The organism is Blautia intestinihominis, assembly GCF_040096655.1.
Lineage (GTDB): Bacteria > Bacillota > Clostridia > Lachnospirales > Lachnospiraceae > Blautia_A > Blautia_A intestinihominis.
Genome location: NZ_JBBMEI010000027.1, coordinates 1 through 48,954 on the forward strand (window position 1 = coordinate 1; position 48,954 = coordinate 48,954).

The 48,954-nt window shown below is 38.9% G+C and carries 53 protein-coding genes, 1 tRNA gene and 1 pseudogene; 41 read left to right on the forward strand and 14 right to left on the reverse strand.

Annotated features, from left to right (window positions below):
* Positions 1–98 precede the first annotated feature (98 nt).
* The 15 genes from WMO75_RS09765 (at position 99) to WMO75_RS09830 (ending at position 13,761) form a co-directional block, all read left to right on the forward strand.
* The gene (locus tag WMO75_RS09765) at positions 99–1,682 is read left to right on the forward strand and encodes an McrB family protein (RefSeq protein WP_349077964.1); all 1,584 of its coding nucleotides are present in this window, start codon (positions 99–101) and stop codon (positions 1,680–1,682) included.
* A 17-nt stretch (positions 1,683–1,699) separates the two neighbouring features.
* Positions 1,700–3,142, forward strand: a complete 1,443-nt coding sequence (locus tag WMO75_RS09770) for an McrC family protein (RefSeq protein ID WP_349077965.1) — start codon at positions 1,700–1,702, stop codon at positions 3,140–3,142.
* 311 nt (positions 3,143–3,453) lie between these two features.
* Positions 3,454–3,903, forward strand: coding sequence for a hypothetical protein (locus WMO75_RS09775; RefSeq protein WP_118698528.1), 450 nt, complete (start codon positions 3,454–3,456; stop codon positions 3,901–3,903).
* Between the two features lie 48 nt (positions 3,904–3,951).
* Positions 3,952–4,752, forward strand: a complete 801-nt coding sequence (locus WMO75_RS09780; protein ID WP_118698529.1) for a tRNA(His) guanylyltransferase Thg1 family protein — start codon at positions 3,952–3,954, stop codon at positions 4,750–4,752.
* Complete coding sequence (locus tag WMO75_RS09785) at positions 4,749–5,042, forward strand: hypothetical protein (RefSeq protein ID WP_118698530.1); 294 nt, start codon at positions 4,749–4,751, stop codon at positions 5,040–5,042. The genes WMO75_RS09780 and WMO75_RS09785 overlap by 4 nt, the downstream gene beginning before the upstream one ends.
* Before the next feature lie 275 nt (positions 5,043–5,317).
* The gene (locus WMO75_RS19975; protein WP_118698531.1) at positions 5,318–5,710 is read left to right on the forward strand and encodes a 5-methylcytosine restriction system specificity protein McrC; all 393 of its coding nucleotides are present in this window, start codon (positions 5,318–5,320) and stop codon (positions 5,708–5,710) included.
* 183 nt (positions 5,711–5,893) lie between these two features.
* Positions 5,894–6,364, forward strand: coding sequence for a hypothetical protein (locus WMO75_RS09790; RefSeq protein ID WP_118698532.1), 471 nt, complete (start codon positions 5,894–5,896; stop codon positions 6,362–6,364).
* Positions 6,361–7,116 carry a metallophosphoesterase family protein gene (locus tag WMO75_RS09795; protein WP_118698533.1) on the forward strand — a complete coding sequence of 252 codons (756 nt, stop codon included), beginning with the start codon at positions 6,361–6,363 and terminating at the stop codon, positions 7,114–7,116. The genes WMO75_RS09790 and WMO75_RS09795 overlap by 4 nt, the downstream gene beginning before the upstream one ends.
* A gap of 4 nt (positions 7,117–7,120) precedes the next feature.
* Positions 7,121–7,339 carry a hypothetical protein gene (locus tag WMO75_RS09800; protein WP_118698534.1) on the forward strand — a complete coding sequence of 73 codons (219 nt, stop codon included), beginning with the start codon at positions 7,121–7,123 and terminating at the stop codon, positions 7,337–7,339.
* A complete protein-coding gene (locus WMO75_RS09805) occupies positions 7,284–8,480 on the forward strand; it encodes a hypothetical protein (RefSeq protein ID WP_349077966.1) in 1,197 nt (398 codons plus the stop codon). Before WMO75_RS09800 ends, WMO75_RS09805 begins: the two co-directional genes overlap by 56 nt.
* A gap of 70 nt (positions 8,481–8,550) precedes the next feature.
* Complete coding sequence (locus tag WMO75_RS09810) at positions 8,551–9,486, forward strand: sigma-70 family RNA polymerase sigma factor (RefSeq protein WP_303218770.1); 936 nt, start codon at positions 8,551–8,553, stop codon at positions 9,484–9,486.
* 40 nt (positions 9,487–9,526) lie between these two features.
* The gene (locus WMO75_RS09815; RefSeq protein WP_118252490.1) at positions 9,527–10,561 is read left to right on the forward strand and encodes a hypothetical protein; all 1,035 of its coding nucleotides are present in this window, start codon (positions 9,527–9,529) and stop codon (positions 10,559–10,561) included.
* 13 nt (positions 10,562–10,574) lie between these two features.
* Complete coding sequence (locus WMO75_RS09820; protein WP_118252489.1) at positions 10,575–11,678, forward strand: hypothetical protein; 1,104 nt, start codon at positions 10,575–10,577, stop codon at positions 11,676–11,678.
* Between the two features lie 40 nt (positions 11,679–11,718).
* Complete coding sequence (locus tag WMO75_RS09825) at positions 11,719–12,744, forward strand: threonine aldolase family protein (protein ID WP_349077967.1); 1,026 nt, start codon at positions 11,719–11,721, stop codon at positions 12,742–12,744.
* Positions 12,745–12,807: 63 nt separating this feature from the next.
* Positions 12,808–13,761: an alpha/beta fold hydrolase gene (locus WMO75_RS09830; protein WP_349077968.1), complete on the forward strand. Its 954-nt coding sequence runs from the start codon at positions 12,808–12,810 to the stop codon at positions 13,759–13,761.
* Positions 13,762–13,843: 82 nt separating this feature from the next.
* Here the strand turns inward: WMO75_RS09830 and WMO75_RS09835 are convergent, their stop codons facing one another.
* Genes WMO75_RS09835 through WMO75_RS09845 form a run of 3 tightly spaced genes read right to left on the reverse strand, consistent with a single transcriptional unit; the run spans position 13,844 to position 17,078 of the window.
* On the reverse strand, positions 13,844–14,992 hold the full coding sequence (locus WMO75_RS09835; RefSeq protein WP_118698541.1) for an ABC transporter permease: 1,149 nt from the start codon (positions 14,990–14,992) through the stop codon (positions 13,844–13,846).
* Entirely contained in the window at positions 14,979–16,100 is a 1,122-nt protein-coding gene (locus WMO75_RS09840) for an ABC transporter permease (protein ID WP_118698542.1), read from the reverse strand. The genes WMO75_RS09835 and WMO75_RS09840 overlap by 14 nt, the downstream gene beginning before the upstream one ends.
* Positions 16,101–16,148: 48 nt before the next feature.
* On the reverse strand, positions 16,149–17,078 hold the full coding sequence (locus WMO75_RS09845; RefSeq protein ID WP_118698543.1) for an ABC transporter ATP-binding protein: 930 nt from the start codon (positions 17,076–17,078) through the stop codon (positions 16,149–16,151).
* 457 nt (positions 17,079–17,535) lie between these two features.
* Here WMO75_RS09845 and WMO75_RS09850 point away from each other — a divergent pair, with 457 nt between their 5' ends.
* The 7 genes from WMO75_RS09850 (at position 17,536) to WMO75_RS09880 (ending at position 24,002) form a co-directional block, all read left to right on the forward strand.
* On the forward strand, positions 17,536–18,360 hold the full coding sequence (locus tag WMO75_RS09850; protein ID WP_243111561.1) for a sensor histidine kinase: 825 nt from the start codon (positions 17,536–17,538) through the stop codon (positions 18,358–18,360).
* Positions 18,361–18,387: 27 nt separating this feature from the next.
* Entirely contained in the window at positions 18,388–19,008 is a 621-nt protein-coding gene (locus WMO75_RS09855) for a response regulator (RefSeq protein ID WP_173905961.1), read from the forward strand.
* A gap of 514 nt (positions 19,009–19,522) precedes the next feature.
* Entirely contained in the window at positions 19,523–20,290 is a 768-nt protein-coding gene (locus tag WMO75_RS09860) for a ParA family protein (RefSeq protein WP_022213436.1), read from the forward strand.
* Positions 20,290–21,228: a ParB/RepB/Spo0J family partition protein gene (locus tag WMO75_RS09865; protein ID WP_118698546.1), complete on the forward strand. Its 939-nt coding sequence runs from the start codon at positions 20,290–20,292 to the stop codon at positions 21,226–21,228. The genes WMO75_RS09860 and WMO75_RS09865 overlap by 1 nt, the downstream gene beginning before the upstream one ends.
* A gap of 17 nt (positions 21,229–21,245) precedes the next feature.
* Positions 21,246–21,782: a DUF4446 family protein gene (locus WMO75_RS09870; protein WP_118252481.1), complete on the forward strand. Its 537-nt coding sequence runs from the start codon at positions 21,246–21,248 to the stop codon at positions 21,780–21,782.
* Between the two features lie 36 nt (positions 21,783–21,818).
* The gene (gene serS / locus WMO75_RS09875) at positions 21,819–23,114 is read left to right on the forward strand and encodes a serine--tRNA ligase (protein WP_349077969.1); all 1,296 of its coding nucleotides are present in this window, start codon (positions 21,819–21,821) and stop codon (positions 23,112–23,114) included.
* A gap of 18 nt (positions 23,115–23,132) precedes the next feature.
* Positions 23,133–24,002 (forward strand): DUF3881 family protein, encoded by an 870-nt coding sequence (locus tag WMO75_RS09880; protein WP_022213645.1) that lies wholly within the window; start codon positions 23,133–23,135, stop codon positions 24,000–24,002.
* A gap of 221 nt (positions 24,003–24,223) precedes the next feature.
* Here WMO75_RS09880 and WMO75_RS09885 read toward each other — a convergent pair whose 3' ends face one another.
* The gene (locus WMO75_RS09885) at positions 24,224–24,586 is read right to left on the reverse strand and encodes a hypothetical protein (protein ID WP_118698547.1); all 363 of its coding nucleotides are present in this window, start codon (positions 24,584–24,586) and stop codon (positions 24,224–24,226) included.
* A gap of 229 nt (positions 24,587–24,815) precedes the next feature.
* On the reverse strand, positions 24,816–25,094 hold the full coding sequence (locus WMO75_RS09890) for a hypothetical protein (RefSeq protein WP_118698549.1): 279 nt from the start codon (positions 25,092–25,094) through the stop codon (positions 24,816–24,818).
* A 558-nt stretch (positions 25,095–25,652) separates the two neighbouring features.
* On the opposite strand from WMO75_RS09890, the gene WMO75_RS09895 reads away from it, so the two are divergent.
* The 15 genes and pseudogenes from WMO75_RS09895 to WMO75_RS09965 all read left to right on the forward strand — a co-directional run bounded on the left by WMO75_RS09895 (position 25,653) and on the right by WMO75_RS09965 (position 39,057).
* Positions 25,653–25,726 (forward strand) — tRNA-Arg (locus tag WMO75_RS09895).
* A gap of 326 nt (positions 25,727–26,052) precedes the next feature.
* Positions 26,053–27,018, forward strand: a pseudogene (locus WMO75_RS09900) (ParB/RepB/Spo0J family partition protein).
* A 14-nt stretch (positions 27,019–27,032) separates the two neighbouring features.
* A complete protein-coding gene (locus WMO75_RS09905) occupies positions 27,033–27,818 on the forward strand; it encodes a ParA family protein (RefSeq protein ID WP_227222140.1) in 786 nt (261 codons plus the stop codon).
* Complete coding sequence (locus WMO75_RS09910) at positions 27,808–28,719, forward strand: ParB/RepB/Spo0J family partition protein (RefSeq protein WP_349077971.1); 912 nt, start codon at positions 27,808–27,810, stop codon at positions 28,717–28,719. Before WMO75_RS09905 ends, WMO75_RS09910 begins: the two co-directional genes overlap by 11 nt.
* A gap of 78 nt (positions 28,720–28,797) precedes the next feature.
* On the forward strand, positions 28,798–29,796 hold the full coding sequence (locus WMO75_RS09915) for a DUF6017 domain-containing protein (RefSeq protein WP_227222142.1): 999 nt from the start codon (positions 28,798–28,800) through the stop codon (positions 29,794–29,796).
* A gap of 9 nt (positions 29,797–29,805) precedes the next feature.
* Positions 29,806–30,102 (forward strand): hypothetical protein, encoded by a 297-nt coding sequence (locus tag WMO75_RS09920; RefSeq protein WP_119240213.1) that lies wholly within the window; start codon positions 29,806–29,808, stop codon positions 30,100–30,102.
* Positions 30,103–30,109: 7 nt separating this feature from the next.
* Positions 30,110–30,514, forward strand: a complete 405-nt coding sequence (locus WMO75_RS09925) for a hypothetical protein (protein WP_072522478.1) — start codon at positions 30,110–30,112, stop codon at positions 30,512–30,514.
* A 135-nt stretch (positions 30,515–30,649) separates the two neighbouring features.
* The gene (gene bsh / locus WMO75_RS09930; RefSeq protein ID WP_005347230.1) at positions 30,650–31,627 is read left to right on the forward strand and encodes a choloylglycine hydrolase; all 978 of its coding nucleotides are present in this window, start codon (positions 30,650–30,652) and stop codon (positions 31,625–31,627) included.
* A 38-nt stretch (positions 31,628–31,665) separates the two neighbouring features.
* The gene (locus WMO75_RS09935) at positions 31,666–32,346 is read left to right on the forward strand and encodes a GTP pyrophosphokinase (RefSeq protein WP_117525961.1); all 681 of its coding nucleotides are present in this window, start codon (positions 31,666–31,668) and stop codon (positions 32,344–32,346) included.
* A gap of 35 nt (positions 32,347–32,381) precedes the next feature.
* Positions 32,382–33,941: a cardiolipin synthase gene (cls, locus tag WMO75_RS09940; RefSeq protein WP_118254530.1), complete on the forward strand. Its 1,560-nt coding sequence runs from the start codon at positions 32,382–32,384 to the stop codon at positions 33,939–33,941.
* A gap of 290 nt (positions 33,942–34,231) precedes the next feature.
* Complete coding sequence (locus tag WMO75_RS09945) at positions 34,232–35,665, forward strand: phospholipase D family protein (protein ID WP_349077972.1); 1,434 nt, start codon at positions 34,232–34,234, stop codon at positions 35,663–35,665.
* Positions 35,644–36,354: a response regulator transcription factor gene (locus tag WMO75_RS09950; protein WP_003693048.1), complete on the forward strand. Its 711-nt coding sequence runs from the start codon at positions 35,644–35,646 to the stop codon at positions 36,352–36,354. Before WMO75_RS09945 ends, WMO75_RS09950 begins: the two co-directional genes overlap by 22 nt.
* Complete coding sequence (locus WMO75_RS09955) at positions 36,354–37,397, forward strand: HAMP domain-containing sensor histidine kinase (RefSeq protein ID WP_005347239.1); 1,044 nt, start codon at positions 36,354–36,356, stop codon at positions 37,395–37,397. Before WMO75_RS09950 ends, WMO75_RS09955 begins: the two co-directional genes overlap by 1 nt.
* A 33-nt stretch (positions 37,398–37,430) precedes the next feature.
* Positions 37,431–38,495 carry an FUSC family protein gene (locus tag WMO75_RS09960; protein ID WP_173771334.1) on the forward strand — a complete coding sequence of 355 codons (1,065 nt, stop codon included), beginning with the start codon at positions 37,431–37,433 and terminating at the stop codon, positions 38,493–38,495.
* Positions 38,485–39,057 (forward strand): CDP-alcohol phosphatidyltransferase family protein, encoded by a 573-nt coding sequence (locus WMO75_RS09965; RefSeq protein WP_055057096.1) that lies wholly within the window; start codon positions 38,485–38,487, stop codon positions 39,055–39,057. Before WMO75_RS09960 ends, WMO75_RS09965 begins: the two co-directional genes overlap by 11 nt.
* Before the next feature lie 177 nt (positions 39,058–39,234).
* On the opposite strand, the gene WMO75_RS09970 is transcribed toward WMO75_RS09965, so the two are convergent.
* Both WMO75_RS09970 and WMO75_RS09975 read right to left on the reverse strand, forming a co-directional pair.
* A complete protein-coding gene (locus WMO75_RS09970; protein WP_005421564.1) occupies positions 39,235–39,387 on the reverse strand; it encodes a hypothetical protein in 153 nt (50 codons plus the stop codon).
* A 13-nt stretch (positions 39,388–39,400) separates the two neighbouring features.
* Complete coding sequence (locus tag WMO75_RS09975; RefSeq protein ID WP_349077973.1) at positions 39,401–40,108, reverse strand: S24 family peptidase; 708 nt, start codon at positions 40,106–40,108, stop codon at positions 39,401–39,403.
* 185 nt (positions 40,109–40,293) lie between these two features.
* Between WMO75_RS09975 and dinB the strand changes: the two genes are divergently transcribed.
* The 3 genes from dinB (at position 40,294) to WMO75_RS09990 (ending at position 42,596) form a co-directional block, all read left to right on the forward strand.
* Positions 40,294–41,544 (forward strand): DNA polymerase IV, encoded by a 1,251-nt coding sequence (gene dinB, locus WMO75_RS09980; RefSeq protein ID WP_303224050.1) that lies wholly within the window; start codon positions 40,294–40,296, stop codon positions 41,542–41,544.
* 5 nt (positions 41,545–41,549) lie between these two features.
* Positions 41,550–41,795 carry a hypothetical protein gene (locus tag WMO75_RS09985; RefSeq protein WP_330386437.1) on the forward strand — a complete coding sequence of 82 codons (246 nt, stop codon included), beginning with the start codon at positions 41,550–41,552 and terminating at the stop codon, positions 41,793–41,795.
* A 237-nt stretch (positions 41,796–42,032) separates the two neighbouring features.
* Positions 42,033–42,596 carry an ArpU family phage packaging/lysis transcriptional regulator gene (locus tag WMO75_RS09990; protein WP_118331542.1) on the forward strand — a complete coding sequence of 188 codons (564 nt, stop codon included), beginning with the start codon at positions 42,033–42,035 and terminating at the stop codon, positions 42,594–42,596.
* Positions 42,597–42,670: 74 nt separating this feature from the next.
* On the opposite strand, the gene WMO75_RS09995 is transcribed toward WMO75_RS09990, so the two are convergent.
* On the reverse strand, positions 42,671–42,880 hold the full coding sequence (locus WMO75_RS09995) for a DUF6219 family protein (RefSeq protein WP_005421572.1): 210 nt from the start codon (positions 42,878–42,880) through the stop codon (positions 42,671–42,673).
* Between the two features lie 66 nt (positions 42,881–42,946).
* On the reverse strand, positions 42,947–43,549 hold the full coding sequence (locus WMO75_RS10000; RefSeq protein WP_349077975.1) for a Type 1 glutamine amidotransferase-like domain-containing protein: 603 nt from the start codon (positions 43,547–43,549) through the stop codon (positions 42,947–42,949).
* A 313-nt stretch (positions 43,550–43,862) separates the two neighbouring features.
* On the opposite strand from WMO75_RS10000, the gene WMO75_RS10005 reads away from it, so the two are divergent.
* Positions 43,863–44,099 (forward strand): DUF6061 family protein, encoded by a 237-nt coding sequence (locus tag WMO75_RS10005; RefSeq protein WP_002578301.1) that lies wholly within the window; start codon positions 43,863–43,865, stop codon positions 44,097–44,099.
* Between the two features lie 133 nt (positions 44,100–44,232).
* Here the strand turns inward: WMO75_RS10005 and WMO75_RS10010 are convergent, their stop codons facing one another.
* The 5 genes from WMO75_RS10010 to WMO75_RS10030 form a co-directional block, all read right to left on the reverse strand.
* Positions 44,233–45,552, reverse strand: a complete 1,320-nt coding sequence (locus WMO75_RS10010; RefSeq protein WP_002595210.1) for an MATE family efflux transporter — start codon at positions 45,550–45,552, stop codon at positions 44,233–44,235.
* Positions 45,542–46,000 (reverse strand): MarR family transcriptional regulator, encoded by a 459-nt coding sequence (locus WMO75_RS10015; protein ID WP_108817235.1) that lies wholly within the window; start codon positions 45,998–46,000, stop codon positions 45,542–45,544. Before WMO75_RS10015 ends, WMO75_RS10010 begins: the two co-directional genes overlap by 11 nt.
* 155 nt (positions 46,001–46,155) lie before the next feature.
* Positions 46,156–46,905 (reverse strand): DUF6040 family protein, encoded by a 750-nt coding sequence (locus WMO75_RS10020; protein ID WP_009243742.1) that lies wholly within the window; start codon positions 46,903–46,905, stop codon positions 46,156–46,158.
* Entirely contained in the window at positions 46,844–48,565 is a 1,722-nt protein-coding gene (locus tag WMO75_RS10025) for a MobA/MobL family protein (protein ID WP_009243741.1), read from the reverse strand. Before WMO75_RS10025 ends, WMO75_RS10020 begins: the two co-directional genes overlap by 62 nt.
* A partial coding sequence (locus tag WMO75_RS10030; RefSeq protein WP_435378294.1) for a hypothetical protein occupies positions 48,541–48,954 on the reverse strand: 414 nt, incomplete at its 5' end. The genes WMO75_RS10030 and WMO75_RS10025, both read right to left, overlap by 25 nt.

Here is a 48,954-nt window from a genome sequence, read left to right on the forward strand (position 1 = left end):
TTTTCCAATAATTACAGGGATTCTTTGCGCATTTACAGGTTTTTATATAATTTATTTGAAGTAGCACAATAGGTTAAATTAAGAAAAGGGGTGTGGAAATGGAAGAAGAAAATCGGAAGCTTGGAGAACTTACATTGGAGGAGTTTGCAGCTATTTTTGAGACTTCAGCTAAAGATCAGAAATCTAAGAGTGGTATTAGAAGAAATCAACTAAAAAGTAGTATAAAAACAGATGGAAACAAAGGTAAAATAATAGCGATTATTCAACCTTTGTTAGAGATATATGATGCTTTATCTGACACTAAACCGAAGCAAGGAACACTAGAGAGAATTAAAGCTGTGTGGCCTGATATACGTGAAAAAACGACCTGTTCTTCAGGGGCAGATTCTTATTTTGGAGAGATGATTGTTAAAGATGACAGTAAATATATGAGAAAAATTAAGGAAGAATTGGAGAATGTAAAAGAAAGCACAGTCAAAGAGATTTCAAATATATTAATAAATTGCAGTGAGGAAAACGGAGAACGACATTTATCTAATTGTTTGGAATTATATAGAAAGATGGGAATAAATATAGATATAAAAAAAGGAGAAGGTAATATGGAAGAATCTAAAGATAATAAGGCAAAGGAGGAGCTTGAAGATTTAATTAGCAACGGTGCAACTCAAATCATACTCACTGGTGCACCAGGAACAGGCAAAACCCGTATGGCGAAGAAAGTTGCGGAAGAATGTGAATGTTGCGGAAAATTAAATGACAAAAACTATGAATTCGTTCAATTCCATCCTTCGTATGATTACACGGATTTTGTCGAAGGTCTTCGTCCGATTGAAGACAAAGACAAAGATGGAAACACAACCATGGTTTTCCGCAAGGTAGATGGCATTTTCAAAAAATTCTGCCGTGATGTCGAAGTTCAAAACAAAAAAGATGAAAACAAAAAAGATGAAAACAATAAGAAAAAGAAGTATTTCTTCCTTATTGACGAAATTAACCGTGCAGATTTATCAAAGGTATTCGGAGAATTGATGTTCTGTCTGGAAACGGACAAGCGCGGAAAAGGCAATGCAGTACAGACCCAGTATCAGAATCTCCCGACATATGATGTAAAAGAAAAGAAATATTATGGAGAAAATGAGGATATTTTCGCAAACGGATTTTATATTCCCGAAAATGTAATCATTATCGGAACCATGAATGATATTGACCGATCCGTAGAAAGTATGGATTTCGCACTCCGTCGTAGATTTATTTGGAAAGAAGTGGAAGTTACTAGAGATTTATTGAAAAATTCGTTAAAAGGTATTTTAGGCGAATATAAAGAAAAGTATAAGTGTAATTTTGAATGCAACAAGGTTGCCGAAGTAATTGCGGATAGTATTATGAATTTGAACAATGAAAAATTAAAAGATAATCCAAATTTCGGAAAACATTACTTTATCAGCCAGGGACAGTTTGCTAATTTACCGGGCAATATAATAAATCAGGCAATAGACGCAGGAGAAAAAGCTGAAGATAAAACAGAGGCTATTGCAAAGTCATTAATAAGCTCCGTCTGGGATTTAAGACTAGAATCTCTTTTATACGAATATATTCGAGGAGAAGGTGACGAACAAGATTTTGTAGAAGAGTGTAAGAAGGCATTAGAAAGCAGAGAAGAAAAAGAATCAACACAAGCATAAGAGGAACTCACCGAATAATGAGCAATTTAATCAAACTAAAAGATTACAGCAATGTTTCAGAGAAAAATGAACTAACTCAGGAAAAGCTGCGGGAACAACTGCTAAAGCTTTCAGCTGATAATGTTTTTTCCATTCCTGAGATGTCAGATGAAGAGAAAGAATCATTTCGTGTCCTTGCGAACTTTAACGGAAAGTTGTGGACACAAAATTATACAGGCATTCTTCAAATAGAAGACAGAAACGTTTTTATCAGCAGCAGGTTTGACGATGATTCTTGTTTTTTTACGCAGTATATACTTGATAAAGCGTTGGGGATGAAGATCAATATTTTTCAGGATATGAAACCCGGTGTAAACCATGGCGGCATTCTGGAACAGCTTCTGGCATTCATTTTTGTGGAACAGATTGAACATGCCTGTCGCAAGGGATTATATCGAAGATATCGCACTTATGAGTGTAATGACTCCAGAGTGAAAGGGAAAATTGATATTACACGACATATTCGCCTGAATCCACTTAACAATGGCAAGATTGCATATTCATACAGAGAATACACCATTGATAATGATGTAAATAAGCTGATTTTTACGGCATATACATATCTTCAGAAAAGATACCCGGATACCATGAAAAGCCTTGAAAAAAGAAGAAAAACTGTTGGCGAATGTATGTCAAAGTTCCGCAATATTATGCAGCCGGCCTCCAGGCAGGAGGCTCAGAAACTTGTTCAGCGTGAACGCAGGAAGATTACGCATTCCGTATATCATGACTGGGAGGAAGTACGCAAAACAGCTATAATACTTCTCAGACACATGGGAATTTCTGTGGAGAATGATAAAGATAAAGCACAAAATAAGATCCATGGTGTACTGATCAACATGAACTGGATCTGGGAGAAATATCTGGAAAGTATTCTTAAGGACAAACTAAAAGAAGAATATTGCCTTAAAGCACAGCATGAGAAAAAAATATTTTTCCTGAACGGAGAAGGACAAGGGAAGCGGACATTAAAACCGGATTTATGCATTTTTAAGAAAGAAAATGTAAATACAAATACACCGGTATTGATACTGGATGCCAAATATAAAAATGCATGGAGTAAAGCAGCAGTAGGAGAAGAGTTTGAAGAAAGTGTAAGAGAAGACTGTTTTCAGATACTGTCATACATGTACGGATTCGGATGTAATAAATCGGGTATTTTTTGTCCGGTAGTAGAAGCAGAAGAAGAAGCTCCAAAATTACTCGATTATACAATTAGAAAAGATGAAACGAATAGAAAAGATGGGAAATTTTATCTTCTTCCATTGCAGATTCCAAAGAGTGAAAACAAGATTCCAAAGAGTGAAAACAATAATTTTAAAAATTTCAAGCGTAAAATTAAAAAAAGTGAAGGAAAGTTTGCTACTCAGGTAAAGCAAATTTTAGAAAAGCAAATTTTAGAAAATCTGGAACAAAAATAATAGAAACCAGTACAAAAACAGAAGACCCCCGTGGTCTTCTGTTTTTGTATCTGCAGAAAATGAATTTAAAAGTAGAGAAAATTTTTTTTAAAAGTAACGAAAAAAATTTTAGAATACTCTTGACTTTTTTTACCCTGTGTGTACCACAAATTTACCCTGGGCATAAAAAGTTTCCCCCCCCCGTTAAAAAAAAATTTACCCTGGGCGAATTTTTTTTAGTCTACTGTGGCATTAAATTTAGGCGGGTGCTATCATGTACGACACAAGGAGGAAATAACAAATTATTTCAAAAAACGGGAGGAGAAAAACTTATGGAAGAAAATTACTCAGTAGCAGACGAATATGACAATCGTGAAGATATTTTTGAGGATATTCCGGAAGACCAGGTGGAGGAAACGGAAAGGGAAATAAGGAATCTGAGAAAATGGTTTGATATTTTTGAGAAAGAATATTGTGATGATGAAGGTCTTCCGGATGACGATAAAGAAGATGCCTGGGAAGAAGAAAGTCTTCAGGACGATGATATGGAGTTATACGCTGTACCTGAAAAAACCTGTGAAAGTGGAGAGCTTCGTGGAGAGAAACCAGAAAGCGACTGGAATGAAATCGAGATGGATATTCAGAAGGAGTCACCAGGTGAGGAAGAGGAACCTCTTCATGAAGAAGAGGTTGATTTGGATGATCCGGAATTATTTGCGTTTCTGTACAACTATTATATGGAACATGAACGTTCTAAAACGTTAGCGAAGGCTGATTGGTAAATTGCAGGCAGTACCAATAAGTACTGCCTGGTGACAGGAGGAAAAAGTATGGACACATCAGAACTTGCAAAACGAATGAAAAAATATGAAGCAGTATCAAAAAACGTGTTAATGAAAAAAGCACCGGTGATCCTCAGACTGGATGGACGGGCATTTCATACCTTTACCAGAAATTTTGTGAAACCCTTTGACCAGCTTCTGATGGAGGTAATGCAGGCTACGATGAAATATCTCTGTGAAAACATTCAGGGATGCGTTATTGGATATACACAGTCTGATGAGATAACGCTGGTTCTTACAGATTACAAAAAACTTACATCAGAAGCCTGGTTTGATTATGAAGTGCAGAAAATGTGTAGTATTGCAGCAAGTATGGCAACGTTGGAATTTAATCGTCAGATGCAGCAGCGTGTGGAACTTGCAGAAGAACGTGAGGCAGAAATATACAAAAAATCCCTCGACAAAGGGGCAACATTTGACTGCCGTGCATTTAATGTGCCCAAGGAAGAAGTGGCGAATAATCTTTACTGGCGTCAGCTGGATGCCATGAGAAACTCAATCCAGATGCTTGGACAGGCAAATTTCCGCCATAAAGAATTACAGCATAAAAACTGCCGCCAGATTAAAGAGATGTTACTGACACAGAAAGGACTTTCCTGGGATGACCTTCCTTCACAGTTTCAGAGAGGGAGCTGTTGTATCAAGGGAACTTATGATTTCGAAACCCTCTCTGTTGAACCGGGAACGGTGAGAATGCATTGGGTGATTGACAAGGATATCCCGGTTTTTAAAGATGAAGGAAGAGAGTATGTGAACAGCAGAGTGTATATTGGAGAGGGAAATGAATGAGTTTTATTATTATCAGAACTTATGGAGACGAATGGAAAAGGGATGTGAAAAACGACTGGTTTTTTGAATCAGATGAAGAAATAGACAGGGAATTTATGAATCTGGTCGAATCTGAATTCAGCGAAGAAGAACAATTTCTGCACCATCCGGAAGTCATAAAATATCTTGATATCTTTGGAATATATGAAAAAAGTCCTTATATATATAGTGCGGAAGAGTGGCTTATTGGTCCATTGTTTAAGGACGAAGCTCCGGTAAGGGAAAGATTTGTGTGGGCATTTCCATATTAAAACTGGGATGTATTGCAGTGAAATATCCGAAGGCAAAAATTGTACTGGTAAATCAAAGAGCAGAAAATAATCCAGATAAAATCTATCATGTCCCGGAATACAAGGCATGTATGGTATATACATAATCCAGAATACCCATCGCTGAGATCCTGCGTTATATTTCACAAACATAAAGTATCCGATTCATCATACCGCCCGTACGGCTACTGCAGTACGCTGTAGCCGTGCGGCAAATTAAGAAGCATGATAAGTGGCAGTTAGGGCGTAGGGAATAGATTGCGGATACTTTCCAACCACAGAATGAAAGAGAGACATTCTTCAGAATACCAGATGAAGAATCACAACGTAAATTAAAACCAGATTTGTGTATTTACAAAAAAGGAAATAAAACCACACCTGCGCTGATCCTGGACGCGAAATATAAAAATGCCTGGAGTGATGCTGCTCAAAATGGCAATTTTAATGAAAAAAGCGTAAGAGAAGACTGTTTCCAGATACTGGCATATATGTATCGGTTCAGATGTAACAAAGCAGGAATATTCTGCCCCTGTATATACCGCACAGTCAAGAAAGTAAAAATAATAGCTTCAAATCCTTTAAAGAAGCAATGGAAACAAACGAAAAAAAAATTTAAAAACCAGGTAAAAAAAATTCTGGAAATACCTTGATATTTTTTTACCCATATGACCTGATTCCTCCCCGGAATATATGAAATCTGTCCTGAAGCAAAAAAGTTTTACCCTGAAAAAACTTTTTTCTGCAAACCCTTGGATCTGTTTGTTGGCGAATGTTATACTTATAGCGAACAATAAAACAGAGCAGATTTCAAATGTTTGGGGAGGACTTTTTTTATGAGAGAAGAATATTTAGCAGAAGAAATGAACGAGCGTGATGACTTATTTGAGGACATCCCGGACGACGAACTGGAAGAAGTGGAAAGAGAGGCAAGAGAGCTGCGCAGCTGGTTCGAAAATCCCGATATGTGGGCGGGAAAATCTGTCCATGATTACATGGAAGACGGATGGAGCGAAGATCACTGGTATGAAGAAGATGAGGACATTGATGATTCAGACGTGGATATCTTCACAGATGAGTTCGATTATGATGATGCTTCCCTTTTGAATCTTATAAGCGAAGAGCCTGACGAATCCAATGAAGAGATGTTTGAAGAAGAGGATGATGAAACATTATGGAAATCTGACGAAGAGGATGTAGTCGAGATGGATCTGGATGATCCGGATGTGTTTGCATTTCTCTACATGTTTTATATGGAACATGCAGATTGCACCGGATGTAAAATGCAGGAAGGTGATGAAATATGATATATATAACGGGCGACTGCCACCAGGATTTTGAAAGATTCAATATAGATGTTTTTCCAGAACAAAAAGAAATGACCAAGGATGATTGTGTGATCATCTGTGGAGACTTTGGCGGTGTCTGGAACAGAAACGAAGAAAGCAGCAGAGAAGCAAAGCTCATGGACTGGCTGGAGAACAGACCATTTACAACATTATTTGTGGATGGGAATCACGAGAATTTTGATCGGCTTTATGCTTATCCGGTCGAAAAATGGCACGGGGGCAAGGTTCATAAGATACGGCCGTCCGTTATTCATCTGATGCGTGGACAGGTGTTTGAAATTGATGGGAAAAGCATATTTGCATTTGGCGGAGCCAGCAGCCATGATATTGCCGGAGGCATCCTTGAACCAGATGATCCCGATTTTAAGAAAAAGAAGAAGAAATTGGATCAGGGCTGGTATCCATACCGGGTAAATCATGTGAGCTGGTGGAAGCAGGAACTTCCATCCGAAGAAGAGATGCAGGAAGGAATCGAGAACCTGGCAGCACATGATAACAAAGTGGATTTTATTGTAACACATTGCTGTGCATCGAGTACGCAAACCTTACTTGGAGGCGGGTTGTACAAGACGGATATTCTTACAGAATATCACGAAAAAATCCGCCAGAATACAAGTTTTAAGAAATGGTTCTTCGGACACTATCACGATAATCGAAATGTGAATATGGAAGAAATTCTGATCTATGAGCAGATGATTAGAATCTGGTAAGATCATGAAACAGGTTTACCAGTTTACAGAGATTGTAGCGGCACAGGCAGGTGCCGCCATAGCAGGGAGGAAAAATGTCTTTAAGAATACCTTTAAGATCAGAAAAACCAGGAAACGTACAAATATCCGAAAAAGAATTCTGGAGAGAGTCATGCGGGAAATCCTCTATGTCAATGAACGAAGACAGAGAATGGTCGGAAGACGATATGGACTGGTCATTTAAAATTCAAGATGAAAAGCAACTGGAACAATGCCTGCAAATGAAAACAGACGATATACACTGGGATATCTTTAAAGACGCATATGAGTGTCCAGGAGCAATAAAAGTAGAGGTCTGGTCATGGGAGACTTTAATGGGAGAAAGATCCTTCTTTTATGTGGAAAGACCACTGACGGCTGCGATTCTGTTAAACAATCAGGCTGAAACTGAAAAATTTGTGGAAGAACAGCCAGTCACAATGAGTCCGGGACTGGAAAGTGCGATTGCTTTTCTGAACGAAGAACGTACTGAGAAATTTATAAAAGAATATGGAGAACTGGCATCACAGGTGCGGTTATCTGCCATTTATGAGGCTCAGAATACCACCCTGCTGAAATATTACATAAAAACACACCGTAGCCGGGATCTACAGGAACTGAGAACTTATCTGGAATGGCTGAATAACAGGAGAAAAGATAAAAAAAGCATAGAACGAAAGCTGTACGAATGGAACGCATATAACGAGAACGAAAATTTCTGGTTTTTTAAATTATTTGTTCGAACCTTTGAAATAGAAAGAGAGCCAGAAATAATAATCATAAGGGATATTCAGCGACGACTTCTGGACTATCTGAGCAGAACGATAATGGTAGAAGGTGAGATGCGTGAAATCTTTTGGACAAACCTGAACTGGGATGATCTGGATGATATGACAGAATCTAAATTTATAAATTGTGTCCGATATTTCATGTTGTTGACAAAGAAATATGGACCGCTTGATATCACAGATGAAGTACAGGATATCATATCAGGTGAGATCGTTGCACTGGATATGATAAGATTAAAATCTGGCATAAGAAAAAACTTCGTGAAGCTGAATCAGTATGAAGTAAAGATGCCAAAGGATAATGCAAAGGCTGGAATCATGCGTGGGAAATGGCTGAAACGCCTGATGCGATATGCAGTTTCGGAAACACTGTGGGAGAAAACCGATCCGGTCACAGAGTGGGTCATACAGAGAGATGACTGGAAACTTGTAAAACGCGCAATCAGACAAAAATATATTGGGAAGGAAAATGCAGACAAACTTCTGGAGTATGCAGCCACTGTGGAAAATACAGAAACAGATCCACGAATTGTTCAGTTGCTGCTGGCAGAAAGATAAGATACAAACAGCTTTTGCACAGGGAACCCGAAAATTAATAAATACTATTCAAAAAGAAAGGAACAGGTTAGTGAGAAGTAATATCAGCTACAGACCATATGCAAACGTAGATTATGAAAAAATTTATAAAAAAGTAGTAGAAATGGATCCGTCCATGGAAGAATTCATAGACGAAGTAAGAGAAATCGAACTTCCGGAAGATGAGGAAATACAGCAGTTGGAAGCCGGGCTGAGAAAAAAGGACAAAAAAGCAACGGAAAGGCTTATAGAACTGTATACGAGATATGCGGTAAGACTGGGTTTACAAAGAGCGGAAGAGCACGAAATGAATATCATAGATGCAATTTCGGAAGCGCATATAGGGCTTGTTGTGGCAGCAAACAACTACAATATTGACAGATGCGGTATATTTGAGGAATATGCACACACTTATATCATAAGCAGATTTGACAGAAATCAGGAAACAACAAGGAAGACAATGCATTATCCGGCTGGCCCAAAAGGAAATTACTTTAAAGTATACCGTAAGTTGAGAGATAATGGATATAAACCTGGAAATCTTAAAGAATCAGAGAAGAAGGAAGCATTTGAACTTCTTCGGAAGGAAACAAATCTGTCAGTAGAAGAGATAGAAATTGCTATGGATGCAATGATTCCGGAAGAATCCATGGAGCAGTATTTTGCAGAAAACTACATAGAAGAAAGCAATTGCTATACAAATGACGTGCCAGAAGAATTCATTACAGAAATGGAAGAAGTAGAGAAAGAAATAGACATTCATAAAGCTGCTGAGGCACTGGATCAGGTGATGGATACACTGGCTCCGAGAGAAAAAGAAATCCTCAGGCTGAGATATGGGCTGACAGATGGAAAAGAATATACACTGGAGGAAGTTAGCCAGAAATTTGGCGTAACCAGAGAACGTATAAGGCAGATTGAAGCGAAAGCATTACGCAAACTGCGTCATCCAGTCAGAGGCAGAATTTTACATAAGTATATAGAATAAAAGGAAAATGACAAGAGTTGACTGACAGACAGGAGTAAAAATGGGCTTGAAATTCTCTGGAACAAACTATGAAGATCAGAATGGGATAGAAAAGTATATAAAAGACGGAACCATTATCATGAGTTCGGAACTGGAGAGCACCATTGCTTTTATGGATGAAAAACACAGTGAGGAATTTATAAAAAAGTGCAGAGATCTGGCAGATCAGGTACGGCTGTCTGCTATTTACGAGGCACAGAATATTCCACTGTTAAGACAATATATCAGAAATCATTATGAGGATGAGGTACACGAAGAACTTCGGGCATATCTGGAATGGCTGAATGGAAAGAAAAAGCGGAAAGAAAAAATAAAAAGAAGACTGTATGTACGGAAAAAGGATAGTTATACAGAAGATTTTCGGTTTTTCAAAATATTTCTGCGTACCTACTGGATGAGAGAATCCGGATATGCTGATCAGATCATCAGAGATATACAGAGAAGACTTCTTGAGTATCTGGAATCAGAAATAACAGATGAACTGGCTGGTTACAGTTTTTCCGGGATAAACCTGAACTGGGATGATCTGAATGATATGGATAAACCAGATGCCATAAATTGTGTTCAGTATTTTATGCTGCTGACACAGAAATATGGTCCGGTTGATGTTTCGGATAAAGTTTATGATTTCGTGGATGACGGTGTGTACGTGCTGGACATGATAAAATTAAAGTCCGGTGTAAGAAAGAACTTTGTGGCATTGCATCAGTATGAGGTGGAGATGCCGGAGAGCAGACAAAAGGAAAGTATCATACAGAAAAAATGGACAAAGAGGCTGATGCACTACGCAGTTCCGGATAAGCTTCGGGAAGAAACCGATCCGATTACAGAATGGATCATAAAGAAAAATGACAGAAAACTCATAAAGTATGCGATCAAACAGAAATATATCGGAAAAGAAAATGCAGGGAAACTTCTGGAATATGCTTTTTCTCTGAAAAATGTGGAAACAGATGATTGGATCATTGAACTGCTGACAGAAGAAATGACCGGGCATAAGCAGCAGTCTGTGGAGAAATCCGTAAAAACTCAATGAGAAGGAGCTGGAAATGGAAGAGGACCGCTTTGAAGTAATTGATCAGGATGCTTACGAGGCTGTGAATGCAAAAGAAAGAACAAGAATAACTTCTTTTGATGATGCCAGTTTTTATTATGTAGATGGCAGTCTGACGGAAGCAGTTATAGCTGGAAAGAAAAGACAGATTCGGAAACTGGCACAGAAACAGCCCGTCAGAAGAAGTCCTGCACTGGAATGTGCAATTGCACTTTCCACAAAGGGACTGACAGAATTTATGATAAGAACAATACCGGAAGTAACAGATCTGGTAAGAATGTCAGCAATCTATGAAGGCCGAAATCAACCATTACTGCAGCGATATATGGAAAACCATCCTGATCCAAAAGAAGGCGCGCGCGAACTCCGGACGTATCTCAGATGGCTGGCTAAAAGGAAAAAACAGGGCGGACAGATCAAAAGAAGTTTTTATGTTTTGCAGAAATATATGCATACAGAAAATTTTGCTTTTTTTAAGATGTTTGAACGATATATGGGACCGGAAACCGCCAGTATAATAGTACAGGATATTCAGGGAAAACTTATCGGTTATCTGGATAGGATCATAGATTATAAGAGGAATCGGAAACTGAAAATTCCAAGATCAAAACTGGGCTGGGGACATGTAGAAGAATGGAATCTGGAAGATGTAGAGAATCATGTATCGTATTTTATGAATCTGGTGTGCAGATATGGTCCGTATGATGTGACAGACAGAGTGGAAGAGTTTATGGAACAGGGAGTCTTTACCCTTGATCTAATCCGGCAGAGATCCGGCATGAAGAAAAATTTTGCAGCGATACATCAGTACATGGCGCAGGTATCAAAAGAGGATCCGAGAAAAAGGATCATGCCGGGAAAGTGGATGAAGCGTCTGATGCGCTATGCGGTTCCGGATAAGCTTCGGGAAGAAACAGATCCGATAACGGAATGGCTTATACAGCGAAATGACTGGAAACTTATAAAGTATGCGATCAAACAGAAATATATCGGCAAAAAGAATGCAGATGCGTTATTGAAATATACAGTTTTTTCTGGCAGGGAGGACACAGATCCGAGAATTATCGATTTACTGGTGGCACAAAAGAATGCGCAGTGATAAAATAAAGCTGATTTTATTGTAAAGTGAGGAATCAGAGATGTTATATTTTGTAAATGATTATTCAGAAGGTGTGCATGAAAAAATTCTTCAGCACCTGATTGACACCAATATGGAGCAGCTTGCCGGTTATGGCATGGATCACTACTGCGAGTCAGCCAAGGAGAAGATTAAGAAGGCCTGCGGCTGTGAGGACGCAGAAGTCTTTCTGCTGACAGGAGGAACGCAGACCAATCAGATTGTCATTGACACACTTCTGCAGCCATATGAGGGCGTTGTAGCGGCTCAGACAGGACATGTCAGTACACATGAGGCCGGTGCAATCGAATTTACCGGACATAAAGTTCTGGAACTTCCACAGAAGGATGGCAAGATCTGTGCAGCAGATCTTCAGAAACTGGCAGAGAGATTTTATGGAGATGAGAACCACGAGCATATGGTTTTCCCGGGGATGGTCTATATTTCTCATCCGACAGAGTATGGAACCCTGTATTCCAGAAAAGAACTGGAAGAGTTGTCAGCCGTATGCAGAGAATACAAAATGCCCCTGTACCTTGACGGTGCAAGACTGATCTATGGAATTGCCGCGGCAGAAACAGATGTGACATTACAGGATATTGCAGAACTCTGCGATGTATTTTATATTGGTGGGACCAAGGCAGGCGCACTCTGCGGTGAGGCAGTTGTATTCACGGGAGACAGCATGCCGAAGCATTTTCTCACAAGAGTAAAGCAGCACGGAGCACTGCTTGCCAAAGGAAGGCTTGTGGGAGTGCAGTTTGATGCACTTTTTACCGATGAGCTTTATAAAGAAATCGGCAGAAATGCGATCGAAACGGCAGCAGTTCTGAAAAAAGGTCTACAGGAAAAAGGATATAGATTTCTTTTGGAGTCTCCAACAAATCAGCAGTTTATTATCCTTGAGGATACACGGTTGGAGGAACTTCGAAAGGATGTGCAGTTCAGCTTCTGGGAAAAAACAGATGCTTCTCATACAGCAGTCAGATTTGCCACAAGCTGGGCAACCAGAATGGAAGATGTGCAGAAACTTCTTTATTTGTTATAGATTGTAAAACCTTTTTGTTTGTCGTATAATAAGGCTACTCAGACATGAAAAGGGAGGTAAAACATGAATAAACACGGTAAACGACTGATAACTCTCGCAGCACTGGCAACAACGACAACAGCTATCATCCACATTGCGAACAAAGTGGTTGCGGCATCAGCAGGTCTGAAGGAAATGCTTGATACAAATGGCAAAAATTATTACCATTGGCGTTTTGGTGATATCTATTATACAAGAAAAGGCAAAGGAAGCCCGATTCTTCTGATCCATGATATGCTTCCAGGCGGTTCCGGATATGAATGGAGTAGGATAGAGGATGATCTTGCACTGGAGCATACCGTGTATAACATAGACCTTCCAGGTTGTGGACGTTCCGAGAAACCAGGTATGACTTATACAAATTATGTATATGTCCAGAGCATCTGCGATTTCATCAAGAACGTAATTGGAGAGAAGACAGATGTGATCGTCAGCGGTTACTCAGGTTCCTTCGTCATCATGGCATGCCGCAACGAAGGAAAACTGTTCAACAAGATCATGATGGTCAATCCGGTCAATCCGGGAGCCCTGAAACAGATGCCGACGAAGAGAGACAAACTTTTCCGCAAGTGTCTGGAAGTCCCGGTATTTGGAACACTGGTTTACCATATGGTCGTATCCAGAACAGCCATCAATAATGAATTCATCGAGAACTTTGCCTTTGACCCATTCCATCCACTGCGTGATCTGCAGGATGCTTATTATGAGGCTGCACACAAGGGTGGCTGCTATGCCAAGAATGTATATGCAAACAAAGTAGCAAAATACATGAACATCGACATCACCCGTGCACTGAAAGAGATTGATAACAGTCTTTATATTGTAGAGGGTGAAGCTGAGAACAATGGAGAAGCGACAGTAGAAGCTTATCAGAACATTAACCCATCTGTGGAAACAGTTACTCTTAACGAAACAAAACATTTTCCACAGGTAGAGGATCCGGAACATTTTCTGGAACAGGTTGGAATTTTCTTTTAATGCACAAGCCCTGTAGCTGACTGAACAGTTGATAAACAAATTCAGCCAGCCACGGGGCTTTTTTTAAATTGAGGAGAAAATATCAGCCCTGCTGTTTATACTTCGAAATCGCCAGAATCATAAATACAAAGGCAGCAATAAACATAGCTTCGATTCCCATGGATTTCCAGATTTCTTCTGCAACAGGTACGGGCAGGGTTTTGTATTGTGCAAGTGTTTCATTTATAGATTCATACCAGTAGACCGGCAGAAACTGAGCAATCTTAAGGACGCTTTTGTTCATAATACTCATTGGGACAAATGCTCCGCACAGAAAGCACATTCCCAGTGAAAGCAGGTTGGAGATTCCATTCAGCATATTGCTGTTTTTGACAAAAATCCCCACAAGATAGGAGAGCGAAAGTGCAATACCAAGCATCAGTGCCGTATTCAGAATATAGTATCCGATCAGAGGAGAAGTAAGGAACTCCTTATCAAAAAGGACACAGACACCTGCGACTGAGATCAGCCAGAGTACAGCTCCGAGCATAAACATTGCGAGCAGTCCTTCCATATTCTGACGACGCAGCGAGACTGCTGAGGCGCGCATTCGTTTCAGGATATCTTCTTTCTGAAAAGCCAGGAGAACATACCCCATGGAATAACTGAGCACAGCAAGAAACAGATAAGGAACATAGCGGAAATAGTAAATATAAGGTGGTGTTTCAAGATTATTTTCCGTACCTTTGTACATAGTTACTTCCGAGGCAGGCAATTCCATGGATGCATCCATGGCTTCCTTAAGGGAAAAACCTGCGGCTGTATAAGTACGTATGGAATTGATCCATGTACTGATCTGCTGATCTACGTAAAAAGAGGTATAAGAACCAGGGACTTTGGTGACGGAGAGAGGTTCTTCCTCTTCAATACATGTCTGGTAAAAATTTTCCGGGATCTGCACGATATAAGATGTATTTCTGTAAAAAAGTTCCTCCTGCATAACGGATGGTTCACTGGAGATTTCAGATACATTGTGGATAGTACTGAGGTATCTGATAAGACCCCGGGAAAGTTCGCTCTGATCTCTGTCTGCGACGGCAACATTGATCCGTGTCTTTTCAAAAGTACCGAGATGCTCTTTGCGGGCAGAAGCCTGAAGTGCGATGGCAATTGCAAAAAAGATCACCAGATATATCAGAAGCATTCCGAGATTTTTCTTTAAAATTTTTAAGTATCCTTTAAATACTGTCATAACGTTCCCTCCGGATAAGCAAGAATGAAGCAAGAACAAGCGCGGCACTCATGACGATCAGTGTGATCAGATTTCTGTAATAGCGTGAGGCATCGTCATATACATTAATACAGTAAAGAGCATCGGAGATCAGTGCAGCAGGATTGAACCTGTTGATGATCGGAGCGTGTTTTTCTACGGTGTCTTTCATAGAGCCGTTCATAAGTCCTGACAAAAAACAGCAGGACATGGAGATTGCGAGCATGATTCCGATCTTGATGCCTTCATTCAGTCTGCTAAGACTTCCGATAAACAATCCCATAGATACACCGATCAGGCTTCCGAACAGAGAAATAATCAACATTTTGCCGAACTGTCCCTGAAAATCTAGGTTCAGGATATTTCGCAGATACAGAAGCAGAACGATCACATCTGCGTACCCCAGCAGAAAAGAGGCAATCTGTTCTGAAAGGATCAGTTTCAGCTTGTGGGTAGGCGTGATGCAGCGACGTGCCGCCAGAGCCGTTAAATTGGCCTGTAAAGTGATCACAGAGCCAAAGCCGATAAAACATCCATAAAGACATCCCATTGCGACCAGAGCGTAAAAAAACTGCGAATTCCCATCTATTGTTTTGCCGTCGAGAGAGACTTCCCGGACAAGGTCTTTTGTATCTGACATCTGCCGGAGAGCGGAGAGAAGTCCGGAAGGATGTTTTTTCAGGATGGTCTGCAGCGTATGCAGATTGTTTTCATAACTTTCCAGGACGGACTGTAGAATGCTCTCAGGAATTCCCTGTCCATTGAGTGTAAGGCCTGGGATAGCCTGTTCATAGTAGATGCCGGAGATCTTTTTCTGACTTAATGCGTCAAGCGCATCCTTTTCACTCATTTCATGAAGAGCGATCAGTTCAGAATCTCCGCTTTGAACCTGATCAAGGAAAAAAACAAATACAGGATTGGCAGACTCTTTTACAAGTGCGACCTGCACGGTTTCAAAGTCCGCGTCATTCAGATTTCCAAATGCAAAAAAGAAAAAAGTGGCCATGATCAGCGGAAAAACAAGCGGCCAGAAGACCATATTAAAATTTCGCAGCTTGACCAGAAGGTTATATTTTATTAAATGCCGCATAGAAAAGATCCTTTCTTAAAAATATACATAATAATGCATAATTATACATCAATCACGAAGCTGTTTTCCAGTTATTTCAAGAAATACATCATTCAGTGTAGGAAGTTCAGAGAAAACCCTGCCAAATGTGAGATTCTGGCTCTGGAGGTAATTCAGAATCCGGATCAGGTTATGCTGTGCACCGGTGCAGCGAAGAGTGAGGATCTGATCTTCATAATGTACATCAAATACATGGGGAAGATTTCGGATATCCTGAAGCTGCTTTTCGGTCAGAAGAAGAGCTTCGACGGTGATCGTTTCGCCGGTTTTGATCATTTTCTTTAATTCTTCAGTGGTTCCGGATGCGATGACGCGTCCGTGATCCATGATCGCGATTCGTGTACAGATCTGTTCGACCTCTTCCATGTAGTGTGAAGTGTAGATGATCGTAGAACCCTGGCGGTTTAATTCCTGAATGCCCTCCAGGATTTTATTGCGGCTTTGCGGATCTACGGCGACAGTTGGCTCATCGAGGATGATAAGTCGTGGTTTGTGAGCAATCCCGCAGGCAATATTGAGCCTTCTGAGAAGACCGCCGGAAAGTTTTTGAGGTCGTGTTTTGCGGTAGTCTTCCAGTCCGACAAACCGGATGGCTTCTTCGACAAGTTCCCTTCGCCGATTTTTGTCATGTATGTACAGACCGCAGAAATAATCGATATTTTCAGATACAGTCAGCTCATCAAAAACCGCTACATTCTGAAGTACAATACCAATCTGCTGCTTGACTTCGTAGTTGTCAGGCGTCATTTTCTGTCCGAAGATCTCGATGTCGCCCTTATCATATTTCAGCAGAGAAAGGAGACAGTTGATCGCAGTTGTTTTGCCGGAACCGTTCGGACCGAGAAGACCGAAGATCTCTCCTTCTTTGATATCCAGATTCAGATGATTCAGAGCGACCAGATCTCCATATCGTTTTACAAGATTTTCTATATGAATCATAATAGTTCCTCCGGTCTCATATAATTTGAGGTTATGAAATGATTATAAAAGAAATCAGAAAGAATACCAAGTGTGCGATGTCATCAAAGAGACGTGACATTTGTCACTTTGTATGGGGCAGGGGAATATATTATAATGATTCTGAACAGAGATGTTTTTACGTAATTGTTTGCAGTAGTATCAATAAATAGTGAGGAATTGAGTGATGAGGTATTTTCGAGATACAGGAATACTTTTTCTGGGAGGAATCCTGCCATTATGTACACTCAGCCTGAATAGAGGGCTGGTACTGGCAATGCTAGAGACAGTGATATTAATATGTGGCAGTTACTTCTTTGACAGGAAATACACCAAAATCTTATTATGGAGTATATTTGCGGTATCATTTTTTGTAATGCCGGAAATAAGATTGTTCTGTCCCGTATTGATCTATATTCTCGTAAGAGAACAGGAGACGGTGACGACACTTTCAGGAGGGTTTCTGGGAACAATAATACTGATAAAAAATGACGCTTCTTTGCCAATAATGACAACTATATTACTGATTATAGAGGCTTTAGCGTGGATATTAGCGACTGATGCAATAAAGTACGACAAAATGTACTTTGAAATAAGAAGAATAAAAGATGACAGCGAAGAACGTACCATGCTTCTTGCAGAAAAAAACAAAGCATTGCAGGAAAAACAAAATTATGAAATTTATGCGGCAACACTTCGTGAGAGAAACCGAATTGCCCGCGAAATCCATGATAATGTAGGACATTTGCTTTCAAGGACTATCTTATTAACCGGTGCGGCAAAGACCTTAAATCGGGACAAGAATATGGAAAGTCTGTTGGAAGGACTGGACACATCACTGAATTCTGCTATGAACAGTATACGTTCAAGCGTACATAATCTTCATGATGAATCTGAAACTCTCAGAGAGATAGCAGAGGGAATTATAAAGGACTTTGAAAATTGCACGATGGAATACGATATGTCCGAAATAATACCCAATAAAATTAAATATTGCTTTGCGGCAATTATAAAAGAAGCACTGTCGAATGTTATAAAACACAGTAATGCGACAGCTGTAAAAATAGTACTCAGAGAACATCCGGCATTGTATCAGCTTTGTATCGAAGATAATGGAAAAGGATATTCAGAAAAGGAAGCAGACAGCAAAGGAATAGGATTAAAAAATATGCAGGAACGGGTGACATCACTTGGAGGAACCTTGCAGATCAATGGAAAAAATGGATTTCGGATATTTGCCGTAATTCCAAAACAACAGGATTAGAACAGTAAAAATGAGGATAAAATTAAGATGAAGATAGTAATTGTAGATGATGATTGTCTGGTTACAGAAGCGTTGAAGACGATCTTACAGATCAATGGGGACGTTGAAGTGGCTGCAACTGGAATCGATGGAGAGGATGCGTGCAGACTGTACAGACAGTATTGCCCGGATGTACTGCTGATGGACATTCGGATGAAAGGAATGAACGGATTGGAGGCTTCTGAACATATTCTGCAGGAGTATCCGGAGGCAAAAATCCTGCTTTTGACGACATTTCTGGATGATGAATATATAGTAAAAGCACTTCGGTTAGGGGCAAAAGGATACCTCTTAAAACAGGATTATGCCAGTATTCTTCCTGCGCTGCAGGCGGTAAATTTAGGGCAGACGGTTTTTGGAAAAGAAATCGTATCTAAAATACCAGATCTGATCAGGAAGGAAGAAAAGTTCGATTACAGTAGTTATGGGATCAACGAACGGGAACAGGAGATTATCCGTCTGATCGCTGATGGATACAGCAACAGAGAAATTGCGGCAGAGCTGTTTTTGAGCGAAGGAACTATCCGAAATTATCTGAGTGCCATATTAGATAAACTGCAATTAAGGGACAGGACTCAGGTGGCGGTGTTTTATTATCAACACAGGTGAATAATTATTAAAAAAATATACAATTATGTGGAAAAAGGTGCCAGAGAGGAGGCATATACAGGGAAAAAAGCGTGTGATGAAGCAGATAGAAGGGAAAAATGGGAAGATGAAAGAAGATATCAGGCATTAGGGAAAAGGAAAGAAAAAAGACAAATGTATTTAATAGAAAGACATGTGAGGCGACACTTCTTAACGAACAAATATTATGTAAACTAAAAGATGCCGACAAAGCTCATTCGTGATGCACTTTACCAGGACTGTTCAAAATAGATGAAACAGAAATGATTAATATTGTATGTTTCACGCTTATAAAATGTTTCACGTGAAACATTGACGGACGCGCTGTAAGATAGATGATATAGAAAGATATATTTGTAAACTTGTAAATTATAAACAATTCGTTGATGAAAATTTTCCTAAATTTTAATGTTTCACGTGAAACATTATGTGGAACATTAAAGGCAAAAGTGCTATAATTGATAGGTCGTAAATGATTTTGAAAGGAGGGTGAACTTTGGGAAGAATTATAGCAGTAGCCAACCAGAAAGGCGGTGTTGGTAAGTCTACAACGGCAATTAACCTTTCTGCATGCCTTGCTGAAAAAGGGAAAAAAGTTCTGGCAATTGACATAGATCCGCAGGGAAACACAACCAGTGGGTTAGGCGTTGATAAAAATGGCGTAGAAAATACGCTTTATGAATTGCTTCTTGGAGAAGCTGACATTAAAAAAACAGTTATAAAAGATGTAGTGGAAAATCTTGATTTAATTCCATCCAATATAAATTTATCCGGAGCAGAAATCGAATTGATTGGTGTGGACGATAAAGAGTATATTTTAAAGGGAATTACGGATAAACTTCGAAGAAAATATGATTATATTATCTTGGATTGTCCGCCGTCTTTGAATATGCTGACAATCAATGCATTAACAGCTGCAACTTCTGTCCTTGTTCCAATACAGTGTGAGTATTATGCTTTGGAAGGCCTTTCTCAGCTGATACATACGATTGATCTTGTAAAAGACAGATTAAATAAGAAACTTGCAATGGAAGGCGTTGTATTTACCATGTATGATGCCAGAACAAATCTTTCTTTACAGGTAGTCGAGAATGTAAAGGATAATCTTCAACAGAATATTTATAAGACCATTATTCCGAGAAATGTAAGACTTGCAGAAGCACCAAGTTACGGACAGCCTATCAATATATATGATTCAAGATCTGCCGGTGCAGAAGCTTATCGCCTTTTAGCTGAAGAAGTTATTAACAGGGAGGATAAATAATGGCAGGAAAAAAATCAGGACTTGGAAGAGGTCTGGATGCACTTTTTCCGGAAAAGGTTTCACAGGAAAAACCTAAAACTGTAAGAAGTTCTAAGCCAAAGACAAATACAGCAAGTACGAAATCAACAACAGAACAGTCCGTTGTAAAGGGCGAAACGATTGTAAAAATTTCAAAAGTAGAGCCGAATCGTGAACAGCCACGCAAGAAATTTGATGAAGATGCACTCCTTGAGCTGGCTGAATCTATCAAGATGTATGGCGTTCTGCAGCCGCTTCTCGTATCTGACAAGAAGGACTATTATGAAATTGTCGCAGGAGAACGGAGATGGCGTGCAGCAAAGATGGCTGGACTGAAAGAAATTCCGGTTGTCATCAAAGAATTTTCCGACCAGGAAATTGTGGAGATATCCCTGATAGAGAACATTCAGAGAGAAGACCTGAATCCTGTCGAGGAAGCAATGGCATATAAACGTCTGATTGATGAATTTAATCTGAAACAGGATGAAATCGCAGAGAGAGTATCCAAGAGCAGGACAGCTGTAACAAACTCTCTTCGTCTGTTGAAACTGGATCCGAGAGTACAGCAGATGATGGTGGATGAAATGATTTCAGCAGGACATGCGCGTGCATTGCTTGCTATCTCAGATGTAGAGAAACAGTATTCTGTAGCAATGCGGATTTTTGATGAGAAGCTCAGCGTAAGAGAGACAGAAAAGCTGGTAAAGACAATCTTAAACCCATCAAAGAAAAAAGAAACTTCGTCATCTGATTCGGCGGAAGATGCAATTTATGAAAGTCTTGAAGAAAAGATGAAGAATATTACCGGAACACGTGTATTTATTCACAGAAAGAAGAACAATAAGGGAAAGATAGAAATAGAATACTATTCAAGAGATGACCTTGAGAGAATTATAGATTTATTTGAATCTATCAGATAAAATAAAAGGGGTATGATATGAGTACAATTTTTGATAGTATTGGTATTGATCCTGGAATTGTTATCATTATTTTGCTTATTGTAGTTCTGGTATTGATTGCGTCTACAGTAAGCAGTAATATGAGATTGACTCGACTGGAGCGAAAATATAAAATGTTTATGAAAGGAAGCGATGCTCAGTCACTTGAGAAAACTTTCGTTCGTAAATTTGCACAGATCGATCATCTTTTTGAGGCAAAAGAGGATCATGAAAAGGCAATACGCACTCTGGCAAAACATTTCAAATTACTTTACAGCAAGTATGGTGTTGAAAAATACGATGCATTTGACGATGTTGGAGGAAAACTGAGTTTTGCGCTGGCACTTCTTGACAGAGAAAACACAGGTCTGATTCTGAATGCAGTACACAGTCGTGATAACTGCTTCCTTTATTTAAAAGAGATCGTCAAGGGTGAATCTTATGTAATGCTTAGTCAGGAAGAGGTAGAAGCACTTCGCAAGGCAGTTAATTTTGGACTTGGTGAAGTAAATGAAGGCGAAACAACGAAAAAATAAAATGGATATAACCACTTATTTTCAGGAGGAGAAAAAATGTTAGACATTAAATTTGTGAGAGAAAATCCGGAAGTTGTAAAACAGAATATCAGAAACAAATTCCAGGACAGCAAACTGGAACTGGTAGACAAGGTTATCGAACTGGACAAAGAAAACCGTGAGATCAAGCAGGAAGTAGAAGCTCTCAGAGCAGAGAGAAACAAGATTTCCAAACAGATCGGCGCACTGATGGGTCAGGGCAAACGTGAAGAGGCAGAAGAGGTTAAGAAACAGGTGGCTGCATCTGGTGCAAGAATTGATGAGCTTTCTGCAAGAGAAAAAGAAGTAGAAGAAGAACTTCTCAAAAACATGATGGTTATCCCGAACATCATTGCTCCATCTGTACCGATTGGTAAAGATGACAGTGAAAACGTAGAAATCGAGAAATTTGGTGAGCCGGTTGTTCCGGATTATGAAATTCCATATCACACAGATATTATGGAAAGCTTTGACGGAATCGATCTGGATAGCGCAAGACGTGTTGCAGGTAACGGATTCTATTATCTGATGGGAGATATCGCAAGACTTCATTCCGCAGTTATCGCATATGCGCGTGACTTCATGATCAACCGTGGATTTACTTACTGTGTACCGCCTTTCATGATCAGAAGCAACGTTGTAACAGGCGTTATGAGCTTTGCAGAGATGGATGCCATGATGTACAAGATCGAAGGTGAGGATCTGTATCTGATCGGAACAAGTGAGCATTCTATGATCGGTAAATTCATCGATCAGATCGTTCCGGAAGAAGAACTTCCAAAAACACTGACAAGTTATTCCCCATGCTTCCGTAAAGAAAAAGGAGCACACGGACTGGAAGAGAGAGGCGTTTACCGTATCCATCAGTTTGAAAAACAGGAAATGATCGTTGTCTGCAAACCAGAAGAAAGCCCGATGTGGTTTGACAAACTGTGGCAGAACACTGTTGATCTGTTCCGTTCTCTGGATATTCCGGTTCGTACACTGGAATGCTGCTCCGGTGATCTGGCAGACCTCAAGGTGAAATCTCTTGACGTAGAAGCATGGTCTCCAAGACAGAAGAAATATTTCGAAGTAGGAAGCTGCTCTAACTTAGGTGATGCACAGGCTCGTCGTCTGAGAATCCGTGTAAATGGAAAAGATGGCAAGAAATATCTTGCGCACACACTGAACAACACTGTAGTAGCTCCTCCGAGAATGCTGATCGCATTCCTGGAAAATAACCTGAATGCTGACGGATCCGTAAATATTCCGGAAGCACTGCAGCCATACATGGGCGGCATGAAGAAAATTGAGAAAAAGACCCGCGCATAAGGATATGGAGGTGTACTTTTGCACAGCTATTTAAAAGCAGTCGGTTTTTCAGAAATAAAGAAACGTGCGGAGATGAAAGAAATCCTGCTGGATGTGATTCGAAACTACGATGAAAAAAACGTGGTTTCAGACCATCCGGACGGCACTTTTGCTGAATTCTCCAAAAGTTATGGATACGACTGCGGAATTACTGTTTGCGGTCAGTACGATGAAGATAACAGGTTTCACGTGGAATATTATTATCCTTTCTTTAAGGGAACCGGCATTACAACGAATGAACCGGTGACAGTAGAACGGCATGCAGACAAAGAATCTTTTGCAGGTGCCTGCGACGATCTGAGAATAGGAATTACACTGATCTTTTATCTGCAGAATGGTGCGAGATATATGCTCGAAAAAAGCAAAGGAAATGTTTTGAACAAACCATTGACTTTATCCGGCCTTGCAGATGAGGGACGTATTCTTCTTCCGGTCCTGAAAGATAAAGAAGCAGTAAAGGTCGAGAAGGAAACCAGTAAGAATCGTAGTTCACTGATTGCGGCAGCCAGAAATGGTGACGAGGAAGCGATGGAAAGCCTTACGATGGAAGACATGGATACATATTCCATGATCTCCCACAGGATCGTAAATGAAGATATTTTTACGATCGTGGATTCTTATTTCATGCCTCATGGAATCCAGTGTGACCAGTATGGAATTCTGGGAGAAATCCAGGAAATCCATCATACCCGCAATGAGGTGACAAATGAAGAACTCATTCAGATGACAGTAGAGAGCAATAACATGCAGTTCGATATCTGCATCAACAAAAAAGACCTCCTGGGTGAACCGGAGATTGGAAGACGCTTTCGAGGTAATATCTGGCTTCAGGGACAGATCCATTTCTGACAGATAAATAATATTAAAATACAGGCGGCAGATAAAGATAAAATTCTGCTGGAAGAACAGAAAGTCCCCACCCACTACTTTAATTGCGAAAGGCAATAAGCAGTGGGTGGGGACTTTCTTATTTATACTACTTAAGGAGGAAGATATATATATAAGTAGCGAAGCGGATTATGAATAGCCGCTTTGCTACAAAAAATGGGGTAGCCAACTGGTAGGCGGATTTATCTGTTAATGCTGTTGAATGGGAGAGCTTTCTGCATGATTTCGTTGAATTCCTTACGCGCTTTCTCGTGGCCACAGATTTCGATAACGTCAGTTTCAGGATCGTATTTTACATATAAAACTGCGTTCTCCAGGTCGGGAGCTTCTTCCAGATCATTTTCACGGTTATTGGTCTGTTTGATCAAGACGCTGAAGCTCTTATTAATAGGTTCGTTAAAAACTTTTTTGTCTACAAAGGTGTTCTCTACTACGGGTGTATCTGGATGCCAGATAGCCTTATCCAGAATATCTGCGAAAGCGTCTTCACTTAAATCGGCAAAAGAATAAAATGTCTGATACTTCCATTCGCTGTTTGTTAACATTAGATTACAAATTCTGTACTCGCGGAATATTCTTCTGCTATAAAGGTTTTTCCATTTGCATATACCATTGTCTTTTCAAATTCCTGGAGAAAATTATACTGTTTGCGAAGTTCGCGAATTTCGTCCGCCTTTTTTGACCAGCTTTCTGAAGATTTTAATTTGGGGTCAGTAAGTGCCAAAATTTTATCCGCTTCCTCCAAAACATCTTTTAACCAGAATTGCGTATCTCTTAAAGGGAACAGTGCATTGCTTCTTCTGGAAGCAGATCTCCTGAAATCCTTTTGAGAATTCCATTTCCCTTATATACTATCCCCAGTTTATCAAGATATTCTTTTGTCTGTGGAAACTCAAAAGCTGCTTCCATTTCCGGCAGATTTTTCATAGCTGTTTCTTTATCGTATTTTTTGAGATTAGGCTCTGTACCTACAACAGTGTTGTTTCCCTCTGCTGCTTTGGTGTCAAGCAATGGTAAAACATCATTTACTACGATGAATAATCTCTTTTTCATTAGTTAAGGTCCCCTTTTTATAAATAAGTTCGTTGTTGTTTCTGATGACATATATACTAAAGTATAACGTGATTTTGCTCCAGAGTATTGTATAGAAAAGTTTTGCTCAGGGATAAGTTTTTTCATCAGGGTAGAATGCACATATTACCAGGGACAACTCGGGTATATAACGACCAAGAAAGTCAAGGGAATTGTAAAAAATTATAAATGATTTGATGCAAACTTGATAAAATAAAAGACTTGTTTTTTGGGAGAAGATATAGTACAATTTCATTTGTGAGATATTTGTCCTGTTAGTTTAATGGATAGAACAGGCGCCTCCTAAGAGAAAACCGAGGCATTCCCCAAAGGGAAAAAATGAAAAACAACTTTCAGTTCGAATCTATTCTGAAAAATGCCAAAGGTGACAACAAAGCATTCCCCAAATTAGGGAACGTTCTAATGTTACCAAATCGAAAAAATCTGTAGATTGACAACTCGAAAAAGAGTTGATAATCTTATATATGGCCGAAGGGAAAAATCCCAGAAACCCAGTAAAATCAAGGGTTTGCGGCATGTGTCGTCATAGCTCAGCTGGATAGAGCACTCGCCTCCTAAGCGAGGGGTCGGAGGTTCAAATCCTCTTGGCGACGGACTTCAAAGCGTTCGAAAATGTTAGCTGGATTAGCTGACAACGAACGCTTTTGTTATTTTCTAATCACGTTCGTGACATGAAATTCCATTCAAAATGATCAATTTCCAGCTAACGCAATCCGATTTTTGTTAGCTGACAGCTAATCAAAATTACCGGTTTGCAAACATGGGTTTTAGAAAGTCCAGCTAACATTTGGGTTCCGCTCCGTTGTCACCCCTTATTTGGGGATGTAAATCAGAGAAAAGGCGGGAAAAGAAACAATCTCTCCCAAACCTGCAAACATGAATTAGCTGAAACAGTATTCAATTCTATTAGCTACAGCTAATGGTCAAACAGCAATGTCTGTTTGGAACTTTACTATCTATAAAAGTTCCAGGCAGGCATTTTTTATTTCCTGAATCCTGGAGGAAAGGAGTCAAGATGACTGAACCAAACAGACAATCAGGAGAAAACGAAGAAAGAATCATAGAAATTGAGATTGAGCGTCTTCGTCCGTTCAAAGAGCACCCGTTTCAGGTAAAAGATGATAAGGAAATGTTTCTTTTGCAGGAAAGCATTGAGAAGTATGGAATTTTAAATCCGCTGATCGTCAGACCAGTACCGGATGGATACTATGAGATCATATCCGGTCACAGAAGAAAACATGCTGCGGAGAAACTGGGATACGGTAAAGTACCGGTAATCATCCGGGTATTAAGTGAAGATGATTCCATCTTGAGCATGGTAGATTCCAATCTTCACAGAGAACGGATCAGCTACAGTGAAAAAGCTTTTGCTTACAAACTGAAGAATGACGTATTAAAAAGAAAAAGTGGTCGAAAAAAGAGCCAAGTTGACCACAAAACACCAAGAAAGCGGGCAATAGAAATCATCAGTGAAGATTGTGGTGATAGTCCAAAACAAGTACAGCGTTATATCTCACTGACAAAACTGATACCGGAAATGCTGCAGAAGCTGGATGATGAGATTATTTCTTTTTGTCCGGCTGTAGAGATAGCTGCATTAAGTGAAAAGGAACAAAAGGAACTGCTTGTAGCAATGGAGTATGCACAGGCGATCCCATCACTCTCATAGGCCCAGAGGATCCGGCAACTGAGTAAAGAAAAACAGTTGTCACTGGAAAAGATGGAAGAGATCATGTGTGAAGTGAAAAAGGGTGAGATTACAAGAGTGGCATTCACAAACGAGCAGTTACACAAGTATTTTCCGAATTCCTATACACCGGCAATGATGAAACGGGAAATACTGGCACTGTTGAAATTATGGAAAAAAGAATCATGGGAAAGTTAAAGGAGGAAGAAATCATGTGTAAAGTTATATCTGTAATAAACCAGAAAGGCGGCGTTGGAAAGACCACCACAACCGTAAATGTAGGCATTGGACTGGCAAGAGAAGGTAAGAAAGTGTTGCTGATCGACGCGGATCCACAGGGAAGTTTAACAGCAAGTCTTGGATATGAGGAACCGGATGATCTTCGCATCACACTGGCAACGATCATGATGGATGTCATCAACGAAGAAGAAATCTCTCTGGAAGATGGTATCTTACATCACCAGGAAAATGTAGATCTTCTCCCGGCAAATATTGAGCTTTCCGCACTGGAAGTAACGATGGGAAATGTTATGAGCAGAGAAATGATCATGAAAGAATATATCGATGCGATAAGATGCCGATACGATTATATCCTGATCGATTGTATGCCGAGCCTTGGTATGATGACAATCAATGCACTGGTCTCTTCTGATTCTGTTCTGATACCTGTGCAGGCCGCATATCTGCCTGTTAAAGGACTTCAGCAGCTGATCAAGACCATTCTTACAGTAAAGAAAAGACTGAACCGGAAACTGGCGATAGAGGGCATTCTGTTGACTATGGTAGATTTCAGAACCAATTACGCAAGGGACATTGCATCGAGAGTACATACAACATACGGAAGCCAGATAGAAGTATTTGAAAATGTGATTCCGATGTCCGTAAAAGCAGCTGAGACCAGTGCAGAGGGAAAAAGTATCTACATGCACTGTCCGAAAGGAAAAGTTGCTGAGGCATATATGAAATTGACACAGGAGGTTTTGAATAATGAAAAATAGAAGTGGCGAAAAGATTAAACTGGCTAGTATTGATGAATTGCTTGGTGTGGTAAATGAAGAATCTGCAATGGCGATAGAGATCAGTAAGATCCATCCATTTAAAAATCATCCGTTCAAGGTGCTGGATGATGAAAAGATGCAGGACTTGGTAGAAAGCGTAAAGATCAATGGAGTACTGACACCGGTACTGCTTCGCATGGATGAAAATGAAGAATATGAAATGGTATCCGGTCACAGAAGAATGCATGCAGCGCAGCTGGCAGGACTGACGACAATTCCGGTAATCGTAAGAGAATTATCAGATGATGATGCTATTGTGGCTATGGTGGACGCTAACATTCAGCGAGAGGAACTGTTGCCGAGTGAGAAAGCTTTTGCATATAAAATGAAACTAGCAGCTATGAAAAGACAAGCAGGAAGACCAAAAAATAATTCTGGCCAAAATGACCAGAATTTAATAGGAACAGTATCTAGGGATGTATTAGCAGAGCAAGTCGGAGAAAGTTCTAAACAGATTCAGCGTTACATTCGCCTGACAGAATTGATTCCGGAACTTCTTGATCTGGTAGATAACAAGAAGCTTCAGTTCACGGTTGCTGTCGATATCTCCTACATTGATAAGGAAGTACAGGAATGGATCTACGAATATATCAGCGACACTGGATTTATCAAGCCCAAACAGATTACAGCACTTAGAAATCAACTGAATGATGGGCCAATTAACCAGATTCAGATGTTATCAATTTTCAATAACTGTGTGATGGCAAAGAAAGTATCCCGGTCTCTCACTTTCTCAGAAAAGAAACTGACAAAGTATTTTCCGGATGATTATACAGCCAAAGATATGGAGCAGGTGATTGAATCATTATTAGAAAAATGGATGCAGGAACAGTCCTGTTAAGGATAGAAAAAGTTAAGAAAACAAAGTCAAAGAAGTTTAAAAAGAGGACTTCTTAGCAGAAAACGAAAGGAGGCAGTTATGGAGAAAAAAATGACATTTAATTATTTTTACGGTACCGAAGCTGATCAGTTCAGCTTCTACCGCATACCAAAAGCATTATTTACAGACAGTTACTTTAAAGACTTATCAAGCGATGCTAAAATTTTATATGGACTGATGTTGGATCGAATGTCTCTTTCCATCAAAAATCAGTGGTTTGACGACAAAAACAGAGCATATATCTACTTTTCCATCGAAGATATTATGGAATTACTGAACTGTGGCAGAAATAAAGCCATCAAATCCATGAGAGAACTGGATGACGAAACAGGAATTGGTCTGATTGAGAAACGCAGGCAGGGATTTGGAAAGGTGAACGTTATCTACGTGAAAACCTTTATGCCTGAGAAAACAGATGAGAAAAAATTTGGAGAGGGATTAGAGAAGTTTAAAAAACAAACTTCTGTGGAAAATGAAGAGCCTGCAGAAGTTTACAATTTAAACTTCATGAAGTCCCAAAATCAAACTTCTAGAAGTCCCGAAAACAAACTTCAAGAAGTTTACATTTCAAACCCTAATAATACTAATCTTAGTGATACTGAAATGAATGATAATAAATCTAATCCTATCATATCTGTGGATGAGAAAAGATTTGATAGCGATAATCGCTCTGAGGATTATCAGGCTTATGAAAACCTTGTCAAAGAGACTATTGATTATGAATCACTGGAAGTAACCCATCATGACGATATGCGACAGGTAGATGAAATCGTGAACCTGATCGTAGAGACTGTGATGTGTAAAAATGACAAAATATTGATTGCCAGCAACTGGTATCCGGCATCACTGGTGAAGAAAAAATTTCTGATGCTGACCTATTCACATATCGAGTATGTCTTACACTGTATGCGTGGTAACACCACCAAAGTGAAGAACATCAAGAAATATTTATTAGCAGCCCTGTTTAATGCACCGTCAACGATGAACGGGTATTATCAGGCAGAGGTGAACCATGATATGCCAGGACTGGTAAGATAGGAGGTGCACATGTTTATTTTAAAACTTGCTGGGAAGATATTATTACTGCCGGTATGGCTGATCCTTTTTGTGATCGGCCTGGCAGTGAAGATGACAGTACAGACTTATGCGGTTGTCAGAGGAATCCTTGGATTTATATTCACTTTGTTGATTATAGCAACTGCATACTGTTACCATGACTGGGTACAGGTTGCATTCCTGTTTGCGCTGAGTGTTATTCTGTATCTGATCCTGTTTGCAGGAGTGTTCGTAGATACTGTACTGGACATGACAAGAGAATGTATTATTGATTTTATTATATCGTGAGGAGGATATGAAAATGAGCGAAAACAATGATTATATTCAGCTACCACCACTTAAAAAAGACACACCAGCCGATGTGGTAGCATTTATGTGGGAATACATGAAAGTACCGGAGGATTCAAGAGAAAAAGTTAAGAATCTGCTTAAAGATGCAAATGAAAATGGAGTAAAAATAAGTCATCAGGCACCAACACTGTATGATGTTGTTCCGAAAGAAGAAATTGCTGAATTTGAAGAGCTTATGCGCCAAACCATAGCTGACATTGTATCAGAAGCCAGTAGCGTTGCCTGTTGGGTGTATGTGCAGAAATATGTGAAGCACAAAACCCTAAACGAAATGCTGCAAGAATTGCCAGACGTAGGTCAATTCATCCTAGCTATGGATACCTGGTTTGAAAAACTGATGGAGAAATAATCTAGGAAAATAGTTTAAAGTTTACATGTTATGATCATGTATGAAGTTGGAACAAAATAAAAGAATTGTGCTATAATATTGTTCAAGAAAAAAACTCATTGACATATTTTAATCTATTTAGGAGGATAAACGATCATGTGTACAGCAGCAACTTATAAAACAAAAGATTTTTACTTTGGACGAACCCTCGATTATGAATTCTCTTATGGTGATCAGATAGTAATTACACCACGTAATTATGCGTTTAATTTTCGCCATGTTGGCGATATGAAAAATCATTATGCAATTATTGGAATGGCTCATGTTGCAGAAGATTATCCTTTGTATTATGATGCTATGAATGAAAAAGGAGTGGCAATGGCAGGACTGAATTTTGTCGGAAATGCTGTTTATGCCGCGATTAAGCCAGATGTGGAAAATATTGCACAGTTTGAATTTATTCCGTGGATTTTAAGTCAGTGTTCTTCTTTAGTTGAAGTTCGCGAGCTTCTTGAACGAATTAATATTGTTAATACTCCTTTCAGCGAGCAATTACCATTAGCACAATTACACTGGATCATTTCTGATGAGAATGAGTCAATTACGGTAGAATCTATGTCAGATGGTTTGCATATTTATGACAATCCAGTAGGAGTGCTTACGAATAATCCGCCATTTCCACAGCAGATGTTTCAACTAAATAATTATATGTATTTATCTCCTAAACAGCCCAGAAATACTTTCTGCGAAAATTTGGCTCTTGATGCATATAGTAGAGGTATGGGAGGATTAGGTCTTCCGGGAGATCTCTCATCTTCCTCTCGCTTTGTACGTGTAGCTTTTACAAAGGTAAATGCAATTTCAGGTGAATCAGAGGAAGAAAGCGTTAGCCAATTCTTCCACATTCTCGGATCTGTGGATCAGCAACGAGGATGTTGCGAAGTAGCGGATGGAAAATATGAAATCACATTGTATACGTCGTGTTGTAATGTTACAAAAGGTATTTATTATTACAATACTTATGAAAACCATCAGATCAGTGCAGTAGATATGCATGTAGAAAATCTGGATAGTGATAAAATGATTTGTTATCCAGTAATTCAAGGAGAACGAATCAACTATCAAAATAAATAATGTTTTGAAATCAGGGATGAGGTAGAAAGGAAAGTTTCATGACAAAAGATGAAGTAAAAAAACTCAGGATGGCTAGTCCGGAATCACTACAGTTTTTAAATAATGCTACAAAATTTTATAATTTAATGATGATGTATCGTTGTGCTATTCGGGAGATACAAACTAAACTTGAGGTTTTGGATGATGAATTTTCAGTTGAGAACAATCGAAATCCTATTTCTTTTATAAAAACAAGAATTAAGCAGCCCAATAGTATTTACGATAAACTGCAGAAGATGGGATATGAATTTACAACAGAAAATATACAGACATATCTCAATGATGTAGCAGGCGTTCGAATAGTTTGTGCGTTTATTGACGATATTTATATGATATCAGATTTGATTACCCAACAGGATGATATTAAAGTTATTGAAATAAAAGATTATATAAAAAATCCAAAATCGAATGGTTATCGAAGCTATCATATGATTGTTGAAATACCAGTATTTTTTGCTAAGGGTAAAACACCTATGCGTGTAGAATTACAGATTCGAACCAATGGTATGGATTTCTGGGCAACATTGGAACATCAACTTCGCTATAAAAAAGGAATTGAAGAAATGCCTGGCTATGATGAGATAAGTGAAGAATTACTTCATTCTGCAAGAGCTATCATTGAAGCAGATAATGAAATGCAGAGAATAAAAGACAAAATTGGTATGTTCCACGAAATTTAGGGAGAAAACTGAGCAAATAGGAAGGTGGAATATATATGAAACAAGATACTTTAGAGGGCAAAGCAAAAACAAAAAATGGAGTAAAACGGCTGTGTTTTTCCATAATCTGCATTCTTCTAGAAGTGATTTTTATTATTACTATCGTAACACGCTTGAATGAATATGCAGAAATCATAAATTTATTTACAAGGATTTTGAGTGGGATCTTGGTTTTGGGATTGTACGCATCAAATAAGACATCCTCTATGAAAATGCCTTGGGTCATCTTAATTCTAATTTTCCCAATTATGGGTGTAGGCCTGTATTTGTTGATTGGTTTGAATGGTGGCACACATAAAATGCGTGAGCGATATGCAGAAATTGATAGCAAATTGTTACCAATGCTTCCGGACAGTCAGGAGTGTTTGAGCAAAATAAAAGAAACAATTCCGAAAGCAGGAAATATAGCAAGTTACATACAAAGAAATTCGCAGTATCCAATCTATCAGAATACGGATATTGTGTATTTTGATGAAGCAGTGAAAGGATTAGAGGCACAGCTTAAGGATTTGGAGAAAGCACAGAAGTTTATCTTTATGGAATATCATGCGATAGAAGACGCTGAAGCATGGCATAAGATTCAAGATGTTCTGGAAGAGCGAGTAAAAGCAGGTGTGGAAGTTAGAGTATTCTACGATGATATGGGTTCTATAGGCTTTATTAACACAGATTTTGTGAAAAAGATGGAGGCAATAGGAATTCATTGCCGTGTATTCAATCCGTTTATGCCAGGTTTAAATCTGTTTTTGAACAATCGTGATCATAGAAAAATAACAGTTATTGATGGAAAAGTCGGATTTACAGGTGGATATAATCTAGCAAACGAATATTTTAATTACACACACCCGTATGGACAGTGGAAAGATACAGGTATTCGTTTAGAAGGAGATGCTGTTCAGTCGCTTACGGTGACATTTTTGGAAATGTGGAATGCAGTAAGTGATAAGGCTGCTAATGATTCTGATTTTAGTAAATACCTTTTCCACTATGATTATGCGGCACAGCAAACTGGGTTTGTTCAACCTTATGCAGACAGCCCTATGGATAATGAGCAAGTAGGAGAAGAAGTTTATATCAGTATGATAAATAAAGCTGAAAAATATTGTTGGTTTATGACTCCATATCTAATCATAACAGATGAAATGACGCATGCGTTATGTCTGGCTGCTAAGCGAGGGGTAGACGTAAGAATTATCACACCTGGTATCCCTGATAAAAAATTCATTTATAATATAACTCGTTCTTTTTATCATGGATTAGTTAAACATGGTGTTCGTGTTTATGAGTGGACTCCTGGTTTCTGTCATGCAAAAATGAGTGTGGCAGATGACTGTATGGCAACTTGTGGAACAATTAATCTGGATTATCGAAGTTTATATCACCATTTTGAAAACGGCTGTTTTATGGCAGATTGTCAGGCAGTTGTGGAAATAAAAAATGATCTGATAAGAACGATGGGAGAATGTCGTGATGTGACAGACCAATATCAAACCGGACGAAGTGCATATTTGCGACTGGGACAATTATTTATGAGATTATTTGCTGGATTGCTATAAGAATCTGATGAAACGACCTTTCAAAAAACAGTTGATTTAGAAGTTAACTGTTTTTGAAAGGCCGTTTTTGCTATATCTAACAGTCTGTTGTACAAAGAAGATTTTGCATGGATAGTGATTAATACAACGGAGTAAGAAAAGCTCCTTCATATATTAGAATAAAAATATGACTGTTTCTTTAAAAAGAAGCCTGTCATATTTTTTTATGAAAAATAAATTTTGTTGAGGTTAAATTGAGATTGACTTTGTATTGTATAAGTATGAAATAAAAAGGAATCAGGTGATGTACAATGAAAAAGCATAAAATATGTAAAATTCTTCTTGTTATACTGGCAATTTTTTTATGTGTGGCTTTTTATGAATTGCTCGGAATCTGCGTTGCATATAAAAAGCAGCCGGAAGTGTCCAATATAACCAAAAAAGAAACAAAAAATGGGTCATGGAACGAATGCAGTGAAAATACAGAACGGGCAGTAATCATAGAAAAGAATCCAGAAGCGCTTTTACAAAGAGTGCGTTTGATCAAGAATGCAAAAAAGGAAATTATTCTTTCTACTTTTGCATTTCAATCCGATGAAAGTGGAAAATTGATTTTAGGAGCACTGCATGATGCGGCAGACAGAGGTGTACATATTCGTCTGTTAGTAGATGGAATGGAGAGCTGGATTGATATGGAAGGAAATCCGTATTTCTATGGATTATCTTCTCATGAGAATGTTGAAATTAAACTATATAATAAGGCCAATCCGTTGAAACCATGGAAGATGATGGGTAGAATGCATGATAAATATTTGATTGCAGATGGAAAGAGATATATTCTTGGGGGAAGAAATACATACAATTATTTCCTGGGTGATTTTCCGGGACATAAGAACTATGACAGAGACGTGTTAGTGGTTTGCGATGAACCTGAGAAAGAAAATTCAGTTAACCAGTTGTTAGAGTATTTTGAAACGATATGGGAACAAGAAGACAGTGGTTATTTTCATGACAATAAAAAACTGGCAAATAGAAAATCTGTAAAGAACGCAGTTTTAGAGCTGCAGAACGGCTATCAGAAATATTTTGAAGAGAATAAGGAAAGAATCTGCGATACCGATTACACGGACGAAACTTTTGAGACAGAAAAGATTGCATTAGTGTCAAATCCTATTCACACAGGTTCCAAAGAACCAGTAGTGTGGTATCAGTTGGGAGAATTGATGAAAAATGCAAAAAATCGTGTGAAGATCCACACGCCATATATTATCTGTAATGATATGATGTATAATACATGGGAGGAGATTGCAGAGAACGTTTCAGATTTTTCTATCATGACAAATTCAGTTGCGAATAATGGGAATCCATTTGGGGCTGCCGATTATGCGAAAAACAGAAATAGAATCTTAAGTACAGGAATTAATATCTGGGAATATGAAGGCGGTTATTCATACCACGGAAAAAGTATTCTCATTGACGATGATCTGTCTGTAATCGGTTCCTTTAATATGGACATGAGAAGTGCATATCTGGATACGGAACTGATGCTTGTAATTCGCAGTAAAGATATTAATAAACAGTTGGAAGAAGGCATGATGGAATATGAAAAAGTGTCCCGCCAGATATTAGAAGGCGGAACTTATAATGATCCATATCATGTAGAGCCAATCGAATTAACAAAGAAACGTCAGAGAAAAATATTTTTGGTACAGCATCTGCTTGGATGGGCAAGGTATCTGTTTTAATAAGGAGGAAGGAAAACGTGTTTCAAATATTGATTGTAGAAGATGATAAAGAATTAAGCCAGCTATTCCAAAAAGTGCTTGAGAAGAATGGATATCAAGTCAAAAGTGCATCGGATGGAGCACAGGCATTAGAAGTATTGGATAAGGAATATATTGATCTGATCATTTCTGATATTATGATGCCGGTTATGGATGGTTATGAACTGGTGTCGGAACTCCGTTCAGCAGGATATCAGATACCGGTACTTATGATCACTGCGAAAGGTTCCTTTGATGATATGCGCCAGGGATTTCTTTCGGGAAGTGACGATTATATGGTAAAACCGGTAAATGTGAATGAAATGGTTTTAAGAGTCGGAGCACTGCTTCGCCGTGCACAGATACTGAATGAACACAAAATTGTGATCGGTTCAACAGAGTTTGATTATGATGCAATGACGGTTACAACTGATAAGGAAAGTCTTGTTTTGCCTAAAAAAGAATTCCTGCTTTTATATAAGCTTGCAGCTTCGCCAGGCAGAACATTTACAAAACAACAGTTGATGGATGAAGTATGGGGATACGAGACGGAGGCAGACCCACATACGATAGAGGTACATATAGGAAGGATCAGGGAGCGTTTTAAAGATAACCCTGATTTTGAAATCGTAACAATGCGTGGAATTGGATACAAGGTGGTGAAAAAATAATGGAACAAAAGAAAGAAAAAGGATTGCGGATCCGATCCTGTCTGACTGGTGCAATCTGGTTGGCACTCGTATTTTCAACAGTCATATCTGCGTTATTATTTGCTTTTTTGAATCATTTTTTTAATCTGCCGGGCAGCATACCTGTGCTTGGCTGGCTTTTGATTTTCAATACATTGATTGCAGGGCTGATCACTTCCTTTATTAATGCAAAGTTACTGGAACCAATTACCAGACTTAGTAAAGCAATGAAGGAAGTTTCTCAGGGAGATTTTGAACAGCATTTGGAAACGAACAGCCGTATAGCAGAAGTTGGAGAATCTTATCAAAGTTTTAACGTTATGACAAAAGAACTTCGTGCAACAGAGGTGCTGCAGATGGATTTTGTATCTAATGTTTCTCATGAGTTTAAGACCCCGATTAATGCCATTGAAGGATATACAATGCTGCTTCAGGGAGAAGAACTGTCTCCGGATCAAGAGGAATATGTAGAAAAAATCTTATTTAACACCCAAAGACTTTCCGGATTGGTTGGTAATATTTTGCTGTTATCCAAGTTAGAGAATCAGAATATACCAATGAAAAAAACAGAATATCGTCTGGATGAACAGATCCGCCAGGCATTTCTTTCATTGGAAACAAAATGGACAGAAAAAGAAATTGGTTTTCAGGTAGAATTGGAGGAAGTTAAATATACTGGGAATGAAGGACTTTTTATGCATATCTGGATAAATCTTTTGGATAATGCGATTAAATTCAGCCCTTCAAAGGGGACAATTACGATGTTTCTGAAACAAGAACAGGATTCTGTTAAGTTCATTCTGGAAGATGAAGGACCAGGAATAGAGGATGATGTAAAATCCAGAATATTTGACAAGTTCTATCAGGTAGATGGATCTCATAAAGCAGAAGGAAATGGCCTAGGTCTTGCACTTGTAAAACGGATTGTAGATAGTGCCGGAGGAACAATCAAAGCAGAAAACCGTGAATATGGTGGATGCAGATTTGTTATAGAGCTGCCAAAGCAGAAAGATGAGATTATATAGTTTTAAGATAAATTAGAAGATGGGAGGATTTATATGACATTTTATCAGGAGTTGCAGTTAAATCAGGCAGGTTCTAAAAAACTGTTGAAAAAGAGTGAAACACTAAAAGAAAAATTATATCATATGTGGGTATATCTGGTGAAGATAGCTGTTACAATGGCATTTTGTTTTTTCTTTGTTAGTATTTTCAGCATCCTATTTGGAAATGAGAACAGCATTGTAGGTGTAGTAGTCTTATTATGTCTCATGGTGTTTAGAAATGCGGATCTGGGGATCCACACCGGACAATCTACGATGCTTTTGGCTTTGTTCTTTGTAATTATGACTGTATGTCCGCATTTAGCAAATCAGTTTTCACCGGTATTGGGAATGCTGTTAAATATTGCGGCACTGGCTGTGTTGATTCTGTTCGGATGCCATAATCCATTCATGTTTAATCAATCTACATTGGTTCTTGGGTATCTGCTGCTATATGGTTATGATGTTACGGGAAAAAGCTATCAGATGCGATTAGTCGGAATGGCTTTAGGTGCAGCACTTACCTGCTTCGTATTTTATCGAAATCATAAAAACAGAACTTATAAAAGAAATCTGAAAGATCTGATACAAGAATTTGATATCACTTCTTCCAGAACAAAATGGCAGATATGTCAGATTTTATGCGTACCGATTGTCCTTTGCATTGCAGAACTTTGTAATATGCCACGTGCAATGTGGGCTGGTATTGCGGCCATGTCCGCGATTTTGCCGTTTATGGAAGATATGCGCTACAGAGTCCGTAAAAGGATTGTCGGAAATATTGCAGGTGTTATATGTTTTACAGTATTATATTTTCTGCTTCCTTCGTCAATCTATGCATATATAGGAATTCTTGGTGGAATCGGTGTAGGATTTTCAGCACAATATGGCTGGCAGGCAGTATTTAACACATTTGGTGCTTTAGCCATTGCTGCAGAGACTTATGGACTACAAGGAGCGGTTAGTCTTAGAGTGATTCAAAATGTTTTTGGTGTTGTGTTTGCTTTAGCATTTTGTGTTATATTTTATTGGTTTATGTCTAAAAAAAAGGAAAGTGAGATGACCGTACATGCAGAGTGAAGTGAATCAGGAAGAAAATTTGAATAGAATTATTACGGTTCCTAATCTTCTTTCTTTTTTTCGGCTTTGTCTGATTCCGGTAATTATATGGAGTTATTGTGTAAAGAAAAATCCTCTGTTAGCTGGTGAAATCTTATTGCTGTCTGGTCTTACGGATCTTGCTGATGGATATATCGCAAGAAGATTCCATAGGATTAGTAATTTAGGAAAAATACTTGATCCGGTGGCTGATAAGCTGACACAGGCAGCGATGTTAATCTGTCTGTTTACTCGTTTTCCGCATGTGCTTCTTTTAATCGTAATAATGGCAGGTAAGGAGCTGTATATGGTAGTCAGTGGATGTCTTGTGATACGAAAGACAGGAAAAGTACATGGTGCAGACTGGCATGGAAAGATAGTAACCTTTTTATTATATGGAACTGCAGCGGTGCATATTATATGGTTCCACATTACACCGATGGTATCAGATCTGTTGATTGGTTTGTGCGCTATAATGATGGTCATATCGGTCGCTCTGTATATTATCCAGAATACCAGGACTCTTAAGGAAGAGACTGTATAAGCAATTTTATATTGCAATGACTAGAAAAATATTTAGGAGAAGATAGATATAAACAGTAAGTCAAACACACAAACTATGGAGTCTTTAGTCGGTTTAATAAAATTTTAGATAGAAAATAAATCATTATAAAAAGATCCTGTTCATACTATGATATATAGAACAGGATCTTTATTTACTTTATTTCGCCAGGAAATTGCTCTGAATCTCCATCGGCATATGATAAGCCTGGCCTCGTTTTGTCAGGCTGTATAATTTAAAGCTCATTAGTTCCGGAGTCGCATTCAATGAACTGCAGAGTCCGAAATAATCCAGGTCCTCGTTCTGAACCATTAGCCTTTTAAAATTAGCCAACTACTTTTCCAAAGGTTTTTAATGTGGATCCAGAAGTGACTTGGATAGGGGCATATTTTTTATTTAGAGAAATAAGCTGAATACCGGAATCGGATTGATGGTATTTCTTTACATAAGCATCACCATCAAGGAAGAAGACACCGATTTCTCCTTCTTCAAGTGTTTCTTGTTTATGAATCCAGATGATCTGTCCATCCAGATAGAGAGGCTCCATGCTGTCACCACATACCCGGACACCGAAGTCAGCACTGGAAGATACTTCATCACCAACTTCAATTTCAGAGAAACGGTCGGAATCAAGGAATTGTCCTGTTCCAGCTGAAACTGGGAGATCATACAGACTGAGAGTTCTTCGTGGAAATTGGTAAATGATTGGTTCTTCTCGAACGTATTCCCCACTTTTCATTAATAGGTTCATGTAGTCAAGAACTTTGGCTTGTCCTTCGTCATTTAATTTGGAGAAAAGTTTCTCATCCGTTCCAATCTGGAATGTTCTGTTTATATCGGAAATCTCAAGAATCTCACAGAGGGCAAAAAACTGTAAAACATTTGGCAGGTTTACATTTTTTTCCCATTTACTGATAGAATGTGCTCTTACATCTAATCCTCTTTCACACAGAAGAGCTGCCAGTTGTGGTTGAGACAGTCTGCGTTCTTTTCTTTTATTAGCGATAATGGATCCAAAATCTTTCTTTATCATCATACACCTCCATATGCAGGTATTTATTCCCTATATATACTATAACCCATAACAGATAAAAAATCAACAATAATAGCGTTAAAATCTATAAAAACGACATATCTGCTACTTTACAAAGATTTAAAAGCGATATATAATGACTATATAGAAAAAGAACACACGTTCTAAAAAGGAAAGGTGAAAATGTGGAAAGAGCGATATTGCACAGTGATGCCAACTGTTTTTATGCTAGTGTGGAAATGCTTTATCATCCAGAATATGCTGGTAAGCCATTAGCTGTAGGAGGAGATCCTGAAGCGAGGCATGGAATTGTATTGACGGCGAATTATATTGCGAAGAGAAGCGGGGTTAAGACGGGCATGGCATTGTGGCAGGCAAAACAGGTATGCCCAGATCTGATATTTGTACCACCCAGAATGGATTTGTACTTGAAGTTTTCATTTATGCTCCGTGAAATCTATTCAGAGTATACGAATCAGATTGAACCATATGGCTGCGACGAAGCGTGGCTTGATGTTACTGGAAGTTCTTCACTGAAAGGTAACGGAAGAATGATTGCGGAAGAGATAAGCAGACGAGTAAAAAAAGAATTGGGAATTACTGTAAGCATTGGAATCTCATGGAATAAAATTTTTGCTAAGCTAGGAAGCGATTATAAGAAACCGGATGCAATAACCGAATTTAATAAAGCGAATTATCAGGATTTGATTTGGAAACTCCCAGTGTCAGATCTTCTATATGTGGGAAGATCAACGAATAGAACTTTACAGAAATATGGTATTCGCACAATCGGAGAACTGGCAAGAACAGATCCAAGTTTTCTGGAATGGCAGCTTGGGAAAATGGGACTTGTCATTTATTCATTTGCGAATGGCTGGGATGATTCGCCAGTTTCAGCAGAAGGATATCAGGCACCGATAAAGTCTATTGGCAACAGTACAACGGCACCCAGAGATCTGGAAAATGATCAGGATGTACAGATTATTCTGATGGCATTGGCAGAAAGTGTCGCAGCCAGACTGCGGAAACATGGTTTTAAATGTAATGTAGTGTCAATTTCGATTCGTGATAATGGATTATTTCATTTCTCCAGGCAGAGAAAGCTGCAGGAGCCGACAGACATTACAGATGAGATAATGAGTGCAGCATACCAGCTTTTTAGAGAGAATTATCATTGGCCTTGCCCGATCAGAAGTCTTGGAATCCGTGCAGATGATCTGGTTATGGGACAGGTTCCGGTGCAGTTAGATTTATTTATGAATGAGCAGCGCCGGGAAAAACAGGAGAAGTTAGACAGGGCAGTAGATGATATCAGGCGACGGTTTGGATATCACAGTGTCCAGAGAGCATTTATGCATCAGGATAAAATATTATCCAGCCTGGATGCACAGGGATCCCACACCGTTCATCCAGTTGGATATTTCAATGGGAGGTAAGTGCTTTGAATGATAACAAAGTTTATGTAGAAGTCATTGTAAAATTCAGCACAGAAGGCGCAATGATGCCAATAGAATTTATTTGGGAAGATGGAACTAAATATTTAATTGATAAAGTAAAATCGAAAGAACGTTGTGCCAGCCGGAAAGCGGGTGGTACAGGAATTATGTATACTGTAATGGTAGATGGTAAGGAATGCCATTTATATTATGAATTTGATAAGTGGTTTATGGAGCGCAAGAGTGCGTAAAGATTTAGGAAAGAAAACGGGATCTGCAGAAGAGCTGACCTTTCCCTTTTGCTCTTTTCAGATTGACATATAAGGGCATTACATCTATGTCCATGAAACAATATACCCACTATATTGTCCATGCAGATGTGGCTCTGCTCAAGAATAATTCTTATTGAGCTTCCGTCAAAATCACAGGGATGGGAGTGTAGAACGTCAGAGAGAGACGATTCAATACGAAAAAAGGAGATTTTGATAATGACAGAGAGAGATTATGCGATTAGATCGTTTAAAGAAATTACGCTAAATGCAGCACGACATACAGAAGAGAGAATGGATCTGTACTATGAAAAGATGAAAGCACTGATGAACAATTATCAGGATTTGATTTTGGAAAATCAGATGGTTCTGGATGAATTAGAGCAGGAGTGTCAGGAAAAGATCAATGAGAATATGGCCTATGCTCTTCAGTATATGGATGCTTACGATTACCGCATGAATTTAGGAAAACTGAAAAAAGAAGTAAATAATATCATTCTAATCTATGGACTTTGTGATATGGTCAATCGGGCAATGACATTGGTAAAATATTTCACCCCGAATGTTGGAAGCGAATATTATGATGTGCTTTATGGCTGCTTCTGCAGGCACAGAAAAATGACGGACATGGAAATTATGCTTGAACTGGGGATGAGCCGGGCAAGTTTTTATCGGAAGAAAAAAGCAGCTCTTCGGTATATGGGATATTATTTTTTTGAAATCGTAGTGCCACAGTCTGCAAACAAACGATATAAGCCATCTTTTCCAGAAACGGAAGAGTAGATTTGAAAGAGCCTGATGGAATCTCCCCTTTCCATCAGGCTTATATATAATGGAATACTCCCCTATTCCTCTTATTATTCTGCAGATTCTTCAGCTGCAGCTTCTTTCTTTTTTCTGGATTTGCCAGAAATCATTTTATGACCTGAGTAAATGGCCATAGCCATGCAGATCAGTGAACTGAATGCAAAATATTTATGTGCTGATTTCATATCCTTATAGCCGGTGTAGCAAGTTCCGATCATGGAAACCAGCGCACCGATGGACCAGTATTTATGTGATTTCATTTGAACCTCCTGAGCTTTTTTATATCATACATCTTTTTAAGAAATATGCAAACTGGAATTTTCAAATTAGTCTTTGCAAATAACCTTTGAACCTTCACCGTCAATTACAATTCCCTGACGGTTGTTAATTGGGCATAGATTCAAATCCGAAAACTCAGTCATTATTTTCTTGGTAACTTTCTTAAATGGTGATGTAAGATAATGCGGAAGAACATAGAAATCAATCAAATCAAGCCCTGCATCATCTTCTTGTGAGTAGTCCTCCGGCTTTTTATCCATTTGCTGGATATATTGGATGCTTGGAGCGCATATAATTGCGCCTGCCGACTCGCCGATCATCAATTTTCCATTTGCCAATTCCTTTTTCAGCAGCCCATCAGTTCCCGTTTTACGGAGCCGGTCTATAAGAAAAAAAGAATTTCCGCCGGTAAAATATATCACATCTACATCTTCAAAAACAGACTGTATCGTTGAATAAGCCTCCGTTGAAATATCAATTTCAGTTACGATTGCTCCCAACTTTTTGAATAATTTTCGAGCTGAGCCGACATAACCGGTGTAGCCTTCACGCAGCGAAGCTGTTGGAATAAATGCGACTTTCTTATTTTCAATTTCTTCCTTTATCAGACTTCCTACACTTGAAAAATGCGAACATAAAAATAGTTTCATCAATATTCTCCTTTATAAATTCCGATTGAGATTTCACCTGTTTTAAGAAATTTAATAACTGTTATATTTTATTATTAAATTCTTCGCACCCCCTTGAAAACACTGGATTTGTCGCAGGTGAGCTTTCCCTTATTATTTCCCTTGTGTTATATCGTCCCATCAGTGTTTATGCACTCTGATAAGGGCAAATACAAGGGCAAGAAAAATCTATAAGACAGTATAACACAAAATAAAAGTGACATGGTGAACTGATTGAAATGCTTCTTAATTTTTGCTACTACTGATTGATTAAATGATAAGGAGATGGGATACGATGAGAACAATATTTGCAGAATACAATCCACAGTGCAACAGCATTGATGTATATACTAATACGGGCTATATACTCCGTATTGATTGTTGGGAAGCAGAAAAAAATTTAAGAACCACACCTGGATCTGATTGTGCTTTGACATCGCTTGCAATCGATGAGCCATTAGAATATGCAAGGTTATATCTTGATGGGAATTTACAGATGTGGGTAGATGCTGAAGATTCATTAGAGTTATGATTATTCCAATCAAAATCTACTAGAATTTATTAAAAATTAGCTTCATAATTTTAAAAGGACAGCCCTATTGCTATGAGGCTGTCCTTAAAAATACAATAGATAAACCTAGATTATTCTTGCTACTATCTGATTGTTAAATTTTCTGTATTCCATATTGCAAATCTCCCTTTTCGCAATATTTTATTAGTATGAATGCCAGAATCGCTGAAAAAACACGTGCCAATACCGTACTCCACCATATCATAATCTGTCCACCAAATAAAGGTGGTAAAACAAGCATAAATATCAGCATCAATACTGGTTCAATGAATGTAAGAATGTATGACAATCCACTTTTTTCAGTAGCATAAAATCCAGCTGTCGCTATTCTGGTAATCGCAACAAATGGTAATGACACTAAAAATATAGGTACAATTTTAGAAATCTCAATACTTACTTCATAAGAAGCTCCGAAAACCCCTCCAATATTTGCTCTGTTTACATACATGATAATTCCACCACAAACAGCAAGAATTATTGCAAAAATGTATGCCATTCTCTGAACTCCTCTCAGGCTTTCTTGATCCTTCTCACCATAAAAACGGCTCATTAAAGGTTGACTTCCATCACCTACGCCCTGCAATATGAGATATATGATACAGATAATATAGGATACACATGCATAAGTTGCAATAGCTTTTTCTCCCCCATAAGAAGCGGAGAATCGGTTTATAAACACCAATGAAATATTAGGAGTCAATGCTAGCCCAAATGGTGCAAGACCTACTCTGAATATAGCGCCACACATTTCTTTTACATTTTTTAAGGATACATACACATAAAACTTTTTATTATATAATGCGTATATGATTGCAATTGCTGCAGTCACACCCTGTCCGGCTATTGTAGCTGTGGCTGCACCTTTCATGCCCATTTCATATATCCATACAAAGATAAAATCCAGAACAATATTGGTTATGAATCCACCAACCATCGCAAACATTGACCAGAAAGAGTTTCCATAATTTCTAATGAATGGCATCATTCCAGTTCCAAGAATCTGCAATATTGCTCCAAGTGCTATAATTTTGATATAATCTGTCGCATTTGTTAATATAATTCCATCTGCTCCAAGCAATCCTAAAATTTTAGACGAAAAGGAGTAAATAATTATGGTACTGATAACACTTACTATTACAAGAAGCCACCAGCTTGTAGCAATAAATTCTTCTGCCCGTTTTCCTTTCTTTTCTGCTGCATTAATTGAGTAATAAACAGCTCCTCCCATACCAATTCCTGTTCCAAGAGCCTGAATCAAAGCCTCAATCGGATATGCAATATTAATAGCCGAAAGTCCAGCATCTCCTATGGTATTGCCTACAAAATATCCATCCACTATCGCATATATTCCTGATAATGCAAATGCTATAATAGATGGAATAACATATTTAAAAAATAATGATTTATGATTCATTTTTCTTACAATCTCCTTCCTTGAAAAGTCTGATAAACAGCTCTGTATTATCATTAAGACTTTCTATATTCTCTAATCCCATTTTTTCGATTACATATATTTCTTTTGAGTGCAGTTTTTCTATGATATCTTTCGTATATTCCATTCCTGATTCTGTGAGGCATATCAGCTTATTTCTCTTGTCTGAATCATCAGATACCATATTGATGTATCCTTTTTTCTGAAAATCTTTTAGTATCGTATTTACCGTTTGCTTAGGTATATTCCATTTTTCACTTATCATTTTCTGCGTGCATCTTCCATTACTTTCATAAAATGAATACAAAGCAAAAACTCCATTTGAAGACAGTCCCTGATCCTTTGACCATTCCTCATACATTGCTGTACATTCTTTCCATAAAGCATAATATCGTTGCAACTGTATTATCATATTATTATCTTTTCTCATCTTTTTTCTCCTTAAATTAGTACGAATCCGGACTTTTATAGTATAGTCCGAGTTCGTACTAATTGTCAAGATTTATTTATATACTTTTTCTTTATATAAACAATCAATAGTCCCTTACTAAGGACAGGAAGATTATGAAATTTCCCTATCCTCTTTTAATAATATCCTCGTTCTTCCATCCAGTCTTTCACATAACATCTGATTCCAATATAAATAATATGCGACAGTAATAGCAATACAATAAGATTTATCGGATTAGCGTTTTTAATCCATTCTCCAAAGTAAATTACAACAGCTGTACTCGTTATCGCTACCACGATACTGATGATATCCCAACAATATTTCCGGTAGATTTTTCCTACCTGATAACCAATCCCGATTATCAGCCACCCGGTTATTACGAATAAAATTGCCATGACAGTACCGGCAATCAGCCAGTACACAATCCCGGAAAGAATACTGTTAGGTATTCCACTGCTTAACTGTCCGAAAGAGTCTGCACCTGTCACAAACTCCCGAAATAAACTTCCCATTCCTTTTCCTAACGCACCGAAAAAGACGATACAGTCGTTAAGGAAAACCGGCGAAAGAATCGCAGTAAACAGTGTTGTTGTTATGCTGTACCATGCCAGTAGAAACAAGATACTTTCATAACCAATCGTCATATTTTTATATTTCTTTTCTAACTGGCTTTTACGGCTATCGCATTTTTCTTTTGCTTTCCGGTAAGCAGTACGGTCACATTTTTCACATTTCTCATAAGGCACTTTTTTCTCAACAGCTACCTCTACCGTCTTTTGGTGTGTCTGTGCATAAAGTTTTTCCTGCTCTGCTTTTTCATACTTAAATTTCCATGCCACGGCTTCTGCGTCGGCTCTTTTCCTGCTGTCTGTCTCGCTGGTCAATCGTTCCTCTGTTTGCCTTAATCTTGTCCGCAATGCTTCGATATTCTCGGCTCTGTTTTCGCTGTTCAATTTCTCGTTCAAGGTCAGCGATTCGCTTAGCTGCCTGTTTAGTTCCTGGATTGTCTGGTCTTTCTGATCCAGTTCGTCCTGCATCTGTTCGGTCATCAGCAGAAGTTCTTCCACCTGCCCGACGTTCTCTAAGTTTCTGCATTCGCTCATCGATCTCCCTCGCTTTCTCTATCTGCTGTTTAAGGTCAGCAATTCGCTGTTCTGTTTCTGCAATAAGCTGTTCTCGTTGTTCAGCTTCTGCGTTAATTCCTGCCATTGCTGATTCTCGTTTTCCAACTGTTCGATTCTGGTTTTCTGTTGCTCGATCTGTGAGAGCAGTTCTTCTGTATCTGGCAAAAGATTTAGCAGCCTGGATAATTCGCTGTTTAAGCTTTTTAAACTCTGGTTCTGCTCCTGAAAAGACAGGAGCTGCCTGTCCCGTTCCTGCAATTCCTGTACCATCTCTGCCATAAGATTCTGCTGTTCCTCGATCTGGTTTATCATTGTCTCCATCATGGGAATGACTTCCCGGCTTTCTTCTAATGTCACGCAATCGCTCCTTCCATTGTGTTAATGCACTGGATACTTTTCCAAAAGAAATCTGTATTTTATCCAGCAGTGCATTTTGTCTTTTTATGATCTGGTTTTCCTCTACTTTCCATGAAGTAGAGGATGTCTGTCCGTTTTGAAATTTCTCGTCAATTTTTCTGGCATCTGCGCCCTCATGGATCGTCGGTATCTCTAATTTTCCCTGCCTTGCATAAGAACGATGGTCAATGTGATTTTCCGTTTTCAAATGTGCATTACAGACGTTTGCCCATTCGCTCCGCCATAGCTCACAATTTTTCGGATTGTTCCACCCGGTAGCATCGGTTAATACACGTTTCCACTGTTTGCGGTTCCTTGTCCCGACTTTCTGGACTCCATTTTCATCAAGTACGGGGATTCGGATTCCATGACGGTCAGGGTTCTTTTTATCCTGCCACCAGTCCGGATGGGATTCATCCACCACAATATTTCCATTTTCATCTCTGACAAACTCCCAATCCTTGATTTCTTTGTTCCCCCATGAGTGGTCTGGATTGAATGGTCGCATCGTCACAAGTAAATGCACATGGGGATTTCCATCTCCTTTATCGTGGATACTCCAGTCCGCACACATTCCCTTATCTACAAAGGTCTTTTGAATATATTCAGTTGTATAATCAATCTGTTCCTGTCGGCTCCATTCTTTCGGAAGCGAAAATTCAAATGACCTGCCGAGTTGTGCATCCGAGGTCTTCTCAATCTTCAAAACTTCATTCCATAAACGCTGTTTCTGAAAAGTAAGTTTAAATTTTCCCAGTGCAGCATCTTTGTTATCTGCTCTTTTATATCGGGCAGATTTCTGAAACCGTCTGATATTTTCAGCAGGTACGTTCAGCCATTCCTGTGGTGCATTTTCACACATCAACAGGCTGGTATAAACGACTTCTTTTTTGGCAGTGTAGTAGCTGATCCTGCCTGTTTCTTCATTTTTCATCACATCACCATTGAGATACGCAGATGCTGATATGATGGATTTCCCTTTGCTGCGTCCAACAATCTTTACTGTATAATGAAAAATCGCCATGCTCCGTTTCCCCCTTTCTGCCGTATCCGGCTTTGATTTCCGGCAGGTAACGTTTTCCCAAAAAGAAAATGGTATCTGCCGGAACGCCCTCTGCGTAAGAGTGCCCTGTGCATAACAGCCTGCATGGAATGCGCCCCTCTGGCGAAGAGTGCCTCCTGCGGCATGAGCAGGTCTGGCTGAAAGCCCCGCCGACGGAACGAGCCCGGCAAGCATAAGCGCAGACCGGTTGCCACCTGTGGCAAACTTATACGGACGACCTCTGGTTGTCCATAAGTGCGCCCTTCATGAAAAAGCAATGAAGGGAATGGAAAATCCACTCCCTCCGGCATTACACTTCCTCCGTATTCGCAACTGGCTCTTTCTGCATTGCCTTTGAGAAGAATTTCCCA

Bases quoted from the DNA above. Each gene is read 5' to 3' on its own strand.
- WMO75_RS09920 (WP_119240213.1), top strand. From the start codon at position 29,806: ATGTTTATTTTAAAACTTGCTGGGAAGATATTATTACTGCCGGTATGG.
- WMO75_RS09800 (WP_118698534.1), top strand. From the start codon at position 7,121: ATGAAACAGGTTTACCAGTTTACAGAGATTGTAGCGGCACAGGCAGGT.
- WMO75_RS10015 (WP_108817235.1), bottom strand. From the start codon at position 46,000: ATGAGAAAAGATAATAATATGATAATACAGTTGCAACGATATTATGCT.
- WMO75_RS09915 (WP_227222142.1), top strand. From the start codon at position 28,798: ATGGAGAAAAAAATGACATTTAATTATTTTTACGGTACCGAAGCTGAT.
- WMO75_RS09820 (WP_118252489.1), top strand. From the start codon at position 10,575: ATGGAAGAGGACCGCTTTGAAGTAATTGATCAGGATGCTTACGAGGCT.
- bsh (WP_005347230.1), top strand. From the start codon at position 30,650: ATGTGTACAGCAGCAACTTATAAAACAAAAGATTTTTACTTTGGACGA.
- WMO75_RS09890 (WP_118698549.1), bottom strand. From the start codon at position 25,094: ATGAAAAAGAGATTATTCATCGTAGTAAATGATGTTTTACCATTGCTT.
- cls (WP_118254530.1), top strand. From the start codon at position 32,382: ATGAAACAAGATACTTTAGAGGGCAAAGCAAAAACAAAAAATGGAGTA.
- WMO75_RS09770 (WP_349077965.1), top strand. From the start codon at position 1,700: ATGAGCAATTTAATCAAACTAAAAGATTACAGCAATGTTTCAGAGAAA.
- WMO75_RS09830 (WP_349077968.1), top strand. From the start codon at position 12,808: ATGAATAAACACGGTAAACGACTGATAACTCTCGCAGCACTGGCAACA.
- WMO75_RS10000 (WP_349077975.1), bottom strand. From the start codon at position 43,549: ATGAAACTATTTTTATGTTCGCATTTTTCAAGTGTAGGAAGTCTGATA.
- serS (WP_349077969.1), top strand. From the start codon at position 21,819: ATGTTAGACATTAAATTTGTGAGAGAAAATCCGGAAGTTGTAAAACAG.
- WMO75_RS09905 (WP_227222140.1), top strand. From the start codon at position 27,033: ATGTGTAAAGTTATATCTGTAATAAACCAGAAAGGCGGCGTTGGAAAG.
- WMO75_RS09870 (WP_118252481.1), top strand. From the start codon at position 21,246: ATGAGTACAATTTTTGATAGTATTGGTATTGATCCTGGAATTGTTATC.
- WMO75_RS09975 (WP_349077973.1), bottom strand. From the start codon at position 40,108: ATGATAAAGAAAGATTTTGGATCCATTATCGCTAATAAAAGAAAAGAA.
- WMO75_RS09865 (WP_118698546.1), top strand. From the start codon at position 20,290: ATGGCAGGAAAAAAATCAGGACTTGGAAGAGGTCTGGATGCACTTTTT.
- WMO75_RS10010 (WP_002595210.1), bottom strand. From the start codon at position 45,552: ATGAATCATAAATCATTATTTTTTAAATATGTTATTCCATCTATTATA.
- WMO75_RS10005 (WP_002578301.1), top strand. From the start codon at position 43,863: ATGAGAACAATATTTGCAGAATACAATCCACAGTGCAACAGCATTGAT.
- WMO75_RS09925 (WP_072522478.1), top strand. From the start codon at position 30,110: ATGAAAATGAGCGAAAACAATGATTATATTCAGCTACCACCACTTAAA.
- WMO75_RS09960 (WP_173771334.1), top strand. From the start codon at position 37,431: ATGACATTTTATCAGGAGTTGCAGTTAAATCAGGCAGGTTCTAAAAAA.
- WMO75_RS09785 (WP_118698530.1), top strand. From the start codon at position 4,749: ATGAGTTTTATTATTATCAGAACTTATGGAGACGAATGGAAAAGGGAT.
- WMO75_RS09855 (WP_173905961.1), top strand. From the start codon at position 18,388: ATGAAGATAGTAATTGTAGATGATGATTGTCTGGTTACAGAAGCGTTG.
- WMO75_RS09935 (WP_117525961.1), top strand. From the start codon at position 31,666: ATGACAAAAGATGAAGTAAAAAAACTCAGGATGGCTAGTCCGGAATCA.
- WMO75_RS09910 (WP_349077971.1), top strand. From the start codon at position 27,808: ATGAAAAATAGAAGTGGCGAAAAGATTAAACTGGCTAGTATTGATGAA.
- WMO75_RS09840 (WP_118698542.1), bottom strand. From the start codon at position 16,100: ATGCGGCATTTAATAAAATATAACCTTCTGGTCAAGCTGCGAAATTTT.
- WMO75_RS09845 (WP_118698543.1), bottom strand. From the start codon at position 17,078: ATGATTCATATAGAAAATCTTGTAAAACGATATGGAGATCTGGTCGCT.
- WMO75_RS09775 (WP_118698528.1), top strand. From the start codon at position 3,454: ATGGAAGAAAATTACTCAGTAGCAGACGAATATGACAATCGTGAAGAT.
- WMO75_RS09805 (WP_349077966.1), top strand. From the start codon at position 7,284: ATGTCAATGAACGAAGACAGAGAATGGTCGGAAGACGATATGGACTGG.
- WMO75_RS09995 (WP_005421572.1), bottom strand. From the start codon at position 42,880: ATGAAATCACATAAATACTGGTCCATCGGTGCGCTGGTTTCCATGATC.
- WMO75_RS09780 (WP_118698529.1), top strand. From the start codon at position 3,952: ATGGACACATCAGAACTTGCAAAACGAATGAAAAAATATGAAGCAGTA.
- WMO75_RS09945 (WP_349077972.1), top strand. From the start codon at position 34,232: ATGAAAAAGCATAAAATATGTAAAATTCTTCTTGTTATACTGGCAATT.
- WMO75_RS09790 (WP_118698532.1), top strand. From the start codon at position 5,894: ATGAGAGAAGAATATTTAGCAGAAGAAATGAACGAGCGTGATGACTTA.
- WMO75_RS09765 (WP_349077964.1), top strand. From the start codon at position 99: ATGGAAGAAGAAAATCGGAAGCTTGGAGAACTTACATTGGAGGAGTTT.
- WMO75_RS09885 (WP_118698547.1), bottom strand. From the start codon at position 24,586: ATGTTAACAAACAGCGAATGGAAGTATCAGACATTTTATTCTTTTGCC.
- WMO75_RS09970 (WP_005421564.1), bottom strand. From the start codon at position 39,387: ATGGTTCAGAACGAGGACCTGGATTATTTCGGACTCTGCAGTTCATTG.
- WMO75_RS09795 (WP_118698533.1), top strand. From the start codon at position 6,361: ATGATATATATAACGGGCGACTGCCACCAGGATTTTGAAAGATTCAAT.
- WMO75_RS09950 (WP_003693048.1), top strand. From the start codon at position 35,644: ATGGGCAAGGTATCTGTTTTAATAAGGAGGAAGGAAAACGTGTTTCAA.
- WMO75_RS10025 (WP_009243741.1), bottom strand. From the start codon at position 48,565: ATGGCGATTTTTCATTATACAGTAAAGATTGTTGGACGCAGCAAAGGG.
- WMO75_RS09965 (WP_055057096.1), top strand. From the start codon at position 38,485: ATGCAGAGTGAAGTGAATCAGGAAGAAAATTTGAATAGAATTATTACG.
- WMO75_RS09825 (WP_349077967.1), top strand. From the start codon at position 11,719: ATGTTATATTTTGTAAATGATTATTCAGAAGGTGTGCATGAAAAAATT.
- WMO75_RS09990 (WP_118331542.1), top strand. From the start codon at position 42,033: ATGACAGAGAGAGATTATGCGATTAGATCGTTTAAAGAAATTACGCTA.
- WMO75_RS09955 (WP_005347239.1), top strand. From the start codon at position 36,354: ATGGAACAAAAGAAAGAAAAAGGATTGCGGATCCGATCCTGTCTGACT.
- WMO75_RS09815 (WP_118252490.1), top strand. From the start codon at position 9,527: ATGGGCTTGAAATTCTCTGGAACAAACTATGAAGATCAGAATGGGATA.
- WMO75_RS09835 (WP_118698541.1), bottom strand. From the start codon at position 14,992: ATGACAGTATTTAAAGGATACTTAAAAATTTTAAAGAAAAATCTCGGA.